Source organism: Burkholderia sp. Bp9090 (assembly GCF_003857985.1).
In the GTDB taxonomy this organism is placed as follows: domain Bacteria; phylum Pseudomonadota; class Gammaproteobacteria; order Burkholderiales; family Burkholderiaceae; genus Burkholderia.
In genome coordinates, this window is sequence record NZ_QTPV01000007.1 from 1 (window position 1) to 55753 (window position 55753).

51 protein-coding genes (1 of these 51 cut by a window edge) are annotated in these 55753 nt (G+C 68.2%); 33 read left to right on the plus strand and 18 right to left on the minus strand.

Annotated elements, in window-relative coordinates:
• The first annotated feature begins 203 nt into the window (after positions 1–203).
• Positions 204–944, plus strand: coding sequence for a 3-ketoacyl-ACP reductase (locus DIE16_RS09070; RefSeq protein WP_059537451.1), 741 nt, complete (start codon positions 204–206; stop codon positions 942–944).
• 119 nt (positions 945–1063) lie between these two features.
• Entirely contained in the window at positions 1064–1630 is a 567-nt protein-coding gene (gene phaR / locus DIE16_RS09075; RefSeq protein ID WP_006478701.1) for a polyhydroxyalkanoate synthesis repressor PhaR, read from the plus strand.
• 348 nt (positions 1631–1978) lie between these two features.
• Here the strand turns inward: phaR and DIE16_RS09080 are convergent, their stop codons facing one another.
• Positions 1979–2233 (minus strand): hypothetical protein, encoded by a 255-nt coding sequence (locus tag DIE16_RS09080; RefSeq protein WP_124485713.1) that lies wholly within the window; start codon positions 2231–2233, stop codon positions 1979–1981.
• Between the two features lie 276 nt (positions 2234–2509).
• Here DIE16_RS09080 and rimO point away from each other — a divergent pair, with 276 nt between their 5' ends.
• The 4 genes from rimO to DIE16_RS09100 all read left to right on the plus strand — a co-directional run bounded on the left by rimO (position 2510) and on the right by DIE16_RS09100 (position 6845).
• Positions 2510–3871 carry a 30S ribosomal protein S12 methylthiotransferase RimO gene (rimO, locus tag DIE16_RS09085; RefSeq protein WP_044848901.1) on the plus strand — a complete coding sequence of 454 codons (1362 nt, stop codon included), beginning with the start codon at positions 2510–2512 and terminating at the stop codon, positions 3869–3871.
• 3 nt (positions 3872–3874) lie between these two features.
• Positions 3875–4801, plus strand: coding sequence for a sugar kinase (locus tag DIE16_RS09090; RefSeq protein WP_124892140.1), 927 nt, complete (start codon positions 3875–3877; stop codon positions 4799–4801).
• Between the two features lie 206 nt (positions 4802–5007).
• Positions 5008–5550 carry a hypothetical protein gene (locus DIE16_RS09095; RefSeq protein ID WP_124892141.1) on the plus strand — a complete coding sequence of 181 codons (543 nt, stop codon included), beginning with the start codon at positions 5008–5010 and terminating at the stop codon, positions 5548–5550.
• Positions 5551–5663: 113 nt separating this feature from the next.
• The gene (locus tag DIE16_RS09100) at positions 5664–6845 is read left to right on the plus strand and encodes a cystathionine beta-lyase (protein ID WP_124521688.1); all 1182 of its coding nucleotides are present in this window, start codon (positions 5664–5666) and stop codon (positions 6843–6845) included.
• A gap of 88 nt (positions 6846–6933) precedes the next feature.
• Here DIE16_RS09100 and serB read toward each other — a convergent pair whose 3' ends face one another.
• Both serB and DIE16_RS09110 read right to left on the minus strand, forming a co-directional pair.
• On the minus strand, positions 6934–7779 hold the full coding sequence (gene serB / locus DIE16_RS09105) for a phosphoserine phosphatase SerB (RefSeq protein WP_124892142.1): 846 nt from the start codon (positions 7777–7779) through the stop codon (positions 6934–6936).
• A 215-nt stretch (positions 7780–7994) separates the two neighbouring features.
• Positions 7995–8942: a LysR family transcriptional regulator gene (locus DIE16_RS09110; RefSeq protein WP_124892143.1), complete on the minus strand. Its 948-nt coding sequence runs from the start codon at positions 8940–8942 to the stop codon at positions 7995–7997.
• Positions 8943–9065: 123 nt separating this feature from the next.
• Here DIE16_RS09110 and DIE16_RS09115 point away from each other — a divergent pair, with 123 nt between their 5' ends.
• The 3 genes from DIE16_RS09115 to DIE16_RS09125 all read left to right on the plus strand — a co-directional run bounded on the left by DIE16_RS09115 (position 9066) and on the right by DIE16_RS09125 (position 11621).
• Positions 9066–10082: a zinc-binding alcohol dehydrogenase family protein gene (locus tag DIE16_RS09115; protein WP_124892144.1), complete on the plus strand. Its 1017-nt coding sequence runs from the start codon at positions 9066–9068 to the stop codon at positions 10080–10082.
• 261 nt (positions 10083–10343) lie between these two features.
• A complete protein-coding gene (locus tag DIE16_RS09120; protein WP_124892145.1) occupies positions 10344–10895 on the plus strand; it encodes a DUF6013 family protein in 552 nt (183 codons plus the stop codon).
• Positions 10896–11147: 252 nt separating this feature from the next.
• Positions 11148–11621: a PliI family lysozyme inhibitor of I-type lysozyme gene (locus tag DIE16_RS09125; RefSeq protein WP_124892146.1), complete on the plus strand. Its 474-nt coding sequence runs from the start codon at positions 11148–11150 to the stop codon at positions 11619–11621.
• A gap of 42 nt (positions 11622–11663) precedes the next feature.
• Here the strand turns inward: DIE16_RS09125 and DIE16_RS09130 are convergent, their stop codons facing one another.
• Together DIE16_RS09130 and DIE16_RS09135 are read right to left on the minus strand one after the other, a co-directional pair.
• Positions 11664–12467, minus strand: a complete 804-nt coding sequence (locus DIE16_RS09130; RefSeq protein ID WP_124892147.1) for an ABC transporter permease — start codon at positions 12465–12467, stop codon at positions 11664–11666.
• Positions 12464–13168 carry an ATP-binding cassette domain-containing protein gene (locus tag DIE16_RS09135; protein WP_124485418.1) on the minus strand — a complete coding sequence of 235 codons (705 nt, stop codon included), beginning with the start codon at positions 13166–13168 and terminating at the stop codon, positions 12464–12466. The genes DIE16_RS09130 and DIE16_RS09135 overlap by 4 nt, the downstream gene beginning before the upstream one ends.
• A gap of 152 nt (positions 13169–13320) precedes the next feature.
• Here DIE16_RS09135 and DIE16_RS09140 point away from each other — a divergent pair, with 152 nt between their 5' ends.
• Positions 13321–15627 carry an AsmA family protein gene (locus DIE16_RS09140; RefSeq protein ID WP_124892148.1) on the plus strand — a complete coding sequence of 769 codons (2307 nt, stop codon included), beginning with the start codon at positions 13321–13323 and terminating at the stop codon, positions 15625–15627.
• Positions 15628–15760: 133 nt separating this feature from the next.
• Complete coding sequence (locus tag DIE16_RS09145) at positions 15761–17353, plus strand: ABC-F family ATPase (protein WP_044848912.1); 1593 nt, start codon at positions 15761–15763, stop codon at positions 17351–17353.
• A gap of 257 nt (positions 17354–17610) precedes the next feature.
• Here the strand turns inward: DIE16_RS09145 and DIE16_RS09150 are convergent, their stop codons facing one another.
• A complete protein-coding gene (locus tag DIE16_RS09150) occupies positions 17611–17976 on the minus strand; it encodes a hypothetical protein (RefSeq protein ID WP_044848913.1) in 366 nt (121 codons plus the stop codon).
• A gap of 268 nt (positions 17977–18244) precedes the next feature.
• Here DIE16_RS09150 and DIE16_RS09155 point away from each other — a divergent pair, with 268 nt between their 5' ends.
• The 3 genes from DIE16_RS09155 (at position 18245) to DIE16_RS09165 (ending at position 21707) form a co-directional block, all read left to right on the plus strand.
• A complete protein-coding gene (locus tag DIE16_RS09155) occupies positions 18245–19681 on the plus strand; it encodes an aldehyde dehydrogenase family protein (protein ID WP_124892149.1) in 1437 nt (478 codons plus the stop codon).
• 128 nt (positions 19682–19809) lie between these two features.
• Positions 19810–21000, plus strand: a complete 1191-nt coding sequence (locus DIE16_RS09160; RefSeq protein WP_044848915.1) for a nitronate monooxygenase family protein — start codon at positions 19810–19812, stop codon at positions 20998–21000.
• Positions 21001–21065: 65 nt separating this feature from the next.
• A complete protein-coding gene (locus DIE16_RS09165; RefSeq protein WP_124892150.1) occupies positions 21066–21707 on the plus strand; it encodes an OmpW family protein in 642 nt (213 codons plus the stop codon).
• A 75-nt stretch (positions 21708–21782) separates the two neighbouring features.
• On the opposite strand, the gene DIE16_RS09170 is transcribed toward DIE16_RS09165, so the two are convergent.
• Positions 21783–21986, minus strand: a complete 204-nt coding sequence (locus DIE16_RS09170) for a DUF1289 domain-containing protein (protein ID WP_027784516.1) — start codon at positions 21984–21986, stop codon at positions 21783–21785.
• A gap of 531 nt (positions 21987–22517) precedes the next feature.
• On the opposite strand from DIE16_RS09170, the gene DIE16_RS09175 reads away from it, so the two are divergent.
• The 4 genes from DIE16_RS09175 (at position 22518) to DIE16_RS09190 (ending at position 26603) form a co-directional block, all read left to right on the plus strand.
• Positions 22518–23612: a polyamine ABC transporter substrate-binding protein gene (locus DIE16_RS09175; RefSeq protein WP_124485422.1), complete on the plus strand. Its 1095-nt coding sequence runs from the start codon at positions 22518–22520 to the stop codon at positions 23610–23612.
• Positions 23613–23698: 86 nt separating this feature from the next.
• Positions 23699–24859, plus strand: a complete 1161-nt coding sequence (locus tag DIE16_RS09180; RefSeq protein ID WP_044848265.1) for an ABC transporter ATP-binding protein — start codon at positions 23699–23701, stop codon at positions 24857–24859.
• Positions 24856–25785, plus strand: coding sequence for an ABC transporter permease subunit (locus tag DIE16_RS09185; RefSeq protein ID WP_044848264.1), 930 nt, complete (start codon positions 24856–24858; stop codon positions 25783–25785). The genes DIE16_RS09180 and DIE16_RS09185 overlap by 4 nt, the downstream gene beginning before the upstream one ends.
• Positions 25782–26603, plus strand: a complete 822-nt coding sequence (locus tag DIE16_RS09190; RefSeq protein ID WP_124485424.1) for an ABC transporter permease subunit — start codon at positions 25782–25784, stop codon at positions 26601–26603. Before DIE16_RS09185 ends, DIE16_RS09190 begins: the two co-directional genes overlap by 4 nt.
• A gap of 96 nt (positions 26604–26699) precedes the next feature.
• On the opposite strand, the gene DIE16_RS09195 is transcribed toward DIE16_RS09190, so the two are convergent.
• The 3 genes from DIE16_RS09195 to DIE16_RS09205 are packed head-to-tail and all read right to left on the minus strand — an operon-like array spanning position 26700 to position 30163.
• A complete protein-coding gene (locus DIE16_RS09195) occupies positions 26700–27506 on the minus strand; it encodes a sulfite exporter TauE/SafE family protein (protein WP_124892151.1) in 807 nt (268 codons plus the stop codon).
• An 18-nt stretch (positions 27507–27524) separates the two neighbouring features.
• Complete coding sequence (locus tag DIE16_RS09200; protein ID WP_124892152.1) at positions 27525–29204, minus strand: bifunctional protein tyrosine phosphatase family protein/NAD(P)/FAD-dependent oxidoreductase; 1680 nt, start codon at positions 29202–29204, stop codon at positions 27525–27527.
• A 29-nt stretch (positions 29205–29233) separates the two neighbouring features.
• Positions 29234–30163: an MBL fold metallo-hydrolase gene (locus tag DIE16_RS09205; RefSeq protein WP_409364449.1), complete on the minus strand. Its 930-nt coding sequence runs from the start codon at positions 30161–30163 to the stop codon at positions 29234–29236.
• Between the two features lie 204 nt (positions 30164–30367).
• On the opposite strand from DIE16_RS09205, the gene DIE16_RS09210 reads away from it, so the two are divergent.
• From DIE16_RS09210 to DIE16_RS09230, 4 genes are all read left to right on the plus strand, one after another.
• A complete protein-coding gene (locus DIE16_RS09210; RefSeq protein ID WP_044848259.1) occupies positions 30368–31765 on the plus strand; it encodes a sigma-54-dependent Fis family transcriptional regulator in 1398 nt (465 codons plus the stop codon).
• 305 nt (positions 31766–32070) lie between these two features.
• Complete coding sequence (locus DIE16_RS09220) at positions 32071–32631, plus strand: DUF2975 domain-containing protein (RefSeq protein WP_124892154.1); 561 nt, start codon at positions 32071–32073, stop codon at positions 32629–32631.
• Between the two features lie 8 nt (positions 32632–32639).
• Complete coding sequence (locus DIE16_RS09225) at positions 32640–32864, plus strand: helix-turn-helix transcriptional regulator (RefSeq protein WP_124892155.1); 225 nt, start codon at positions 32640–32642, stop codon at positions 32862–32864.
• Complete coding sequence (locus tag DIE16_RS09230) at positions 32839–33531, plus strand: hypothetical protein (protein WP_124892156.1); 693 nt, start codon at positions 32839–32841, stop codon at positions 33529–33531. The genes DIE16_RS09225 and DIE16_RS09230 overlap by 26 nt, the downstream gene beginning before the upstream one ends.
• A gap of 145 nt (positions 33532–33676) precedes the next feature.
• Here DIE16_RS09230 and DIE16_RS09235 read toward each other — a convergent pair whose 3' ends face one another.
• The 4 genes from DIE16_RS09235 to DIE16_RS09250 all read right to left on the minus strand — a co-directional run bounded on the left by DIE16_RS09235 (position 33677) and on the right by DIE16_RS09250 (position 40698).
• Positions 33677–34705, minus strand: a complete 1029-nt coding sequence (locus DIE16_RS09235; protein ID WP_124485432.1) for a MerR family transcriptional regulator — start codon at positions 34703–34705, stop codon at positions 33677–33679.
• A 127-nt stretch (positions 34706–34832) separates the two neighbouring features.
• On the minus strand, positions 34833–36440 hold the full coding sequence (locus tag DIE16_RS09240; RefSeq protein WP_124892157.1) for an efflux transporter outer membrane subunit: 1608 nt from the start codon (positions 36438–36440) through the stop codon (positions 34833–34835).
• A gap of 2 nt (positions 36441–36442) precedes the next feature.
• On the minus strand, positions 36443–39592 hold the full coding sequence (locus DIE16_RS09245; RefSeq protein ID WP_124892158.1) for an efflux RND transporter permease subunit: 3150 nt from the start codon (positions 39590–39592) through the stop codon (positions 36443–36445).
• Positions 39589–40698, minus strand: a complete 1110-nt coding sequence (locus DIE16_RS09250) for an efflux RND transporter periplasmic adaptor subunit (RefSeq protein ID WP_124892159.1) — start codon at positions 40696–40698, stop codon at positions 39589–39591. Before DIE16_RS09250 ends, DIE16_RS09245 begins: the two co-directional genes overlap by 4 nt.
• 191 nt (positions 40699–40889) lie before the next feature.
• On the opposite strand from DIE16_RS09250, the gene DIE16_RS09255 reads away from it, so the two are divergent.
• A complete protein-coding gene (locus tag DIE16_RS09255) occupies positions 40890–41510 on the plus strand; it encodes a TetR/AcrR family transcriptional regulator (protein ID WP_124485436.1) in 621 nt (206 codons plus the stop codon).
• Between the two features lie 106 nt (positions 41511–41616).
• Here the strand turns inward: DIE16_RS09255 and DIE16_RS09260 are convergent, their stop codons facing one another.
• A complete protein-coding gene (locus DIE16_RS09260) occupies positions 41617–43350 on the minus strand; it encodes a ClcB-like voltage-gated chloride channel protein (protein ID WP_221621948.1) in 1734 nt (577 codons plus the stop codon).
• A gap of 115 nt (positions 43351–43465) precedes the next feature.
• Complete coding sequence (locus DIE16_RS09270) at positions 43466–44542, minus strand: YeiH family protein (RefSeq protein WP_124892160.1); 1077 nt, start codon at positions 44540–44542, stop codon at positions 43466–43468.
• A 111-nt stretch (positions 44543–44653) separates the two neighbouring features.
• Between DIE16_RS09270 and DIE16_RS09275 the strand changes: the two genes are divergently transcribed.
• From DIE16_RS09275 to DIE16_RS09310, 8 genes are all read left to right on the plus strand, one after another.
• Positions 44654–45547: a LysR family transcriptional regulator gene (locus DIE16_RS09275; RefSeq protein ID WP_124892161.1), complete on the plus strand. Its 894-nt coding sequence runs from the start codon at positions 44654–44656 to the stop codon at positions 45545–45547.
• 162 nt (positions 45548–45709) lie between these two features.
• Positions 45710–46474 (plus strand): sugar phosphate isomerase/epimerase, encoded by a 765-nt coding sequence (locus DIE16_RS09280; RefSeq protein ID WP_124892162.1) that lies wholly within the window; start codon positions 45710–45712, stop codon positions 46472–46474.
• Between the two features lie 28 nt (positions 46475–46502).
• Positions 46503–47495: a sugar kinase gene (locus tag DIE16_RS09285; RefSeq protein ID WP_044848249.1), complete on the plus strand. Its 993-nt coding sequence runs from the start codon at positions 46503–46505 to the stop codon at positions 47493–47495.
• A 165-nt stretch (positions 47496–47660) separates the two neighbouring features.
• Positions 47661–48941 carry an MFS transporter gene (locus DIE16_RS09290; protein ID WP_044848248.1) on the plus strand — a complete coding sequence of 427 codons (1281 nt, stop codon included), beginning with the start codon at positions 47661–47663 and terminating at the stop codon, positions 48939–48941.
• Positions 48942–48946: 5 nt separating this feature from the next.
• Positions 48947–49912, plus strand: coding sequence for an NAD(P)-dependent oxidoreductase (locus DIE16_RS09295; protein WP_044848268.1), 966 nt, complete (start codon positions 48947–48949; stop codon positions 49910–49912).
• Between the two features lie 322 nt (positions 49913–50234).
• Complete coding sequence (locus tag DIE16_RS09300) at positions 50235–51278, plus strand: LacI family DNA-binding transcriptional regulator (protein WP_124485442.1); 1044 nt, start codon at positions 50235–50237, stop codon at positions 51276–51278.
• A gap of 54 nt (positions 51279–51332) precedes the next feature.
• A complete protein-coding gene (locus tag DIE16_RS09305) occupies positions 51333–52121 on the plus strand; it encodes a YhfC family intramembrane metalloprotease (protein WP_124892163.1) in 789 nt (262 codons plus the stop codon).
• Between the two features lie 13 nt (positions 52122–52134).
• The gene (locus DIE16_RS09310; protein WP_044848245.1) at positions 52135–52497 is read left to right on the plus strand and encodes a DUF3022 domain-containing protein; all 363 of its coding nucleotides are present in this window, start codon (positions 52135–52137) and stop codon (positions 52495–52497) included.
• Between the two features lie 60 nt (positions 52498–52557).
• On the opposite strand, the gene DIE16_RS09315 is transcribed toward DIE16_RS09310, so the two are convergent.
• Together DIE16_RS09315 and DIE16_RS09320 are read right to left on the minus strand one after the other, a co-directional pair.
• Complete coding sequence (locus DIE16_RS09315) at positions 52558–52989, minus strand: PGDYG domain-containing protein (RefSeq protein WP_124521715.1); 432 nt, start codon at positions 52987–52989, stop codon at positions 52558–52560.
• 131 nt (positions 52990–53120) lie between these two features.
• On the minus strand, positions 53121–53666 hold the full coding sequence (locus DIE16_RS09320; protein ID WP_124485446.1) for a Spy/CpxP family protein refolding chaperone: 546 nt from the start codon (positions 53664–53666) through the stop codon (positions 53121–53123).
• Between the two features lie 323 nt (positions 53667–53989).
• Here DIE16_RS09320 and DIE16_RS09325 point away from each other — a divergent pair, with 323 nt between their 5' ends.
• Together DIE16_RS09325 and DIE16_RS09330 are read left to right on the plus strand one after the other, a co-directional pair.
• Positions 53990–54454 (plus strand): Lrp/AsnC family transcriptional regulator, encoded by a 465-nt coding sequence (locus DIE16_RS09325; protein WP_006481526.1) that lies wholly within the window; start codon positions 53990–53992, stop codon positions 54452–54454.
• 455 nt (positions 54455–54909) lie between these two features.
• A protein-coding gene (locus tag DIE16_RS09330) for a saccharopine dehydrogenase family protein (protein ID WP_040144221.1) crosses the window boundary here: on the plus strand, positions 54910–55753 show its 5' portion. It continues 257 nt past the right edge of the window; the window shows 844 of its 1101 coding nt (coding positions 1–844); the start codon lies at positions 54910–54912; its stop codon lies beyond the right edge, outside the window.

The following is a 55753-nucleotide window of genomic DNA, read 5'->3' on the forward strand; positions in this document are numbered from 1 at the left end:
GCCAAGCGCGATGCGAAGCGCGGGCTGGCGTCGCTGTGCATCGGCGGCGGGATGGGCGTCGCGCTCGCGGTCGAGCGTCCGTAACCGGTCGTCCGTCACTGCCAAACCAATCCGGGCGCCGGCCGATTGCGGCTTCGGCCGGTGCCACGTGAAGTCAGAGGGGCCTCCGGCGGCTCTCGAAACCAAAAAATGGAGTGAGATTTATGTCTCAGCGAATTGCGTACGTAACGGGCGGGATGGGCGGCATCGGCACCAGCATCTGCCAGCGTCTGTCGAAAGACGGCTTCAAGGTGGTCGCGGGTTGCGGCCCGAACTCGCCGCGTCGGGTGAAGTGGCTCGAGGACCAGAAGGCGCTCGGCTACGATTTCATCGCGTCGGAAGGCAACGTCGGCGACTGGGACTCGACCAAGGCAGCGTTCGACAAGGTCAAGGCTGAAGTCGGCGAGATCGACGTGCTGGTCAACAACGCGGGCATCACGCGCGACGTCGTGTTCCGCAAGATGACGCATGAAGACTGGACGGCCGTGATCGACACCAACCTGACGAGCCTGTTCAACGTGACGAAGCAGGTGATCGACGGGATGGTCGAGCGCGGCTGGGGCCGGATCATCAACATCTCGTCGGTGAACGGCCAGAAGGGGCAATTCGGCCAGACGAACTACTCGACCGCGAAGGCCGGCATCCACGGTTTCACGATGTCGCTCGCGCAGGAAGTCGCGACGAAGGGCGTGACGGTCAACACCGTGTCGCCCGGCTACATCGGCACCGACATGGTGAAGGCGATCCGTCCGGACGTGCTCGAGAAGATCGTCGCGACGATTCCGGTGCGGCGTCTCGGTGCGCCGGAGGAAATCGGCTCGATCGTCGCGTGGCTCGCATCGAACGATTCCGGCTTCGCGACCGGCGCCGACTTCTCGCTGAACGGCGGCCTGCACATGGGCTGAACGTCCGGGCTGCGCAGGCCGGACCGGCCGTGCAGCCTGGCGTTTCCGAAGGCCCCCGCCTCCCGGATCCGGGAGGCGGGGATTTGTCACTTGCGCTACGCTGCACCCAAAGGCGTTACATGACTACTACAAAGAAAACGGCCGAGCGGCTCATCAAGAAGTACCCGAACCGCCGGCTCTACGATACCGAGACGAGCACGTACATCACGCTGACCGACGTCAAGCAACTCGTGCTGGAACAGGAGGACTTCAAGGTCGTCGACGCGAAATCGAACGAAGACCTGACGCGCAGCATCCTGCTGCAGATCATCCTCGAGGAAGAGAGCGGCGGCGTGCCGATGTTCTCGTCGTCGATGTTGTCGCAGATCATCCGTTTCTACGGTCATGCGATGCAGGGCATGATGGGCACGTACCTGGAAAAGAACATCCAGGCGTTCATCGACATCCAGAACAAGCTCGCGGATCAATCGAAGAACCTGTACGAAGGCAACGCGATGAATCCGGAAGTCTGGTCGCAGTTCATGAACATGCAGGCGCCGATGATGCAAGGGATGATGACGAGCTACATCGAGCAGTCGAAGAACATGTTCGTGCAGATGCAGGAGCAGATGCAGAATCAGGCGAAGTCGATGTTCAGCACGTTCCCGTTCAAGCAACCGGGCACGCCGGAGCCGGAGAAGAAGTAACGATGTCGCGGCAGGCTGGCCGCGGCGGCATGCGCCGCCGGACGGTCGGCGCCGCGACGTGTGGCGGTGAAATCAAACTGATCGTGTGCTCGGGCGCGACGGTGCTTGGCGGCCCGCCGCCGCTTGATGTCGCCGTCGGTCGTTCCTGATCGTCGGCACCAGATGCCTGTGCCCCTGCGCGGGGCGGGCATGACCGTCTTCCGGTCGATCGAATTCCAGATACTCAAGACAAGCGCGGCTGGTGTTGCGCCTGTCGGCGCGCGTTCGTGCCGGTCAGGGCCGGTGCCGTTGCGTCGGGTCCGTGCAACGGCACCTTGCTGCGAAGCGGGAGCAGTTCGCCCGTATCGCTCAAAGCGCCGGATCGAAGTCCTGATGATCGTCGGCCGGAGGCAGATCGAGTACGAGCTTCACCGCACAGTAGTTGGCCTTCAGCGAAAACACGCGGCCGATCACGAGAAACGTCTGCGGCGAATTCTCGAGCTCGACGAAGTCGCCAGGCTGCGGTACGTGGGCGCCCTGGTCATAGGAAAAGCTGGTGCTGGTCTGCTCGCCGATGGTTTCGGCGGCGTGCTCGGTGAATTCGATCGTGATGTGGGTGGTCATGCGAACCCCGTTGGGTAGGAAGTGGATGCCGCGATTTTCGCATAGCGGCGGGGCGGCGCTGGGGCGATTACTGGGCGGTGGCGCGGGGATGATCGGGGCCGTTGGATCATCACCCGAGGCATGAAAGGGTTGGATCAATCGTCCGTGGCGGCTCGATGCGCCCGCGCGCACCGCATATTGGGGGGCCATCCACGGCACTCCGTCCGCCGGTTTTGCCTCGCTGACCCATAAATAGCTGTAAACTCACGCTTTTGCCGCCACGCCCCCACATTCCAGATGTCCCAGTCCCCCAAAGTAGGCTTCGTGTCGCTCGGGTGCCCGAAAGCCCTCGTCGACTCCGAACAAATCATCACGCAGCTGCGTGCCGAAGGTTATGAAATCTCCGGCACCTACGACGGCGCCGACCTCGTCGTCGTCAACACCTGCGGCTTCATCGACGAAGCCGTGCAGGAAAGCCTCGACGCAATCGGCGAAGCGCTGACCGAGAACGGCAAGGTGATCGTCACCGGCTGCCTCGGCGCGAAGTCGAGCGCGAGCGGCTCGAACCTGATCGAGGAAGTCCACCCGAAGGTGCTCGCCGTCACCGGCCCGCACGCGGTGGGCGAAGTGATGCAGGCCGTGCATTCGCACCTGCCGAAGCCGCACGACCCGTTCACCGACCTGGTGCCGGCGGCCGGCATCAAGCTCACGCCGCGTCACTACGCATACCTGAAGATTTCCGAAGGCTGCAACCACCGTTGCACGTTCTGCATCATCCCGTCGATGCGCGGCGACCTCGTGTCGCGCCCGGTCGCCGAAGTGATGCTCGAAGCCGAGAACCTCTTCAAGTCCGGCGTGAAGGAACTGCTCGTGATCTCGCAGGACACGAGCGCATACGGCGTCGACGTGAAGTACCGCACCGGCTTCTGGAACGGCAAGCCGATCAAGACGCGCATGACCGACCTGGTCGCCGCGCTCGGCGAACTCGCCGCGCAGTACGGCGCATGGGTGCGCCTGCACTACGTGTACCCGTATCCGAGCGTCGACGAAGTCATTCCGCTGATGGCCGAAGGCCCGTTCAAGGGCCACGTGCTGCCGTATCTCGACGTGCCGTTCCAGCACGCGCATCCGGACGTGCTGAAGCGCATGAAGCGCCCGGCGAACGCCGAGAAGGTGCTCGAGCGCGTGCAGAAGTGGCGCGAGATCTGCCCGGACCTGACGATCCGCAGCACGTTCATCGCCGGCTTCCCCGGCGAGACGGAAGAACAGTTCGAAACGCTGCTCGACTTCATCCGCGAGGCGGAACTCGATCGCGTCGGCTGCTTTGCGTATTCGCCGGTCGAAGGCGCGACCGCGAACGAACTTGACGGCGCGCTGCCGGACGAGGTGCGCGAAGAACGCCGCGCGCGCTTCATGGAAGTGGCCGAGGAAGTGTCGGCGCGGCGCATCCAGCGCAAGGTCGGCAAGACCCTCAAGGTGCTGATCGACGAAGTCGGCGAGGAAGGCGGCATCGGCCGCACGGCGGCGGATGCGCCGGAGATCGATGGCGTCGTCTACGTCGAGCCGGCGACCAAGGCGTCGAAGCGCTACAAGGTCGGCGATTTCGTGTCGGTGAAGATCACGGGCGCGGACGGCCACGACCTGTGGGGCGAGGTTTAAGCGATGACCGCCGCACTGCCGCAGATCCTCGCGCTCGGCGAGGCGATGATCGAATTCAACCAGTCGCAGCCGGGTCGGCCGGAGTTCCTGCAAGGCTTCGGCGGCGACACGTCGAACTTCTGCATCGCCGCGGCGCGCCAGGGCGCGTCGACGGGCTTCGTGTCGGCGATCGGCGACGATCCGTTCGGCCGCCTGCTGACCGAGATGTGGGCGGCGGAGCACGTCGATACGACGTACGTGCGGATCGACCGCGCGGCGCCGACCGGCGTGTATTTCGTCACGCACGGCGCTGACGGCCACCAGTTCGACTATCTGCGCGCGGGTTCCGCGGCGAGCCGCTACGCAGTGGCCGATCTGCCGCTCGATGCGCTGGCCGCGGCGCGGGCCGTGCACCTGTCCGGCATCAGCCTCGCGATCGGCACGGCCGCGTGCGACGCCGCGTTCGCGGCGATCGACCACGCGCGCAGCAACGGCGCGCAGGTCAGCTTCGACACGAACCTGCGCCTGAAGCTGTGGCCGCTGCCGCGCGCCCGCGCGGTGATGCGCGAAGCGCTGCGCCAGACGGACATCTGCCTGCCGAGCTGGGACGACGTCACGGCGCTCACCGGTGCGAACGATCGCGACGCGATCGTCGATGCGATGCTCGAGCACGGGCCGCGGGTCGTCGCGCTGAAACTCGGCAAGGAAGGCGCGTATGTCGCGACGCCGAACGAACGGCGCGTGGTGCCGGGCTTCGCGGTCGAGGCCATCGACGCGACGGGCGCGGGCGACTGCTTCGGCGGTGCGTTCGTTGCGCGGATCGTCGCAGGCGACGATCCGTTCGCGGCTGCGCGTTATGCGAACGCGGCGGCGGCACTGTCGACGACCGGCTACGGTGCGGTCGCACCGATTCCGCGCCGCGACGCGGTGGAACGCCTGATGCAGGGCTGACGCGGCTCTCGCACGCCGGCTACGCGACGTGTTCACTCGAACGCCCGGATGACGGGCGACGTGAACGGCTGGCGAGCGGTGTGCTGACCGCGCTCGGCGCCTGCGCATCGGTGGTCGCCATGTGCGCGTGGCGATCGATGTGCAGCGGCGACGCGCAGCATGTCGCCGCGATTTTCGAGCGAATCTGAAGCAAGGAGCAACACAAGGTGGGTCGATATTCGCAATGGCAACGGGCGCTGGTGATGGCCGGCGCGCTGGCGGCGGGCCTCGCGATGCCGGGCGTGGCCGCGGCACAGGCCGCCGCGCCGGGCGCGCAGCAGGATGAAGCGGCGCCCGCCCGGCCGCTGCGGCCGAATCCGGAATTCGCCCGCCTGCCGCGTTACGAAGGCACGCTCGGCGATCGGCCGATCGTCGTGCATCTCGGCCCGAAGACGGACGAGGCGGGCGTGCACGGCGAATACCAGTTCACGGACACGGGCGAGGTGGTGCTGCTCGCCGGCGATCGCGACGGCGACACGCTCGAGATCGAGGAATCGAACGACGGCACGAACATCACGGGCGTGTGGATCGGTCGCTTCGACGCGACGGGCGAGCTGAAGGCCGACCGGATGAACTCGGACGAATCGGATCCGCAACCCGTCGTGCTGCGCCTGGCGCCGGGCAAGCGCGCGGCGCTGCAGGTACGCGACGGCCGCGTGCAGGAAATCGAGACGGTCGGCAACGTTGTCAATCTGCGCGCCGACGACTGAGCGCGCGCTGGCTCGGCGCATGCGGCGCGCATTGTACCGGGCCAACCGCGCCGATTTTGGCTAACCTAGCGACCTATTCCGCAACCGAACGGCCTTTCTCCGGGCCTCCTGCCATGACTGCATCCACTCCGAAGCGCGCACTCCAGACCCGCATCGTTCAACCCGACGACAACATCCCGGATGGCTTCCGTTCGTTCGTGCCGCCGGTCGAGCGTGCATCGACGGTCGTGTTCCCCGATCTCGCGACGATGCGCGCGCTGGTCTGGCACGACGACAACCAGTGGCGCTACGGGCTGCACGCGACCCCGACGTCGCTCGCGCTCGCGCAGCGGCTCGCCGAGATCGAAGGCGGCTCGCATGCGCTGCTGCAGCCGTCGGGTCTCGCGGCGATCATGAACGTCTATTTCGGGATCGTGAAGGCGGGCGACGACGTGTTGATCCCGCACAACGTCTACGGGCCGAACGCCGATCTCGGCAACTGGCTCGCGAAGGATTTCGGCATCACCGCGCGCTTCTACGATCCGCTCGTCGGCGCCGGCATCGCCGACCTGATCCAGCCGAACACGCGGCTGATCTGGATCGAGGCGCCGGGCTCGGTGACGATGGAAGTGCCCGACGTGCGTGCGATCACGGCGGTCGCGCAGGCGCGCGGCATCGTCACCGCGATCGACAACACGTATTCGGCCGGGCTCGCGTTCAAGCCGTTCGAGCATGGCGTCGACATCTCGGTGCAGGCGCTGACCAAGTATCAATCGGGCGGCAGCGACGTGCTGATGGGCGCGACGATCACCGCGAGCGCGGCGCTGCAGGCGCAACTGAAGCTCGCCCGGATGCGCTGCGGGATCGGCGTGTCGGTCGACGACTGCTCGCTCGTGCTGCGCAGCCTCCCGAGCATGCAGGTGCGCTTCGATGCGCACAGCAAGAGCGCGCTCGCGCTCGCGCAGTGGCTGAAGGCGCGCCCGGAGATCGCGGCCGTGCTGCATCCGCAACTGCCGGACTGTCCGGGGCACGCATCGTTCATGCGCGACTTCACCGGCGCGGGCGGGCTGTTCTCGGTGGTGTTCGACGAGCGCTACAGTGCCGAGAAGATCGATCGTTTCGTCGAGGCGCTCGAGCTGTTCGCGATCGGCTGGAGCTGGGGCGGCGCGTGCAGCCTCGCGATGCCTTACGACGTGGCGTCGATGCGCCCGGACTGGCCGCATCGCGGCACGCTGGTACGCTTCTACGTCGGTCTCGAAGACGAAGCCGACCTGCGCGCGGATATCGAGCGCGCGATGCAGTCCACGCTCGGCTGAGCACCGAACCCCGAGCGGAACAGCAAAACGCCCGCGCGATGCAACATCGCGCGGGCGTTTTTCATGGGCGGCTTGCGCGGATCGGAAATCAGAACAGCCGCAGCAGCCCGTCGAGGCCGACGTGGTCGAATGCGACGGTGGCCGCATCGCGCACGACGGGCTTCGCGTGGAACGCGACCGACAGCCCGGCTTCGGCCATCATCTTCAGGTCGTTAGAGCCGTCGCCCATCGCGATCGCACGGCTCGGCTCGATGCCGAGCGATGCGCAGGTGTCGCGCAGCAGGCGCGCCTTGACGTCGGCGTTGACGATCTCGCCGAGCACCTTGCCGGTCAGCTTGCCGTCGACGATCTCGAGCGTGTTCGCGTGCGCGAAGTCGAGGCCGAGGCGCGCCTTCAGGCGCTCGGTGAAGAACGTGAAGCCGCCCGACACGAGCAGCGTCTTCAGGCCGGCGGCCTTCACGCCGGCGAGCATCGTCTCCGCGCCGGGCGACAACTGCAGCCGTTCCTCGTACACGCGCTCGAGCGCCTGCGCGTCGAGCCCCGCGAGCAGCGCGACGCGGCGCGTGAGGCTCTCGTTGAAATCGCGGATCTCGCCGCGCATCGCCGCCTCGGTGATCTCGGCGACCTGCGTCTTCAGCCCGCAGAAATCGGCGATTTCGTCGATGCATTCGATCGTGATCAGCGTCGAGTCCATGTCCATCACGACGAGCCCGAACTCGCCGAGCGTGCGGCCGGCTTCGACGAAGCCGAAGTCGAGCGCATGCGTGCCGCAGTACGCGTCGATGTCGAGACGCTGCGCGGGGTTGGCGTTTTCGATGCGCAGCGCGTGTTCGTCGGTCTGCACGATGCGGGTGCCGCGCGACAGCGCGAGCAGCGGTTTGTGATGCGCGTCCGACAACGGCGCGAGACTCTGGATGACGAGGTTGTGGATCATGACGGAATGTTTGGAAGCGAATGAAACGCGTGCGCGGCCGGCATGCGGCCGCCTGCGAACGCGGGCCCCGTTCGGCGTCGGGCCGTTGCGTCGCGAACGCGTCATTGTAGCCGGTTGGTATCCGGGCGCGGCCGGATCGCCGCCGGGAACCGGCGCTGGCGCGGTGCCGGGTGCCGCACGCACGGCGATTTGGCGGACGGTACGGGCTATTCGGGCTATTCGTGCGATTGCCGGTCGCGATCCCAGTAAGGCGGATCGCCGAAGTGTTCGGCCAGGAACGCGATGAACGCGAGCGTCTTCAGCGGCACGTGCGCGCGGCTCGGATAGACGGCCCAGATCGCGACGTCGTTCGCGAACGGGTAGTCGTCGAGCACGGTGACGAGCGCGCCGCTCGCGAGCAGCGGGCCGACGTCCCAGGTCGACTTGATCGCGATGCCGAAGCCGTCGACGAGCGCTTCGCGGATCGCCTCGCCGTTGCTCGCGACGAGCCGGCCGCCGACCCGCACGGTGAGCGGGCCTTGCGGCGTGACGAACGACCAGTCGCGCTGGTCGCCGAGGATCACGCATTCGTGCTGCGCGAGGTCGGCCGGATGGCGCGGCGTGCCGTGTTCGGCGAGATACGCGGGCGAGCAGCACAGCACGCGCCGGTTCGCGGCGAGCCTGCGTGCGACCAGCGTCGAATCCTTCAGCGCGCCGAGGCGGATCGCGACGTCGTAGCCGTCGTCGACGAGGTCGACGATCTCGTCGGACAGCCGCAGGTCGAGCGACACGGACGGGTAGCGGCGCAGGAACGCGGGAATCACGGGCGCGACGTGCTGGCGGCCGAACGACGACGACATCGACACCTTCAGCCGCCCGTACGGCTCGCTGCGGCCGTGGCCGACCGAGGCGCGCGCGGCGTCGGCGGCCGACAGCAGCGCCTCGGCGCGGGCCATGAAGACTTCGCCGTCCTGCGTCAGGCTGATGCGGCGCGTGGTGCGATGCAGCAACCGCGCGCCGAGCTGGCGCTCCAGCTGCGCGATGCGCGCGCTCGCGACCGCGGCCGATACGCCGAACTCGCGCCCGGCCGCGCTCACGTTCGCGAGCAGCGCGGCGCGCACGAACAGGCCGACGTCGAGCAGGTCGAGTGGCTTGTCGGGGGCTGGAATCGGATCGGACGTCATTATTCTGAAATTCCTGAAAATGTTTCAGGAAATATAGCGGTTTTCTCGAAGGATCGGGGCGCCTACGATGGCATGCATGGGGCTGCGCCGCGGCCCGCCCGATTTCCCTGAAGGAGTTTCGTGATGAAAGCCGTTGGACTGACCCGTTACCTGCCGATCGACGACCCGCAGGCGCTCGTCGACGTGGAAATGCCGCAACCGGTGCCGGGCCCGCGCGACCTGCTCGTGAAGGTCGAGGCGATCTCCGTGAACCCGGTCGACACCAAGGTGCGCGCGCCGAAACCGCAGGTCGAGGAGACGCCGCGCGTGCTCGGCTGGGATGCGGCCGGCACGGTCGTCGCGGTCGGTGCCGAGGTCACGCTGTTCCGGCCGGGCGACGAGGTGTTCTACGCGGGCAGCATCACGCGGCCCGGCGCGAACAGCGAATTCCACGCGGTCGACGAGCGGATCGCCGCGCTCAAGCCGCGCTCGCTCGATTTCGCGGCATCGGCCGCATTGCCGCTCACCGCGCTGACCGCCTGGGAGGCGCTGTTCGACCGGCTGCGCGTGTCGCCGCAGGGCGCCGACGCGGGCAAGTCGGTGCTGATCATCGGCGGCGCGGGCGGGGTGGGTTCGATCGCGATCCAGCTCGCGAAGACGCTCGCCGGGCTGCGCGTGATCGCGACCGCGTCGCGGCCGGCGTCGGCCGAATGGGTGCGCTCGCTCGGCGCGGACGACGTGGTCGATCATTTCGGCGACCTGCCCGCGCAACTGCGTGAAATCGGCCACCCGAGCGTCGACTACGTGCTGATCTTCAACGACACGGACCGTCATTTCCCTGCCGCGGCGGAAGTAATCCGCCCGCAGGGCGGCATTTGCACGATCGTCGAGAACGAGAAGCCGATTCCGGTCGAGCAACTGAAGGCGAAGAGCGCCGCGTTTCACTGGGAATTCATGTTCACGCGTGCGATGTTCGAGACGCCGGACATGATCGAGCAGCACAAGATCCTGAGCGAGGTGGCCCGGCTCGTCGACGGCGGCACGCTGCGCACGACGCTCGGCGAACAGCTCGGCACGATCAACGCCGCCAACGTGCGGCGCGCGCATCAGCTGCTCGAAGCCGGGCGCGCGATCGGCAAGCTGGTGCTGAGCGGCTTCTGAGTGCCGCAGACCCGTCGCTTCGCGCCAGGCGCCGATGGGCATCCCCCAAGGGGACTTCCTTCGGGGCGGAAAACCTGGGTCTGCCCGGCGTGTTCCCGAGCGCCGGCGTCGCGCGTACGGGATGCCGCGTCGCGAACGCAAGCGGGGTAACACCCGATGCGTTTGCGGCGCATTGCATGCCGCTTGGCGGTAGACTGGCAACGCATCATGCATCGAAAACCGCGCGGCACGCGCGTGCCGCCGCATTACAAGGAGGTCAGCATGAGCCAACGCAGCTTGTCAGTCGCCGCATCGTGGTCTGCCGTGTTCGCGGCGGCGTGCGTCAGCGCGAGCGTATTCGCGGCGCCGCCGGTCAAGGGCAGCCTGAAGGGCGGCGGGACAGGGCAGCTCGAATACACCGTCACGGTCGATTCGAAGACCTTCGGCAATACGCAGGAGACCCGCAAGATCCGCTCGGGCGAAACGGACGACTTCAACTGGAAGTCGGTGCCGCCGGGCGGCGCGGTCGCGATGCCGGACGGTTGCCCGAACGCCGACAACCTGCCGCGCGACGCGAACGGCGCGATGGTGCGCCAGACCCAGGTGCGGCTCGCGCCGTCGGTCGACGCGAAGGGGATCGCGAACGTGCAGATGAGCTTCCAGGCCGCCGCACCGAAAGGCACGCGCAACGTGAGCGCGGGCGGCAAGTCGCTGCAGTGCCCGGATGTCGTGTCGGTGAGCCAGGTCAAGTGGGTGTCGATTTCGACCAATGGCGGCTCGAAGTCCGTCTCGATGAGCGACGGCACGAAAGTGACGGTGTCGATCAAGCGCTGAGCGGTGCGCGCGGGCCGGCAAGACGTCCGGTGCGTGCGCAACCAACCGCGATGCGTATCCGGTGATCCGGGCAGTGCCGCGCGTGACGGTTTCGTGGCGCGCGGCTTCGCGTATTTCCGTTGTTTGAGGTTTGATGTGCGTCGTGTCCGGCGCGCACCGACAGCGCGGCCATTCGCCCCGCGGCGCGCGTGACGTGATGCGGATGTCGCGCTATCCTCCCGGGCTTCTCCCTCTTCCCCGTACGACATCCCGATGAAACATTGCATGCGCGCGCTGCTGTCGGCCGCTGCGTTCGTCGCCACCCATGCGCAGGCGGCCGACGATTGCAGCTTCGCGAAGAAAGTCGAGCTGCCGTCGCGACAGCAGGTCGCCGTCGTGTCGAGCGGCGCACTCGAGCCGTGTTCGACCGGCAGCTATGCGGTGCGCGTGTATTCGACCGCGCATGCCGCGCCCGGCTTCGATACGGACGACTACGTAACCGGTGTGCTGCATGCGCGTGCCGGCACCGTCGCCGACGCCTTCACGGCCGACCTCGGTGCGCGTGCGCCGCAGGCGCTCGTCGTCACGACGCGCTCGGTCGGCAGCGGCGGTTTTGTCGGCGCGCAGGCCTATGTGACGACACCACGCGCGGTGCGGCTCGTCGCGTCGGTCGACGGGCTGGCACCCGACGCCGACGTCAAGGCCGCGTTGCGCCAGACCCTCGGCAAACGCCGCAGCGCCCGCTGACCGCACGCCGCGCCAATGCCGCGCGGGTCGCGGCGCCGCGCGTCAATGCGCGCGTTCCTCGAGCCGCGATGCGAGAAAGCGGTGATCGGCGGAGAACAGCCGGCGATACGTCATCAGCACCGCGCCGACCGTGCCGAGCGCGGACGCCGCGGCGATCAGGAACATGATCACGATCTGGTAGCGCACGGCCTGCAGCGGCGACTGGCCGGCCAGCACCTGGCCGGTCATCATCCCCGGCAGGCTCACGACACCGACGACGGCCATCTGGTTGAGCGTCGGCAGCATGCCCGCACGCACGGCCTGGCGCGCGGCGTCCTGCGCGGCTTCCCAGCGCGTCGCGCCGAGCGCGAGCGCGGTCTCGACGCGGTCGCGCCGTGCCGTCAGTTCCTCCATCATCCGTTCGACGCCGAGCGACACGCCCGTGAGCGTATTGCCGAGGATCATCCCGAGGATCGGGATCGCATATTGCGGCGTGTACCACGGATGAATGCGGATCACGACGAACAGCGCGATCGCCGCGACGAACCAGCTGCTGAACCAGATGGACGCGATGCTGTCGACACGCTGTCCGCGATACGTGCGCTTGCCGCGGCCGGCGCCCGCAAAGCCCGCGATCAGCGTCATCAACGCGGTCAGCGGCAGCACGACGGTCCAGTGCGGATGGCCGAACACCCAGCCGAGCACGTAGCCGATCGCGAGCAGCTGCACGACGGTGCGCACGGCGGCGAGCGCGAGCTTGCGCCCGAGGCCGAGCGACAGCGCCGCGGAGATCGCGCCGTTGACCGCGACGAGCGCGGCGGCGATGCCGACGTCGACGAGACTCAGATCCTGCAGTGCCGGGCTCATCGTGCCGCCTCCGTCGTGCTCGCGGCGGCGTGCAGCACGCCGGCCTGCATCACGAGCCGCGTCGTGCCGATCCGTGCGGCCTGCGCCGGATCGTGCGAGATCCACATGCAGGCGCGCGCATCGGGGGCCGCGTCGAACCAGGCGCCGACGAGCGCTTCGATCGCGCGCGTGGAGTCGGGGTCGAGCGCGGACGTCGGCTCGTCGAGCAGCAGCACGTCGGGGTCGAGTTGCAGCACGCGCAGCAGCGCGGCGATCTGCGCTTCGCCGCCCGACAGTTCGCTCGCGCGCTTGTCGAGAAAATCGGCGCCGCGACCGGCGCGGGCCGCGAGCGCTTCGGCGCGCGCACGGTCGAACGTCGCGTCGCGATAGATCGCGAGCGAGTACGGATAGCGCAATTGCGCCTCGACGGTGCCGTCCATCTGCGCGGGTCGCTGGCGCACGTAGGCGACGCTGCGCCGGTAGCGCGGAATCGCATTGCGCCTGATCCGCTTGCCGCGCCACAGGATCTGACCGCCGTCGAGCGGATCGAGCAGCGCGAGCGCGCGCAGCAGCACGCTCTTGCCGGAACCCGATGGTCCGGTGATAGCAATTCGCGATCCCGCGGCGAGACTGAAGTCGGTCGGCGCCAGCAAAGTCTTGCCGCTGCTGGCGTCGCGGCGCGTGATGTGCTGCGCATCGATGAGACCGGTCGGGGCTGTCATGTCGAAAATGAAAAAAAGCGTTAATGGCGCCGAGGCGTCGTCGGAGCGTGCGTCATAATACAGATTGAAAAGCCGCCAGTGTCGTGCTTCGTTCATTCACGCACGTGGCCCGACATGGCGTGCACACTCTGCATAACAACAACGGAATCGCCATGACGCTAGCCCGAGCCATCGGCAAATCGGCTGCATGGATCGTCTGCATCGTCGCACTGATCATCGCGGCCGCCGGCATTTTTATCGTCACGTTCGACTGGAACCGCGCGAAACCGTGGGTCAACGAACATGTGAGTACCGCGCTTGGCCGTTCGTTTGCGATCAACGGCGATCTCAAGGTCGGCTGGCGTCGCCCGGACGGCGAGACCGGCTGGCGCGCATGGGTACCCTGGCCGAGCTTCTCGGCCACGCAACTCGAGATCGGCAATCCGGACTGGGCGAAGGGGCCCAGGTTCGTCACGGTCGATGCCGCGCATTTCGATCTCGCCATCCTGCCGCTCCTCGCGCACGAAATCGTCATTCCGTCGATCGATGTCGTCAATCCCGCAGTCGACCTCGAGCGGCTCGCCGACGGCCGCAATACGTGGACCTTCCAGTTCAAGCAATCCGCGCAGCCGTCGCCGTGGAAGGTGCGGCTCGACAGCTTCGGGTTCGCGAAGGGCATCGTCACGTATCGCGATGCGATCACGAAGGCCGATCTCACGGTCGCGATCGATACGCTCGGCCAGCCGATTCCGCTCGGCGACGTGCTGAAGGAACAGGAACAGACGTCGCGTGCGGCATCGGCCCAGCGCGTCGGCAAGCACGGCGCCGCGCAATTGAGCGCGAAGGCGAATGCGGAAGCCGCATCGGGTGCGTCGGCGCCGCAGGCGGCGAGCGGGGCGTCTGCCGTTGCGGCGTCGGGAGTGTCCGGCGCCGCGCCGGCTACTTCGGTTTCCTCTGCATCGACGGCCGCGCCGGCATCCGGCGCGAGCGGTGCGTCAGGTGCATCCGGTGCGTCGGCGGCCGCCGCGCCCGCGAAGCCGTCCGGCCCGACCTATGCGTTCGGGCTCAAGGTCGACGGCCGCTACAAGAACGTGCCGATCAGCGGCACCGGCAAGGTGGGCGGCGTGCTGGCGATCGAGAAGTCGACGCAGCCGTTCCCGCTGCAGGCCGACGTGAAGGCCGGCGACACGCGGCTCGCGATCGTCGGTACGCTGACCGACCCGATGCATCTCGCGGCGCTCGACCTGCGGTTATGGCTGCAGGGCACGTCGATGTCGCACCTCTACCAGATTACCGGCATCACGCTGCCCGACACGCCGCCGTATGCGACCGAAGGGCGGCTGATCGGCAACATCAAGCAGAACGCCAGCACGTTCCGCTACGAGGACTTCAACGGCCGCGTGGGCGGCAGCGATCTGCGCGGCACGCTCACCTGGGCGCAGCGCGAGCCGCGGCCGAAGCTGTCGGGCGAGCTCGAGTCGAAACTGCTGCAGTTCTCCGACCTCGCGCCGGTGATCGGCGCCGACACGGCCGCGAGCAAGGCCAAGCGCGGCGACACGACGCGCCAGCCGCCGGACCGCGTGCTGCCGGTTTCGAGGTTCCGCACCGAGCGCTGGAGCGCGATCGACGCGGACGTGAAGTTCACCGGCCGCAAGCTGATCAAGAGCCCGCAGCTGCCGATTACCGACCTGTACACGCACGTTCTGCTGCAGGACGGCGTGCTGACGCTCGAGCCGCTGCAGTTCGGCGTCGCGGGCGGCACGCTCGCGACCACCGCGCATCTGGACGGCAGCCGCACGCCGCTCAAGGGCCGCTTCACGCTGTCCGCGCGTCACCTGAGGCTCAAGCAGCTGTTCCCGACGCAGAAGGTGATGCAGACCGCGCTCGGCGAGATCAACGGCGACGCGTCGCTGTCGGCGACCGGCAACTCGCCGGCCGCGCTCGCGGGTACCTCGACCGGCGAAGTGAAGGCGCTCATCACGGATGGCCGCATCAGCCTGCTGCTGATGGAGGCGGCGGGGCTGAACGTCGCGAACGTCGTCTACGAGAAGCTGTTCGGCACCCGCGACGTGAACATCAACTGCGCGGCGATCGACTTCGTCGCGACCGACGGGATGCTCGACCCCAAGGTGTTCGCGCTCGATACGGACGATGCGCTGATCAACGTCGACGGCCCGGTCAACCTGCGCGACGAATCGATCGACCTCAAGATCCACCCGCACACGAAGGGTTTCCGGGTCTTCTCGCTGCGCTCGCCGCTGTATGCGAAGGGCACGTTCAAGAACCCGAAGGTCGGCGTCGACGCTGGCGCGCTCGCGCTGCGCGCCGGCGCGATGGTCGGGCTCGGCCTGATCAACCCGTTCGCGGCGCTGGTTCCGCTGATCGCGCCGAGCAACAACCGCGACGTGCCGTGCGCGGAGCTGTTCGGGCAAATGAAAGAGAAGGCGGCGCAGAAGCGCGCGGTGAAGGAAGGCAAGTAGGGGCCCCGAAGGGAGGCGCCGGCGCCGCGCGCGGCGGCCCGGCTGGCGGGGCCGGAACAGTGCGGTCGGCAGTTTCTCCGACACCTGCTAAAATACACGGTTTTCCGTCGATTTCTCTCTTACGGGACCTGCCGTGCTTTCTACTGCCAACATCACGATGCAATTCGGGCCGAAGCCCTTGTTCGAGAATATCTCGGTCAAATTCGGCGAGGGCAACCGCTACGGTCTGATCGGCGCGAACGGCTGCGGCAAGTCGACCTTCATGAAGATCCTGGGCGGCGACCTCGAGCCGAGCGCCGGCAACGTCGCGCTGGAGCCGAACGTGCGCCTGGGCAAGCTGCGCCAGGACCAGTTCGCGTATGAAGACGTGCGCGTGCTCGACGTCGTGATGATGGGCCACACCGAAATGTGGGCCGCGATGACCGAGCGCGACGCGATCTACGCGAACCCGGAAGCCACCGACGACGACTACATGCACGCGGCCGAGCTCGAAGGCAAGTTCGCCGAATACGGCGGCTACGACGCCGAGGCGCGCGCGGGCGCGCTGCTGCTTGGCATCGGCATCGAGGAGAAGTTCCACAACGGCACGATGGCCGACGTCGCGCCGGGCTGGAAGCTGCGCGTGCTGCTCGCGCAGGCGCTGTTCTCGAAGCCGGACGTGCTGCTGCTCGACGAACCGACCAACAACCTGGACATCAACTCGATCCGTTGGCTCGAGCACACGCTCAACGAGTACAACTCGACGATGATCATCATCTCGCACGATCGTCACTTCCTGAACTCGGTGTGCACGCACATGGCCGACATGGACTACGGCACGCTGAAGGTCTGGCCGGGCAACTACGACGACTACATGCTCGCATCGGCACAGGCGCGCGAGCGCCAGGCCGCGGCGAACGCGCGCGCGAAGGAACGCGTGGCCGAGCTGCAGGACTTCGTGCGCCGCTTCTCGGCGAACAAGTCGAAGGCCCGCCAGGCAACGAGCCGCGCGAAGCAGATCGACAAGATCAAGATCGAGGAATTCAAGCCGTCGTCGCGTCAGAACCCGTTCATCCGCTTCGAGTTCGAGAAGAAGCTGCACAACGTCGCGGTGGTCGCCGAAGACATCACGAAGAAGTACGAGCGCACGATCTTCCAGAACTTCAACCTGTCGGTGCAGCCGGGCGAGCGCATCGCGATCATCGGCGAGAACGGCGCGGGCAAGACGACGCTGCTGCGTTCGCTGCTCGGCGCGCTGCAGCTCGATCACGGCACGGTGAAGTGGTCGGAGAACGCGAACGTCGGCTACATGCCGCAGGATACGTACGAGGAGTTCCCGAACGACATCACGCTGATGGACTGGATCGACCAGTACCGCAAGGACGGCGACGACGAAACGATGGTGCGCGGCACGCTGGGCCGCCTGCTGTTCTCGTCGGACGACATCAAGAAGTCGGTGAAGGTGCTGTCGGGCGGCGAGAAGGGCCGCATGATCTGGGGCAAGCTGATGCTCGGCCGCCACAACGTGCTGCTGATGGACGAGCCGACCAACCACATGGACATGGAGTCGATCGAGTCGCTGCAGATCGCGCTCGAGCAGTTCGAAGGCACGCTGATCTTCGTGTCGCACGACCGCGAATTCGTGAGCGGGCTGGCGAACCGGATCATCGAAGTGCGCACGGACGGCACGCTGTTCGACTTCGGCGGGAATTACGAGGAGTTCCTGACGAGTCAGGGGCAGGAGTAATTGCCCGGGCGGCCATGCCCGACCTGATGTACCGGAAGCCCGCCAGGTGCAAGCCTGGCGGGTTTTTTCGTATCCGGGCAGATGTTCGCCGTTACCGGATCGGCACGACGGCCATTGAAGGGAAAATGTCAGGTCGGGTGCGGCACCCTCGATGACGATTCGACGCGGCGGCGCCGTTTCCGGCCAGCAGGCGCTGCGACCGCAACCGGCGCATCACCTCGCGCGCCGCCCGGTGCCCGCCGCCCTGTGCCGTCGCATCAATCCGCGAGCCGCTTGTCGGCAAGCGCCTTGCAGCAGTCTTCGTACACCCATTGCACGAGTTTCGCCCGGTAATCGAGATCGTCGGTATCGACGATTTCCTCGACCGCGTCACGCGCCCACGACGCGTCGACGAAGTCGGCGTGCCGCTTGGCGATGTCCTGCGCCAGCGCGGCCAGCTTCGCGATCGCGAGCCAGTCGGCCTGCCGGTGATGGCGGTCGAGCCAGCGGTGCGCGGCCTGCACCTGGAACGATGCGTCCGGCCAGGTTTCGTTCAGGTAAAACGCGCCGAGATTGCCGCAGGTGAGCCAGCACAGCAGCTCCAGGCGATCTTGCGAGCCGAGGATATGGGATGCGTCGGTCATGGCAGCGCTCACGAAGGCATCGATTCCGGGTGGCGCGGCCTGCAGCGGCCGGCGCCGATACTAAAAACATAGCACGATGCGGGCCACGTCGTGCGGCCTCGTGGCGTGCCGGCGTGGCGCGGATGCCGCAGCCGCGGGCGTCCGGTATCCGGCACCCGCTCGCCGGCGCCCGTGCGGACCGTTCGGCGGCGCTCGCGGTCTGGTCCGGCGTCATCGCCGGGCGGCGCCACACTCGTTAGAATGGCCGTTTTCCGGGAGACAGGAAGCGATGAAAATCTACAACCAGTTCTACATCGACGGTGCATGGCGCAAGCCGGCCGGAACGGGCACGATCGACGTGATCGACTCGGGCACCGAGGCCGTGATCGGCCGGATTCCGGAGGGCACAGCCTCGGACGCGCAGGACGCGATCCGCGCGGCGCGCGCGGCGTTCGACGCGTGGGCCGCGACGCCGGCCGCGACGCGCGCGGGCTACCTGCGCAAGATCGTCGAGCGTCTGCAGGCGCGCAGCGAGGAACTCGCGCAGTCGATCACCGGCGAAGTCGGGATGCCGATCAAGCTGTCGCGTGCGATCCAGGTCGGCGGCCCGATCTACAACTGGAAGGCGTACGCGAAACTCGCCGAATCGTTCGAATTCGAGGCGACGGTCGGCAACTCGCTGGTGGTGCGCGAGCCGGTCGGCGTCGTCGCGGCGATCACGCCGTGGAACTACCCGCTCAACCAGGTCACGCTGAAGGTCGCGCCGGCGCTCGCGGCCGGCTGCACGGTCATCCTGAAGCCATCCGAAGTCGCGCCGCTCAACGCGTTCATGCTCGCGGAGGCGATTCACGAAGCGGGCCTGCCGCCGGGCGTGTTCAACCTCGTATGCGGTTACGGCCCGGTCGTCGGCGAGGTGCTGGCGACCGATCCGGACGTCGACATGGTGTCGTTCACGGGTTCGACGCGCGCCGGCAAGCGCGTTGCCGAACTCGCGGCCGCGGGCGTGAAGCGCGTCGCGCTCGAACTGGGCGGCAAGTCGGCGTCGGTGATTCTCGACGATGCCGATTTCGCGACGGCGGTGACGGGCACGGTCAACGCGTGCTACCTGAACGCGGGCCAGACCTGTTCGGCGCACACGCGGATGCTGGTGCCGGAAGCGCGCTACGACGAGGCGCGCGCGCTCGCGAAGGCGGCGGCCGAAGCGTATGTCGCGGGCGACCCGCGCCAGGAAACGACGCGCCTCGGCGCACTCGCATCGGCCGCGCAGCAGCAGCGCGTGCAGGCCTACATCCAGCGCGGGATCGACGACGGCGCGGAACTCGTGACGGGCGGCACGGGCCTGCCGGAAGGGCTCGCGAAGGGCTTCTTCGTGAAGCCGACGGTGTTCGGCCGCGTCGATCCGAAATCGACGATCGCGCAGGAAGAAATCTTCGGGCCGGTGCTGTCGATCATCACGTATCGCGACGAAGACGAAGCCGTGCGCATCGCGAACGATTCGCCTTATGGGCTCGGCGGCGCGGTGTGGGCGGGCAGCGACGAACGCGCGATGCGCGTCGCGCGCCGCATCCGCACGGGGCAGGTCGACATCAACGGCGGCACGTGGAACAGCGCCGCGCCGTTCGGCGGCTACAAGCAGTCGGGGCACGGCCGCGAGAACGGTGTGTACGGGCTCGAAGAGTATCTCGAATACAAGTCGATGCAGCTCAAGCCGGCGAATCCGGCCTGAGCGTCGCACCGCGCCTGACCCGAAACGGCACGCTCGCGTGCCGTTTTTTTATTGACGGCCGTCAAGATGCGCGTCGGTGGATCGTCGATCATCGCGTTTCCGATTTCCGATGTTTCGACGAGGTTCAGATGACCGCACGCACTTCCTTCCCGCCGCTCACGATTCGCGGCCGCGCGTTGCTGCCCGTGGTGCAGGGCGGCATGGGCGTCGGCATCTCCGCGCACCGCCTCGCGGGCAGCGTCGCGCGCGAAGGCGCGCTCGGCACGATCGCGAGCATCGACCTGCGTCACCACCACGCGGACCTGCTCGCGCGCTGTCGCGCGAATCCCGACCGCGCGACGCTCGAGGCCGCGAACCTCGACGCGCTCGCGCGCGAGATTCGCCTCGCGAAGACCTACGGCGAAGGCCGCGGGATGATCGCGGTCAACGTGATGAAGGCGGTGCGCGCGCATGCGGACTACGTGCGCGTCGCGTGCGACGAAGGCGCGGACGCGATCGTGATGGGCGCGGGCCTGCCACTCGATCTGCCCGATCTCACGCAGGGGCGCGACATCGCGCTGATCCCGATCCTGTCGGACAGCCGCGGGATCGCGCTGGTGCTGAAGAAGTGGATGAAGAAGGGGCGCTTGCCGGATGCGATCGTGATCGAGCATCCCGCGCATGCGGGCGGCCACCTCGGGGTCACGCAGATCGACGACATGCACGATGCGCGCTTCGATTTCGCGCGCGTGCTCGATGAGGCCGCGCAGGTGATGGCGTCGCTCGGCCTGGCGCGCGACACGATCCCGCTGATCGTCGCGGGCGGGATCAACAGTCACGACTCGGTGCGTGCGGCGCTCGCGGCCGGCGCGAACGGCGTGCAGGTCGGAACGCCGTTCGCGGTGACGGAGGAAGGTGACGCGCATCCGAACTTCAAGCGCGTACTGGCCGACGCACTGCCCGACGACATCGTCGAATTCGTCAGCGTGACGGGGCTGCCGGCGCGCGCGGTGAAGACACCGTGGCTCGATCGTTACCTGCGCAACGAAACGCGCATTCGCGACAAGCTCGGCGCGTTCAGGCAGCGCTGCCCGACCGCGCTCGAGTGCCTGAGCGTCTGCGGGCTGCGCGACGGCATCGAAAAGTTCGGCCATTTCTGCATCGACACGCGGCTCGCGGCCGCGTTGCGGGGCGACGTCGCGAACGGCCTGTTCTTCCGCGGCCGCGAAGCGCTGCCGTTCGGCAACGCGATCCGCAGCGTGCGCGATCTGCTCGACCTGCTGCTGACGGGCCGTGCCGCGGCGACTGCGACAAACCGTCCGAGGTTTACGCTGGCTTGACGGATATCAAAACGACGAAAAGACCCTACGAGGAAAATGGAATGCATTCTTCAGGGGTCTTTACCATGCACAAAACGATTCGAACATGTGTCACCGCTGCCGCCGTCGCGGCGAGTCTGGTCACGATGCCCACGCTGTCGCACGCGGCGTCGCCGGGCGACGGGATCAACCAGGGTGACGTACTGGTCCGCCTGCGCGCGATCAGCATCCAGCCGAACGAACGCGCGAGCGACACGCTCGGCGCGATCAATACCGGCGTGAACAACGCGATCGTGCCGGAGCTCGACTTCACCTACATGATCCGCGACTACCTGGGCGTGGAGCTGATCCTCGGCACGTCGCGGCACCAGATGACGTCGAACCTCGGCAATCTCGGCGGCGTGGGCGTGCTGCCGCCGACGCTGCTGCTGCAGTACCACTTCAACCATGCCGGCAAGGTGCGTCCGTACGTCGGCGCGGGCCTGAACTACACGTACTTCTACAACAACGGGCTCAACGTCGGCGGGGAAGGCGTGTCGATCAACAAGAGCAGCTTCGGTCCGGCGCTGCAGTTCGGCGTCGACGTGCAGTTGACGAAGAAGGTGTTCATGAACGTCGACGTGAAGAAGATCTGGATGAGCACCGATGCGACGCTCGGCGACAAGGGCATCGGCACGCTGCACATCGATCCGCTGATCGTCGGCGTGGGCGTCGGGATGAAGTTCTAACGGTTCGCGGACAAGAACAGAGTTGGGGTTGGCGGCATGGCAGTCGGCATGCCGCTCTTTTTTTGTGCGGCCGGTTTACAGCTTGTCGTACTGGAAGCGCATCGCGGTGCCTTCGCGCGTAATGCGCTCCCACACCGCCCGCTTCTCGTCGTCGCTCAGGAACACCCAGTTCGACACTTCGCCGGCCGTGCGGCCGCAGCCCTTGCAGACTTCGTCGAAGAGGGTCGAGCACACGCCGATGCAGGGGCTGTCGGGCAGGTCGTGGAGATTGGAGGCCATCGGGAGGGTTCGCGCAGTGAGATCGTCAGGGCGTCATTTTAATGCATCGGGACGGGGCGGCCGGCGGACGCCGCTAGCGTGCCGTGACGGGGCGGCCGGTCGGCCGAACGGTTGGACGATGGCCGGGTCGCCGTCGGCGACGGCTGGCCCGCCGTGCCGGACAGGGCCGGGCACGGCGCGCGGCGCGTGTCGCAGCGCGTCGCGATTTCACCGGTGAAACGGCCGCATGCACCGCGCGTCGCGCGGGCCGCTTGTGCTGCATGCGGCACGCGGTTTCGCCACCGCTTTCTTTTCCCGATGGACAGACGCCGATTACCCGATAGAATTCCCCCGGAACGCCCCGCTGCGCGGGCCGCCCGAGCGGCCGGCGGCGGGAATCTGTTCCGTTTGCGCGACACGGGCATGATTTTTTTGTGACGGAGCGCGAATGGTGGTAGCGTTCGGGGTTTTCGAGGGGCGGCGTGCCGGAACGCGCCGCCATGACGAGGCAGACGGCAGCCGGACAAGCGGTCCGGCCGGAGGGAGAACGGGATGAAAGCAAACGTAGTGGGCCGGTTCGCAGCGCTCGCGCTGTGCGTGGGTGCATCGGCGGCGGCGGCGAAGGATACGCAGCTCAATGTCTATAACTGGTCGGACTACATTGCGAAGGACACGATCCCGAACTTCGAGAAGCAGGCGGGCATCAAGGTCCGCTACGACAATTACGACAGCGACGACACGCTGCAGGCGAAGCTGCTGACGGGCAGCTCGGGCTACGACATCGTCGTGCCGACCAGCAACTACGCGGGCAAGCAGATCGCCGCCGGCATCTTCACGCCGCTCGACAAGTCGAAGCTGCCGAACCTCAAGTACCTCGATCCGCAACTGATGGCGCTCGTCGCCGGCGCGGACCCGGGCAACAAGTATTCGGTGCCCTGGGCGTACGGCACGACCGGTCTCGCATACAACCTGACGAAGGCGCAGCAGGCGCTCGGCAAGGTCCCGCTCGACAACTGGGACATCCTGTTCAAGCCGGAAAACATCTCGAAGCTGAAGACCTGCGGCGTGTCGGTGCTCGACGCGCCGGACCAGATGTTCGCGGCGGCGCTGCACTACATCGGCAAGGATCCGATGAGCACGAACCCGGCCGACTACAAGGCCGCGATGGAGGTGCTGAAGAAGATCCGCCCGTACATCACGCAGTTCAACTCGTCGGGCTACATCAACGATCTGGTCGGCGGCGACATCTGCTTCGCATTCGGCTGGTCGGGCGACGTCGTGATCGCGAAGCATCGCGCGATCGAGGCGAAGAAGCCGTACAAGGTCGAGTACTACATTCCGAAGGGCGGCGCGCCGGTCTGGTTCGACGTGATGGCGATCCCGAAGGACGCGAAGAACAAGGACGCCGCGCTGCAGTGGATCAACTACATCGAGGATCCGAAGGTGCACGCGGCGATCACGAACGCCGTGTACTACCCGAGCGCGAACGCCGAGTCGCGCAAGTACGTGCGGCCCGACGTCGCGAACGATCCGGCCGTCTATCCGCCGGCCGACGTCGTGAAGACGCTGTTCCTGCTCAAGCCGCTGCCGCCTGAAATCCAGCGTCTGCAGACGCGTCTGTGGACCGAGCTGAAATCGGGCCGCTGAAGCGAGCCGGAGTCAGCCAGCAGTCATGAAGCCCCTGGTGTCCCCGGGGGCTTTGTTCGTCAAACGCAGGAGAGAAGCAGCACATCATGAATAGCCAGTCGGGTGCGCCGGTCGCGGGCGCACCGTCCTTCGTTCCTTCGTCCGGCGCCGATACGCGCGCCGAGAATTTTGTCCAGATCGTCGACGTCGTCAAGAAATTCGGCGACACCGAAGTGGTGCGCAACGTGAACCTGACGGTGCGCCAGGGTGAGCTGTTCGCGCTGCTCGGCAGCTCGGGTTCCGGCAAGTCGACGCTGCTGCGCATGCTGGCGGGCCTCGAGACGGTCACGTCGGGCAAGATCCTGATCGACGGCGAGGACCTCGCACAGATGCCGCCGTACAAGCGGCCCGTGAACATGATGTTCCAGTCGTATGCGCTGTTCCCGCACATGTCGGTCGAATCGAACGTCGCCTACGGCTTGAAGCAGGAAGGCACGCCGAAGGCGGAGCTGAAGGAGCGCGTCGCCGCGGCGCTCGAGCTCGTGCAGATGAGCAAGTACGCGAAGCGCAAGCCGCACCAGCTGTCGGGCGGCCAGCAGCAGCGCGTCGCGCTCGCGCGTTCGCTCGTCAAGCGCCCGAAGGTTCTGCTGCTCGACGAGCCGATGTCGGCGCTCGACAAGCAGATCCGCCAGCGCACGCAGATCGAGCTCGTCAACATCCTGAACAAGGTCGGCGTCACCTGCATCATGGTCACGCACGACCAGGAAGAGGCGATGACGATGGCGAACCGGCTCGCCGTGATGAGCGAAGGGCAGATCGTGCAGATCGGCTCGCCGAACGAAGTCTACGAATATCCGAACAGCCGCTTCTCGGCCGAGTTCATCGGCTCGACCAACCTGTTCGAAGGCGTCACCGTCGAGGACGAACCCGATTACGTGTACATCGAATCGCCGGAGCTGCCGAGCCGGCTGTACGTGAGCCACGGGATCACGGGCCCGCTCGGGATGCCGGTCACGGTGTCGGTGCGCCCCGAGCGGATCGCGCTCACGCGCAAGCCGCCCGAAGGCGCGTTCAACTGGGCGCACGGCAAGATCACCAACGTCGCGTACATGGGCGGCTACTCGCTGTATCACGTGAAGCTCGATGCGGGCAAGACGGTGATCGCGAACGTGTCGAGCCTCGCGATCTCCGAGCTCGACACGCCGGCGCTCGGCGACGAGATCTACGTGCGCTGGAGCGCGACCGCCGGCGTGGTGCTGACGTCATGAGCACGCTCAAGTCCCTGCTCGCATGGCCCGTGCGACGCTTCAACCTGACCGGCGGCTCGGCGGTCGTCGCGGGGCCGTACACGTGGCTCGTGCTGTTCTTCCTGGTGCCGTTCGTGCTGGTCGTGAAGATCAGCTTCGCGGAGCTGCAGCTCGGCATCCCGCCGTATACGGAACTCGCGTCGTATGCGGACGGCGTGGTGCACATCGCGCTGAACCTGTCGCACTACGCGTTCCTGCTCACCGACAGCCTGTATTTCGCGACCTACGTGAATTCGGTGGTGGTCGCGGCGATCACGACGCTGCTGTGCCTGCTGATCGGTTATCCGATGGCGTACTACATCGCGCGTTCGAACCCGGCGACCCGCAACCTGCTGATGATGGGTGTGATGCTGCCGTTCTGGACGTCGTTCCTGATCCGCGTGTACGCGTGGATCGGGATCCTGAAGAACAACGGGCTCCTGAACAACTTCCTGATGTGGATCGGCCTGACCCATACGCCGATCGAGTTGTACCGCACGAACTACGCGGTGTACATCGGGATGGTGTATTCGTACCTGCCGTTCCTCGTGATGCCGCTGTACGCGCATCTCGTGAAGATGGACCTGCGCCTGCTCGAAGCCGCGTACGATCTCGGCGCGAAGCCGTGGAAGGCGTTCGTGCAGATCACGCTGCCGCTGTCGAAGAACGGGATCATCGCGGGCTGCCTGCTGGTGTTCATTCCGGCGGTCGGTGAGTACGTGATTCCGGAACTGCTCGGCGGCGCGAACACGCTGATGATCGGCCGCGTGATGTGGAACGAGTTCTTCAACAACGCAGACTGGCCGATGGCGTCGGCCGTGACCTGCGCGATGGTGCTGCTGCTGCTCGTGCCGATGGCGATGTTCCAGCACTTCCAGGCGAAGGAGCAGGAGGGCCGCCGTCGATGAAGCCGAATCGTTACCTGCAGTTCGCGGCGCTGTTCGCCGGCTTCGCGTTCCTGTACATCCCGATCATCAGCCTGATCGTCTATTCGTTCAACGAGTCGAAGCTCGTCACCGTGTGGTCGGGCTTCTCGTTCCGCTGGTACTCGGCGCTCGCGGAGGACGACGAGCTGCTGACGGCCGCGTGGCTGTCGCTGAAGATCGGCGTGCTGACCGCGTTCGCGTCCGTGTTCATCGGCACGTGGGCCGGCTTCGTGCTCGCGCGGATGGGGCGCTTTCGCGGCTTTGCGCTGTTCAGCGGAATGATCAACGCGCCGCTGGTGATCCCCGAGGTGATCCAGGGGATCTCGCTGCTGCTGCTGTTCATCGAGCTCGCGAAGTGGATCGGCTGGCCGGCCGAGCGCGGCGTGTTCACGATCTGGCTGGGCCACGTGATGCTGTGCATCTCGTACGTCGCGATCATCGTGCAGTCGCGCGTGCGCGAACTGAACCCGTCGCTCGAGGAAGCGGCGCTCGATCTCGGCGCGACGCCGCTGAAGGTGTTCTTCACGATCACGCTGCCGCTGATCTCGCAGGCGCTGATCGCGGGCTGGCTGCTGTCGTTCACGCTGTCGATCGACGACCTCGTGCTGTCGGCGTTCCTGTCGGGCCCCGGCTCGACGACGCTGCCGCTCGTCGTGTTCTCGCGCGTGCGTCTCGGCCTGAACCCGGAGATGAATGCGCTCGCGACGCTGTTCATCGTCGCGGTGACGGCGGGCGTCGTGATCGCGAACTTCGTGATGCTGCGCCAGGAACGCAAGCGGATGGCCGCGTTCGCCGCCTGACGCGCTCGCGCACAGGTTGCCGACGCAACGAATAACGCCCGGTGCCGACGACGAGTCGGCCCGGGCGTTTTGTTTGGCATGCGAGCCGCGTGCGGCTTACGCGCCGAACGCCGCCTTCGCGAGCAACCCGAGCGCCACGCACACGAGCACCGCAGCGAAGCCGGCCTGCACGTGCCGCGCGGACAGGTGCCGGGACGCGCTGCGGCCGATCGCCATCCCGATTGCCGTCGCGACCGTGAACCACAGCGTCATGTCGAGCGGCGCGCGCGTGCCCGACACGAGCGTCGCGAACACGCCGCCGGTGCCGACCAGTGCGATCACCATCAGCGACGTCGCGACCACGCCGTGCATCGACACGTTCGTGAACTTGCGCAGCATCGGCACGATCACGAAACCGCCGCCGACACCGAGCAAGCCCGTCATCAGCCCCGTCACCGCGCCGGTCGACGCGAGCGCGAGCCCGACCGGCCACGACCAGACGAGCCGGCCCGTGTCGGGATTCACGCGGCCGACGCACAGCGGCGACGCGTCCGCGTCGCCGGACGCATGACGCAGCGCCTGCCGCAGCAGCCGGCCCGCGACGACCAGCATCGTCAGCGCGAACAGCGCCAGCAGCACGCGTTGCGGCAGCACGTGCGCGAGCTTCACGCCGAGCGTCGTCAGCGGCACGCCGGCGACGGCCATCAGCAGCGCCGCGCGATAGCGCACGAGCCCGCGGCGAAACCCTTCGAGCGCGCCGAGCGCGGCGCTGCCCGCGACCGCGACGAGCGCGACGGGCGTGGCCTGCTGCATCGGCCAGCCCATCCCGACGACGAGCGCGGGCACCGCGAGAATGCCGCCGCCCGCGCCGGTGAGGCCGAGCACGGCGCCGACGAGACTGCCGAGTACGAGGGAAATCAGCATGGTGTCATCGGATTCCGGTCAACGTGCGATCGCGGGCTTCGCGAGCCATTCGCGGCCCTTGAGCATCGCCTTCCAGTAGAGCGGCGGCAGCACGCGCTCCTTGAGCAGCCACGCGAGCCGCGACGGGCGCCGGCCGTCGATCAGCCACGCGGGGAAGGTCGGCGCGACCTTGCCGCCGTACAGGAATTCCGCGAGCACGATCTTGCCGCGCTCGACGGTGAGCGGGCACGAGCCGTAGCCGTCGTACGCGGCGTCGCCGCGGGCGCGGCCCAGCGACGCGAGCACGTTGTGCGCGACCACGGGCGCCTGCTTGCGGGCCGCGGCGGCGGTTTTCGCATTGGTCGTGTTGGTGACGTCGCCGAGCGCGAAGATGTCCGCGAACTGCTTGTGCCGCAGCGTCGCCGGATCGACGTCGATCCAGCCGGCCGCGTCGGCGAGCGGGCTCGCGCGCACGAAATCGGGCGCCTTCTGCGGCGGCACGACGTGGATCATGTCGAACGGGCGCTCGACGGTTTCCGTGCCGCCGTCGGGCAGCGCGCGCTTGAACGTCGCGCGCCGCGCCGGCCCGTCGATCGCGACGAGGTTGTGGCCGAACGACAGCGCGATGTCGTAGCGTTTCACGTACTCCATCAGCGCGGGCACGTAATCGGCGACCCCGAACAGCGCGCCGCCCGCGTTCAGGAACTCGACGTTCGCGGCATCGAGGCGGCCCGCGCGCCGCCAGTGATCGCACGACAGGTACATCGCCTTTTGCGGGGCGCCCGCGCACTTGATCGGCATCGGCGGCTGCGTGAACAGCGCATTGCCGCCGCGGAACGCCTGCACCAGTTCCCACGTGTACGGCGCGAGATCGTAGCGATAGTTCGACGTGACGCCGTTGCGGCCGAGCGTTTGAGCGAGGCCGTCGATCGCGTGCCAGTCGAGCTTGAGGCCCGGGCACACGACCAGCTTGAGGTAGCCGATGCGCCGGCAGCCGTCGAGCACCACCGTGTGCGTGTCGGGCTCGAGGCCGGCGACGGCGGCCCGGATCCATTTCACGCCGCGCGGCAGCAGGTCGACGATCGGGCGCGCGGTCGTGTCGGGCCGGAACACGCCCGCGCCGACCATCGTCCAGCCCGGCTGGTAGTAGTGCGTATCGGCCGGGTCGATCACCGCGATATCGAGCGATGCGTCGCGTGCCAGCAGGCTCGACGCGACCGCGACGCCGGCCGCACCCGCGCCGACGATCACGATGTCGTGCCGCGCGTCGACGGCCGGCGCGGCCTGGCGGCCGTCTTGCGCGAGATCTCGCGTGAGACGCGGGGCGAGCGCGCCGAGGTCGTAGCCGGCCGTGGCGGCGGTCGCGACGATGTCGCCGGCCGGGCGCCGGCCTGCCTGCGACAGCGCCCACAGCGTCGCCGAACGCGTGCCGCTGCGGCAGTACGCGAGTACCGGGCCGGCGAGCGACGCGACGAGCGTGCCGAACTGCACGGCCTGGTCGTCGGTGACCTTGCCGGTGTCGACGGGCAGGTAGTGCACGGCGATGCCGAGCGGCGCGGCGGCGGCGCGGATCTCGGCGACGGTCGGCTGGTCGGCGCCTTCGCCGTCCGGGCGGTTGCAGACGATCGTGCGGATGCCGGCCGCGTGCAGGGCGGGCAGGTCGGTCGCGGCGATCTGGGGCGAGACCGACAGCAGGTCGGTCAGCGGGCGGATGGTCATGTCGGGGGTTCTCCGGTCGGGGCGGCGGCTCAGATCGCGTCGAGCGGGATCTTCAGGTAGCGCACGCCATTGTTTTCGGGCTCGGGCAGGTGGCCGGCGCGCATGTTGACCTGCACCGACGGCAGCATCAGCACGGGCATGTCGAGCGTCGCGTCGCGCGCGGTGCGCATGGCGACGAAATCGTCCTCGGTCACGCCGTCCTTCACGTGCACGTTCGCGCGACGCTGCTCGGCCACCGTCGTCACGAACTGCACGTCGCGGCCGCCCGGCTGGTAGTCGTGGCACAGATACAGGCGCGTGTCGGGCGGCAGGGCGAGCACGCGCGCGATCGAACGGTACAGCGTGCGCGCGTCGCCGCCCGGGAAGTCGCAGCGGGCGGTGCCGTAGTCGGGCATGAACAGCGTGTCGCCGACGAACGCCGCGCGCTGCGTCGCGTCGTCGACGCAGTAGGTCAGGCACGCCGGCGTATGGCCCGGCGTGTGCAGCGCGCGGATCGTCAGCGCGCCGAGCGCGAGCGTGTCGCCGTCGTCGAGCAGGCGGTCGAACTGGCGACCGTCCTGCGCGAAGCCGGGGCCGGCGTTGAACAGCGTGCCGAATACGTGCTGCACGCGGCGCACGTGGGCGCCGATCGCGATCTGTCCGCCGACATGCGCCTTCAGGTACGGCGCGGCCGACAGATGGTCGGCATGCACGTGCGTTTCCAGCAGCCAGTGGACGGTCGCGCCGAGTTCGGCGACGCGCGCGATCAGCCGGTCGGCGCTGGCGGTGTGCGTGCGGCCGGATTTCGGGTCGTAGTCGAGCACGCTGTCGATCAGCGCGCATGCGCGGCTTTCGGTGTCGAGCAGCAGATAGCTGACGGTGTGGGTCACCGGGTCGAAAAAGCCTTCGACCGACAGCAGGGGGGCATGGCTCACGGGATGTCCTCGATCGGGTTCTGCGTCTGCAATCGGACATCCCATGTTCAAGAAGCATGCCAATTCGCGCCGCGCTGCCGGATGATGTGGCAGGTAATTGATTCGGCTTGGATTTTTGGCGTGGCCGCGGTGGGTCGCAGGCACCGGCGACGGGGTGCCGTCGACGTCGACTGCCATATCTGGCAGTGTCGTGGCAGAATTGGCAGTCCGCCTGGCAGTCCATCCCCTCATCCGTTTCCGAGCCTCCCGATGAATCCGCACGACACCATTCCGATCGTTCCCGCGCCGTCGCGCGACGTCATGCCCGACGTGCGCGCGCTCGTCGCGTATCTGGAACAGGATCCGCAGCCGATGATCGTCGTCGATCCCGACTACCGCATCCTCGCCGCGAACGATGCGTACCGGCGCCAGTTCGGCGTGGCGGGCGTCGAGCACGTCGGCCGGCACTGCTTCCAGGTTTCGCATCATTACGACGTGCCGTGCGACCAGGCGGGCGAGCATTGCCCGATGAAGCAGGCGCGCGAGTCGCGCAGCCTGAACCGCGTGCTGCACATTCACCATACGCCGCGCGGCCCCGAGCACGTCGACGTGGAGTTGCGGCCGATCTTCGATGCGCGCGGCGACGTGATCGCCTACGTCGAGCGGCTGACGACGGTGCGCAGCGCGTCGGCGCAGCCGAGCGCGGAAGGGCTCGTCGGCGGCGCCGACGCGTTCAATGCGGCGCTCGGCGCGCTGCAGCGCGTCGCGCCGTCGATGTTGCCCGTGCTGCTGCTCGGCGAATCGGGTACCGGCAAGGAACTGTTCGCGCGGGCGCTGCACGAGGCGAGCGAGCGTGCGATGGGGCCGTTCGTGGTGGTCGACTGTTCGGGCATCGCCGAGACGCTGTTCGAGAGCGAACTGTTCGGCTACGAGAAGGGCGCGTTTACCGGCGCGAACCAGCGCAAGCCGGGCCTCGTCGAGACCGCGCAGGGCGGCACGCTGTTTCTCGACGAGATCGGCGACGTGCCGCTGCCGATGCAGGTGAAGCTGCTGCGGCTGATCGAGTCGGGGACGTTCCGGCGCGTCGGCGGCGTCGAGGCGCTGCGCGCGGATTTCCGGCTCGTCGCGGCGACCCACAAGCCGCTGCGCGAGATGATCGACGACGGCCGGTTCCGTCAGGACCTGTACTACCGGATCAACGCGTTCCCGATTCCGCTGCCCGCGCTGCGCGAGCGGCGTGGCGACGTCGCGCTGCTGGCCGAGTCGATCCTGCGGCGCATCGCGAACGCGCGCGCCGGCGCGGGCGACGCGAGCGCGCGGCCGTTCGCGGCCCGGCCGTTCGTGCTGACCGAGCGCGCGCGCGCGTGCCTCGACGCGTATGCATGGCCGGGCAACATCCGCGAACTGCGCAACGTGCTCGAGCGCGCGTGCCTGTTCGCGGACGACGGCACGATTCGCGTCGAGCATTTGCCGGCCGAGCTGGTCGCGGCGTCGGCGACGCCACCGGCGCGTGCGGCGGACGCGCGCGGCGTGTCGGATGCGGAGCTCGTGCGGCTTGCGGGCACGTTCGACGGTACGCGCAAGCAACTGGCCGAGCACGTCGGGATGAGCGAGCGCACGCTGTACCGGCGGATGAAGGCGCTCGGGCTCGGGGTGCGCGACCGGTAAGCGGGCGCGTTGTGCTCGCTGCCGTCGACCGGCGCATCAAGCGGCAAGCTGATGGACGGCGGCGCGGCGCCGGTGCCGAATGCGGACCCGAACGCCCAGCCCGTGTTCCCTCGCGACGTGACGAAGCGCGGGCGCGCGATCGGGCCTGCACGACGATCGCCGATTGCCCGGCCGGTCGGGCGAGCTGGCAGTCGGCTGTCATGATTTACGATAAAAAATGACTGTTCTGCACAAAATAATTATCGTTTTACGATAATCATCTGGCTTACAATCGATGCGTGTTCACACCGTATCGAGGAGGTCGCATGCATTCCGATCGCATTGCCCGTATCAGTCAGCGCATGGCTACCGTCACGCTGTGGTTCATCGTCGGCATGCTGGTGCTCAACGCCGCGTGCTGGGCGTTCCCGTCGTTGAGCGCGGCCACCGGGCCCGGCCTCGTATTCGGCCTCACCGATTCGGTGGTCACGAACCTGGGCGTCGATGTCGGCGCGTTCCCGTGGTGGCAGAAGGCCGTCGGCATCCTGCTGTCGAGCGTCCCGCTCGTTGCGCTCGCGGGCGGCCTGCGCCACTTGCGCGAGCTGTTCCGGACCTACGCTCGGCGCGACTATTTCTCGGCGCAGGCGGCCGGCCATCTCGGCAAGACGGGGCGCGCGATCGGTCTGTGGGTGCTGTTGAGCCTGCTGTGCGAACCGCTGCTGAGCGTGTGGGCGACGTTTTGCGAACCGGTCGGCCATCGCGTCGTCAGCATCGGCTTCAGCCTGCCGTACGTCGTCGTGCTGTTCACGGCGGCCTGTATCGCGGTGATCGCGCACATCCTGCGGCAGGCGAGCGAGCTCGATGCCGAACACCGGCAGTTCGTCTGAGGCGCGCGATGTCGATCGTGGTCAAACTCGATGTGATGCTCGCGACCCGCAAGGTCCGCTCGAAGGATCTCGCGGCGGCCGTCGGGATCACCGAACCGAACCTGTCGCTGCTCAAGCATGGCAAGGTCAAGGGCATCCGCTTCGCGACGCTGGAGGCGATCTGCCGGTATCTCGACTGTCAGCCGGGCGACCTGCTCGCGTTCATCGATGACGGCGGCGGCGAGCCGGATTGACGTGCCGCAACCGCCGGTCGTCGACGCGGCGCGGCGGCGTCGGCCGGGCATCGTGGCAGTTGCAGGCGTGATCGCCGTGTTGCTGCATGCGATCGGTTGGTATGCGCTGCAGCGGATGCCCGCGGCGCGCGGGCCGGTTGCGACCCGGGTCGATGCGTCGTCGGGCCGGATTGCATTGAGCGTCCGGTTGATTCCCGTGACGCCCGAACCTGCGCCCGCAACCGAGGTCGACCGGCGCACCGGTCCGACAGCAGCCATGCGAGAGACGCGCGAACCGAAAAGCCGTTCCGGCGCAGCGGCGACGCCGCGCCGGGCGACACGTTCGCTTGCGGCCGCGCCCGCGCAGGCAACGACCGGCGGCGCGCCGGATTCGGCTGAAAGCAGCCCGGTGCGTGCGCCGACCCCCGAGGTCGACTGGGGGCGTGATCTGGCGACGATCGGCACGCGTCGTGCGACGGGGCGTAGCCCTGCGGCAGCCACGGTCGGTGCGCTGGGCGCAGCGGCCGGCCTCCCGGCCGCGCGTCGCCATTCGGTCGACGAGACGCTGGCAAGCGGGGTGGCGGACGCACGGCGCGCCGACTGCCGGCGCGCCTACTCGGGTGCCGGCTTGCTCGCACTCCCGATGCTCGCGCTGGATGCGGTTCGCGATACGGGCTGCAAGTGGTAAGGAAGCACGCGGCTCGGCGCTGCCGGTGAGACGTGATCGCGCGGCGTTTTCGACGCGCGGCCGGAGACGAGCCGGTTCGCCTGACGACGTGTCCGGGCGGCGCGCAACGGCCACGCACCGCTCGGGCTGCCGGGGCGTTGGACCCTCAACGCGCCGGCGCAAGCTGCGCCATCGCCTCGCGCATGAAGCCGAGCAGCGTGTCGTCGACCCATGAGTCCTTCGTCAGCGCCGGCTCGGTCATCATCGCGTTGCGGAATTTCGCGTGCGTGGCCGGGTCGTTGCCCGCGTAGCTGCGGAACAGGTCGAGCCAGCGCTGCGCGAGCGCGCGGCCTTCCGGCGAATCGGGCTGCGCGCCCGCATCGATCGCGTCGCGCACGTCGCCCATCAGTTGCGGCCATTCCATCGAGCGTTCACCGAAGTGCGCCCGCATGAAGCGGATCTCGTCCGGCGCGAGATACTTCTCGAAGATCCGCATCTTCGTTTCCGCTGACGCGCGCAGCACATAGTCGCGCAGCACGGTCGAGATGCCGAGTTTCGACTGCATCGACGGTTCGCGCTCGTGCATCAGGTTGAGCTTCGCCAGCAGCCGCGGATCGTTGTTCGTGTCGCGCACGAGCAGCGCCATCCAGCGGCCGGCTAGCGCGCGTGCGCGCTCGTCCTCGGGCGGCACGCCCGCGTCGTGCAGCGCACGCACGTCGGCGACGAGCGCCGTCCATTCCGCGTCGCCGGCCTGGCTCTTGCGATACATCGGCAGGCGCGCGAGTTCTTCCTCGGAAAAGTATTTGTCGTACACGGTCATCAACTCCAGTGTGGTGAGCCAGTCGGCCAGCTCCGGCTCCGTGCCCGCGGCGAGCTGCGCGTGCAGGTGCACGAGCCGCTCGCGCAGCTGCGCGGTCTGCGCGAGCTGGTGGTCGAGAGACGCGATCTGCCTCGCGACGAGCGCGACGAGCGGCGTGCCGGGCCGGTTCAGGTAGTCGCCGATTTCGGCGAGCGACAGTCCGAAGCGACGCAGGGCCTGGATCTGGTGGAGCCGGGCGATGTCGTCGCGGTCGTACAGCCGGTAGCCGTTGTCGGCACGCGCCGAAGGCGTCAGGAGGCCGATCGCGTGATAGTGATGAAGCGTGCGGACGGTCAGGCCGCTGCGTTTCGCCAGTTCTCCCACTTTCAGCCGCATGATGTCCTCCGTTCGGTGCGCACACTGGAGTCTCGAACGTTACGCTACGTGAGGGTCAAGCGGAAGATCGCGGATCGGCGCGCGGGGGTGGTCCCGCGCGCCCGACGCAAACGGCGCGCTATTGCGGTCATTGCGGTGGCGGCGGCGCGTCGGGCGTGACCGCGCGCGCCTGGGCGGTGGGGGCGATTCGAGCCGCGTTGCCGATGTCGCCGGCCGGGTCGGCCTTTCCAGCCTTTTCGGCTTTTTCAGCCTTGCCGGCTTTGCCGGCCGGGTCGACCGGCGGCGTGCCCATCGCCTGATAGAGCCGCGCGGTATCCGCGAAGCGTGCGCCGGTCGCGCGGATCTCGTCGAGCCGCGCGTTGCGGTACTGCAGCTCGCTTGCTCGCGCGGCCGACGGCGGCAGCGCGCCGAGCCGCACGCGGGCGGCCGCGTCGTCGTACGCGCCGCGCGCGGACAGCGCGGCCCGCGACGACGCATCGAGCGCCTCAGCATCGTGCTCGAGCGCGGCGAGCGAATCCGCGACGTTCTGGAAGGCGGCGAGCACGGTCTGTTTGTACTGGTCGACCGCCGCCTCGTAGGTCGCCTTCGCCGCACGGCGCTGCGCGAGTAGCGCGCCGCCGTGGAACAGCGGCTGGCTCAGCGACGCACCGACGTTCCAGATCGAACCGGCGCCCGACAGCATCGCCGGCCAGCTGAAACCGCCTTTGCCCATCGCGGCCGACAGCGACAGCTGCGGGAACAGCTGCGCGGTCGCGAGGCCGACTTCGGCGGCGGCCGCCTTCAGCCCCGCGTCGGCGGCCTGGATGTCGGGGCGGCTTTGCAGCAGGTCCGACGGCACGACCACCGGTACTTGCGCGGGCAGGTGAAGGTCGGCGAGCGTGAGATCGGCGGGCGGCCGGTCGGGCGTACGGCCGACCAGCACGGCCAGCGCATGGCGCGCCGAGTCGCGCTGCTGGCGCAGCGCGGGCAGGCTCGCGGCGAAGGTGTCCGCGCTTTGCTGCGCGTTCAGTGCGTCGCTGCGCGATGCCGAGCCGAGCGCGTGGCGGCGTCGCGCGTCGTGCGCCTGGTCGTTCGCGAGCGCGACGAGCCGTTCGGTGGTGGCGATCTGCGCGTTGAGCACCGACACCGTGATCGACGCGGTGACGATGTTCGCGGCGAGTGCCCGGCGTGCCGATTCGAGCTGGAACGCGCTGACGTCGACGCGTTTCGCGAGTGCACGGTTCGCGAAGCGCGATACGCCGAACAGGTCGACCGTATAGCTCGCCTGCAGTTGCCCGACGAACGTGTCGTACAGCAACGTCGGCGCGCCGAGCGCGGGGATCGGCACGCCGAGCGCACGCTGACGCGTGGCCTGGCCGCCGGCGTCGATCGACGGCAGCATCGAGCTGCCGATCTGCCCGCGCAACTGCTCGCGCGCGGCATCCAGCGAGTGCGCGGCGGCGCTGAGCGTCGGGCTGTTGCGCAGCCCTTCGTCGACGAGTGCGTTCAGCGCATCCGAGCGGTACTGCGTCCACCAGTCGGGCACGGGCTGCGCGCCGACGTCGAACTGCTGCGCGACGCCTTGCGCGGCGACGGTTTGCGGCACTTGCGGCGCAGCGCCGTAATGCGCGGGCGACGGCATCGCGGGCGGCTCGCCGCTCGGCGCGAACCACGCGCAGCCGGCGAGCGGGCCGGCGAGGCTCGCGGCCGCGAGCACCCGCGCGGCCTTCGTTTTCAGGTTCATCGACAGTTCCATGGTCAGGCTCCCGACGGCGCGGCAGGCGTGCCGCCGTCGTGCGGCGGCGCGTCGCGCGGGTCGCGTTCGTCGCGCTTCACGCGGAACCACGCGGCGTACAGCGCGGGCAGGTAGAACAGCGTCAGCACGGTCGCGCTCGTGATGCCGCCCATCAGCGCAGTCGCCATCGGCCCGAAGAAGTTCGAGCGCAACAGCGGGATCAGCGCGAGCACGGCGGCCGCGGCCGTCAGCGTGATCGGGCGGAAGCGCCGCACGGTCGCGCCGACGATCGCGTCGAAGCGTCCGTGGCCGGCCGCGATGTCCTGCTCGATCTGGTCGACGAGAATCACCGAGTTGCGCATGATGATCCCGAACATCGCGATCACGCCGAGCATCGCGACGAAGCCGAACGGCTGGCCGAACAGCAGCAGCGTGCCGACCACGCCGATCAGGCCGAGCGGGGCGGTCAGCACGACCATCAGCACGCGCGAGAAACTCTGCAGCTGGATCATCAGCAGCGTGAACACGGCGATCGCCATCAGCGGCATCTGCGCGTTGATCGACGTCTGCGCCTTCGCACTTTCCTCGACCGACCCGCCGATGTTGATCTGGTAGCCGACCGGCAGTTGCGCGCGCAACGCATTCAACTTGCCGTCGATCGCATGCGTGACGTCGATGCCCTGTGCGCCGGCGCGTACATCGGACTGCACGGTGATGGTCGGCTGGCGGTCGCGTTCCCACACGACGCCGTATTCGAGCGTCGGCGTGAAGCGGCCGAGCGAACCGAGCGGCACGGGGCCGTTCGGCGTCGGCATCGCGAGGCCCGCGAGCTGAGCGGGATCGACGCGATCGGCGCGCGGCGCACGCAGGTCGACCGCGATCAGCTTGTCGCGTTCGCGGTATTGCGTGACGGTCGTGCCGGACAGCGTCATCGCGAGGAAGCTCGACACGTCCTGCGACGTGACGTTCAGCTCGCGCGCCTTCTTCTGGTCGAGCTCGAAGCGCACCGAGCGCTCGGCCGGCTCGTCCCAGTCGAACTGCACGTTCACCGTGCGCGCGTCGCCGCGCATCGTCGCCGCGACCTTCTCGGCGATCGCGCGCACCGTCGCGATGTCGTCGCCGCTCACGCGGAACTGCACGGGGTAGCCGACGGGCGGCCCGTTCTCGAGCCGCGACAGGCGCCAGCGCACGGCCGGGAAGCGGTCGCGCAGCGTGGTCTCGAGCCAGGCCGCGAGCTTCTCGCGATCCTCGACCGATTTCGCGGTGACGACGAACTGCGCGAAGTTCGGCAACTGCAGCTGCTGGTCGAGCGGCAGGTAGAAGCGCGGCGCGCCGCTGCCGACGAAATTCACCGAATGGTCGATTTCGGGCCGCTTGTCGAGCACCTTCTCGAGGCGTTCGGTCTCGCGCAGCGTCGCCGCGAACGACGCGCCTTCGGGCAGCCGCAGGTCGATCAGCAGCTCGGGGCGATCGGAGCTCGGGAAGAATTGCTGCGGCACGAGCGAGAAGCCCGCCAGCGCGACCACGAACAGGGCGCCGGTGATCAGCAGCACGACGAAGCGCCGCTCGATGCACCAGTCGATCCAGCCGCGCAAGCGCGTGTAGAAGCGCGTGTCGTAGATGTCGTGCTCGTGATCGTCCGGCAGGTGCGCTTCGTGCGCGTGCTTCTTGCGTTCGGGCAGCAGGTGGAAGCCCAGCAGCGGGATCAGCACGACGGCCGCGAACCACGATGCGATCAGCGCGATCGCCGACACCTCGAAGATCGAGCGCGTGTACTCGCCGGTACTCGATTTCGCGAGCGCGATCGGCAGGAAGCCCGACACGGTGACGAGCGTGCCCGTCAGCATCGGGAACGCGGTGCTCGTGTACGCGAATGCGGCGGCGCGCGCGCGGCTGTAGCCCTGCTCGAGCTTCACGGCCATCATCTCGACCGCGATGATCGCGTCGTCGACGAGCAGCCCGAGCGCGAGCACGAGCGTGCCGAGCGACACCTTGTGCAGCCCGATGTCGAACAGGTACATGAACAGGGCCGTGACGGCGAGCACGACCGGAATCGAGATCACGACGACCATTCCGGTGCGCAGGCCGAGCGACACGAGGCTCACGACCAGCACGATCGCGACCGCTTCGGCGACGGCTTCGAGGAAGTCGTCGACGGAATGCGCGACCGCATGCGGCATGCTCGACACCAGCGTCAGCTTGAGGCCGGCCGGCAGCCGCACCTGCAGATCCTTCGATTCGGCGTCGAGCGCCTTGCCGAGCCGGATCACGTCGCCGCCCGGCTGCATCGTCACGCCGATGCCGAGCACGGCGTGACCGTTCGCACGCATCTGCGTGACGGCCGGATCGTCGTAGCCGCGCTTCACGGTGGCGAGATCGCCGAGCCGGAACGTGCGGCCGTTGATGCGGATCAGCGTGTCGGCGATCGTGGCGACGTTGTCGAACTGGCCGCTCGGCCGCACGAATACGCGGTCGTCGGCGGTCGTCAGCACGCCGGCCGACGAGATGTCGTTCTGCGCGTTGATCGCCTGCCCGAGTTGCTGCGGCGAGATGCCGAGGCGCGTGAGCTGCGCATTGTTCACCTCGATGAAAATCCGCTGGTCGGGATCGCCGAAATAGTCGACCTTGCCGACGCCGGGCACGCGCAGCAGCACGGTGCGCAGCTGGTCCGCATAGTCGTGGAGCTGCGCGGGCGTGAAGCCGTCGCCTTCGAGCGTCCAGATGTTGGTGTAGACGTCGCCGAACTCGTCGTTGAAGAACGGGCCCTGCACGCCGGGCGGCAGCGTATGGCCGATGTCGCCGACCTTCTTGCGGATCTGGTACCAGGTCTCGGGCACGTCCTGCACGGGCGCCGAGTCCTTCATCGTGAAGAAGATCAGCGATTCGCCTGGCCGCGAATAGCTGCGCAGGAAGTCGATGGCCGGCGTTTCCTGCAGCTTGCGGCCGATCCGGTCGGTCACCTGTTCCTGCACCTGACGCGCGCTCGCGCCGGGCCAGAACGTGCGGATCACCATCACGCGGAACGTGAACGGCGGGTCTTCGGATTGCGCGAGCCGCGTGTACGCGAGGATGCCAGCGAGCGTCGCGAGCGCGATCAGGTAGACGACCAGCGCCTGGTGGCGCAGCGCCCATGCCGACAGGTTGAAGCGGCCTTCTTCGCGGGGGCTGCTCATGACGCGAAGTCCTCCGCGTGCAGCGGGGCGACCGGCCGCACCTTCTCGCCCGCGCTGACCGTGTGCACGCCTTGCAGCACGACGCGCTCGCCCGGCTGCAGCCCGCTCGACACGGTGACGGTGCGTTCGTTGAAGCGCGCGACGTCGACGCGGCGCAGCTCGAGCGTGTCGTCCTTCGCGCGCACGACCCACAGGGCCGGATGCGGGCCGTCGTGGAACAGCGCGGTCGCGGGCAGCGTGATGCTCGGCGCGTTGCCGGCAACCGGCGCGCCGTCGAACGCGACATTCGCGGTCATCCCGAGGCGCACGGCCGGATCGGGCGCGGCGAGCGTGAGCTTCACACGCCAGGTGCGGCTCTGGGGATCGGCGGCCGGCGCGATTTCGCGCACCTTCGCGGCGAACCGGCGGCCCGGCAGCGACGGCAGCGTGACGCTCGCCGCGTGACCGGGCGCGAGCGATGCGAGCGCGGCCTCGGGCACGTCGCTGACGACGTCGACGTCGCCCGACCACGCGAGCTGGTAGACGGCCTGGCCGGCCGATACGTTCTGGCCGGTGTCGGCCTGCTCGGCGGTGATGGTGCCGGCGTGATCGGCGACGAGCGTCGCGTAGCGGAGCTGGTTCTTCGCAAGCGCGAGCTGCTGCTGCGCCTGGTCGCGCTGCGCGAGCGCGGACGTGTAGCTGTTCTCGGTCTGCTCCAGCTGCGCCGTTGCGATCAGGTTCTCGCGCGCCTGCGCGCGATCGCGATCGCGCTGCTGCTTCGCGAACGCGAGGCTATGCGACGCGGCATCGAATTGCGCCTGCGCGCTCGCGGCGTTCTTCTCGACGTCGGACGGATCGAGCAGCGCGACGACCTGGCCGGCCTTGACGGTATCGCCGAGCCGCACCTTGCGCTCGATGATCTTGCCCGCGATGCGGAACGACAGCGGCGTCGCATAACGTGGCTGGATCTCGCCGGGCAGCGTGGCGGCGGCCGCGGCGCCGTCGGCGCGTGCGGGCAGCGCGACGACCGGGCGCGGCGCGGGCGGCGCGGCTTCCTTCGGATGACAGGCGGCGAGGACGAGCGCGGTGCCGACCAGCAGCACGGCGCGGGAACCGGAGCGATTCACGAAACCCCCAGATGAGGTGAGAGCGGAACGAGGCCGGCAAGCGCGGTGGGCGCTTGCCCCGAGTGGCGCCAGGCCGGCGCACACGAACACAGCCGAACGAGGTCGTTCGGAAACTGCGGTGGATTCTAATACAGTGCTGTATCTGAATGCAAAAATGAATCTGAAAGGAAGTTGGTGCTAGACTGCGCGCCATGAAACCTCAGCGCTTAACTCGCGAGCAGAGCAGGGACCAGACGCGCGAACGTCTGCTGACTGCTGCGCACCGCATTTTTATGAAGAAAGGCTTTGTCGCGGCGAGCGTCGAGGACATCGCCGCGGCGGCCGGCTACACGCGCGGCGCGTTCTACTCGAACTTCCGCAGCAAGTCGGAACTGCTGCTCGAATTGCTCGAGCGCGACCACGATTCGGTGCGGGCCGATTTCGAGGCGATCTTCGAGATTGGCGGCTCGCGCGAGCAGATGGAGTCGATGGCGCTCGCGTACTACCGGACGCTGTTTCGCGACGATGAATATTCGCTGCTGTGGGGAGAGGCGAAGCTGCAGGCGGCGCGCGACGCGAAGTTCCGCGTGCGCTTCAACCAGTTCCTGCACGGCAAGCGGCTGCAAATGGCCGAATTCATCCAGCGCTTCGCCGAGCGCGCGGGCACGCCGCTGCTGCTGCCGGCCGAGACGCTCGCGTTCGGATTGATGTGCCTGTGCGACGGCGTGCAGTCGTACTACACGGCCGACCCGCAGCACGTGTCGGCCGACGTGGCCGAATCGGTGCTCGCAGGGTTCTTCGCACGGGTCGTGCTGGGGCGCGCGCCGGACTGAACGGCCGGGCGGGCGGACGGAGAAGCGGGCGCGGCCTACGGGTGGTGCGCCGGTGCGGCGACCGACAAGGCCATGACGCCACATCGGGCGTCGCGCACCGGCGCCGTCACCGCTCGCCGGTCATCCGCCGGTACGCGTCGAGCAGTGACGTCTTGTAGACGACGCCCGCGAGCGTCGGCTCGGCTTCGCTTTCGATCACCGGCAGCCGTTCGCCCTGGAACGCCATGAAGCGTTCGAGCGCGGTCGCGAGCGGCATGTCGGGCGTGAGCAGCGGAAACGGCGTATGCGTGTAGTGGGCGGCCGTCTTGTCGGTCGTGTCGCGCTTGTCGAGCAGGTCGGACGTGATGTCCTTCAGCGCGACCGCGCCGCGGAAGCGCCCGGCGTCGTCGGTCACGTACAGATACTTCACCGGATATTCGAGAAACACGCGCGTCATGTCGGCGACGCTCGCGGTGAGCGGCACGATCGTCTGCGCGGGCTGGATCAGCTCGCGCATCTGGGTGGTGCGCAGCCGCAGCCGTTCCTGTGCGTCCTGGTGATGGTGCAGCGTGATCTCGTACATCGACGTCGTGCCGGTCGCGCGCGCGACGAAATACGCGAACACGCACGACACCAGCAGCGGCAGCACGACCTGGTAGCTCAGCGTCATCTCGAAGATCATCAGGATCGCCATCAGCGGCGCCTGCGTGGCGCCGGCCAGGAACGCGCCCATCCCGACCATCGCATACGCGAAGTACGCGGACGTGTGGCCGGGCCACAGCGCGTGCATCGCGAGCCCGAACAGCGAACCGAACACGGCGCCGACGAACAGCGTCGGCGTAAACACGCCGCCGACCGCGCCGGAGCCTGCGGTCGCGGCGGTCGCGATCACCTTGAACACCAGCACCGCGACGAGCGCCTGCCAGGTCCACGGCGCATGCAGGATGTGGTTCACGACGCTGTAGCCGTTGCCCCACACGTCCGGAATCCACACCGAGATCACGCCGACCACGAGGCCGCCGAGCGCGAGCCGCACCGGCAGCGGCACGGGCAGCCGCTTGAACTGGTTCTTGGACGCATCGAGCAGGTGCAGGAACTGCGGCGCGAGCACGCCGCACAGCGCGCCGAGCACGACGAACAGCAGCACTTCGGCGCCCGTCACGGCCGGGAACACCGGCATCTCGTACGGTGGCCGGTAGCCGGCGAATTCCCGCATCACGATGTTCGCGACGACGGACGCGACGACCATCGGCCCGAAGCTCTCCATCGCGATCGTGCCGAGCACGATCTCGGAGACGAAGAACGCGCCGGCGATCGGCGCGTTGTACGCGGACGTGATACCGGCCGCGGCGCCGCACGCGACGAGCAGGCGCAGGCGCGGCGGGTCGAAGTGCACGAAGCGGCCGACCAGCGACGCCGCGAGCGCCGCGAGCTGCACCATCGGGCCTTCGCGGCCGATCGAGCCGCCGCTGCCGATCGTCAGCAGCGACGACACGCTGCGCCACAGGCTCTGCCGCACCGGCACGACGCCGTCGCCGAGCGCGACGGCTTCCATGTAGTCGATGTTGCCGGATTTTCGGTCGCCGCGCGTCGCGAGCAACAGCACGCAGCCGGCGAGGAAGCCGCCCGCGGCCGGCATCCAGAAGCGCACGTACCAAGGCAGGCTTTTCGCCATCTCCACGAAGCTGCCGCTGTGCCCCGAGATCAGGCGCTGCATCAGGTCGATGCCTTCGCGGAACGCCATGGTGGCGAAGGCGCCGCCGACGCCGACGACGGCCGACCAGATCAGCATCGTATGGGCGTCCGACAGGCGGAACAGCGTCTGGGCGCGAGTGCGCAGCTTCAGCAGGAACGAGAGCACGGCTGAAAGAGGGTGATGAAGAGGACGAAGGAAAACGACGCGAAGCATAGCACTGCGCCGCGCCCGCGGGATCTTCCCGTCGGGCGCGGCGCGTGTCGCGGCGTGGCTGCGCGGCTCAGCCAAGCCAGTGCTGTACCGCCCAGGTGATCGCGTAGCCGCCGGCGATCAGCCACACGTACAGGATCAGGCCGGTGGTCAAGGCGCGCGGGCCGGCCTCGCGGATCTGCGACACGCGGGTCTCGATGCCGAGCGCGGTCATCGCCATCGTCAGCGCGAAGGTGTCGAGCAGGTTCAGCGTGTGCGTGACGTCGGCGGGCAGCACGTTCAGCGAATTGACGATCACGAAGCCGAGGAAGCCGAGCGCGAACCACGGCACCGCCACCTTGCGCTTGCCTTGCGCGCCTTCAGCGGTCGCATCGGCCGAGCGCGCGGAGCGGGCGAGCCACCAGCCGAGCGTGAGCAGCACCGGCACCAGAAGCATCACGCGGGTCATCTTCACGATGGTCGCGACGTGCGTGACCTCCGGACTGATGTCGCTCGCCGCGCCGACCACCTGCGCGACCTCGTGGATCGTGCCGCCGAAGAACAGGCCGAGGCCGGTCGGGTCGAGGTTGAGCAGGCCGGCGTGATACGCGAACGGGTACAGGAACATCGACAGCGTGCCGAACAGCACCACGCTGCCCACGGCCATCGCGCTCTGGTGCGGCTTCGACTGCAGCGTCGACTCGAACGCGAGCACGGCGGCCGCGCCGCAGATCGCACTGCCGGCGGCGGTCAGGAGCGCCGCGTCGCGATCGAGCTTCATTACCTTCATGCCGACCCAGGTGCCGATCGCGAGCGTGCTGACGACGATCAGCACCGACACCGTCAGGCCCGGCAGGCCGACCTGCGCGATTTCCTGCAGGCTCACGCGCAGGCCAAAGAACGCGACCGCGATGCGCAGCAGCTTGCGCGCGGAAAAGTTGACGCCGGCCGCCCAGCTCGCGGGCATGCCGTCGCGCAGCGCGTTGCCGTACAGCGCACCGGCGACGATGCCGACGATCAGCGGCGACAGGCCGAGCACGGCGACTGCCGGCAGTTGCGACAGACTGGTGACGGCGGCGGCGAACAGCGCGACGAACAGCACGCCGTTCAACTGGCCGCGCAGCGACGGCGCGGCGTGGGCAAGATGGGGAGTCGGAGCAGTGGACATGGGGCACCGTGATCAAGCAGGTTGCGATGGCCTAATCCTAGTTTGGTTATATCGATATGAAAAATTGTGATTTGTGACGTAAACTATCCGGGAAGCCGATAATTCATCCCCATGACCCCGGATCAACTGATAACGTTCGCGGCCGTCGCCGAACATCTGAACATCAGCCGCGCTGCCGTGGCGCTGCATCTGTCGCAGCCGGCGGTATCGGGCCAGCTGCGCCTGCTGCAGGACGAGTTCGGCGAGCCGCTGTACCAGCGTGACGGCCGCGGCATCCGCCTGACGCCGGTCGGCGAGCAGCTCGCGCAGTACGCGAAGGCCCAGCGCGACACGTTCGCGCAGGCGCGCGCGTTTCGCGACGCGGTGCGCGGGCTCGACGCCGGCACGCTGCGGATCGGCGCGAGCACGACGCCGGCCAGCTACCTGCTGCCTTACCTGATCGCGGCGTTCCAGCCGCGCGTGCCGCGGGTGGCGATCCACACGATGAGCGGCAACACGTCCGACGTGGTCGCCGCGTTGGCATCGCTCGACATTGCGATGATCGAAGGGCCGCCCGGCGAGGCGCTGCCGCCCGGCACCGCCGTGCACGCATGGCACGAGGACGAGATCGTCGCGGTCGTGCCGGCCGGGCATGCGCTCGCCGCGCCCGAGTACGCAGCCGGCGTCACGCTCGAGGCACTCGCCGTGCATCCGCTCGTGCTGCGCGAGGAGGGCTCCGGCGTGCGGCAACTCGTGGAACGCGCGTTCGCGCACGGCGGCGCGCCGATGCGTGTCGCGTTCGAGATCGCCGGTGTCGAGGCCGTGAAGGAGGCCGTGCGCGCGGGGATGGGCGTCGGCTTCGTGTCCGCGATGTCGCTGCGCCACGAGGGTGCGGCGCTCGTGCCGCGCTCGCTCGCCCCCGCGCCGCTCACGCGTCATTTCTCGATCCTGGTGCCGCACGGCGCGGCGCCGTCGCGCGTGGCCGCCCAGTTCCTGGAAATGAGCCTCGCGCACGACGCCGGGTAGACACCCGAAGCCGGTCCTGGAGCGCCGGATGCCCCTGCGCCCGCGCACGTTCGTGCGGCGGCCATCCTTAGGGATTTCCTCTATGGCGTGCGCCCGGGGCGAAGCGCACCATCCGTCTCAAGCAAATGGAACCGGTTCCATTCCGGAGAAAAAAGGGCAGACATGGCAGACATCGTGATCGTGGCGAGCGCATTCGGGATGGACCGCGTGCGTCAGGAGGGCCACCGTGCATTCATCGCGACCGCGGCGGCATCCGGTGCGACCGGCTTCGAGGTGCGGCGCGAACTGTTCGCATCGGACGACGACGCGACGCCCGGCGCGCTGGCCGAGCTCGGCACGGCGCTCGCCGCGCACGGGCTGTGGTCGGTCTATTCGACGCCGGCCACGCTGTACACGGAAACCGGCGCGCTCGACGCCGAAGCGCTGCGCGACACGCTCGTCGAAGCCGACGCGCTCGGCGCGCGCTTCGTCAAGTTCCAGCTCGGCGGCTTCGCCGGCAACGCGCACGCAGCCGAGATCGTCGCGCTGTCGCGCGGCGCGCGTGCCCGCGTGGTGGTCGAGAACGGCCAGCTACCGGTGGGCGGCGCGCTCGCGCAATTCAGCGGGCTGTTCGCGGCGCTGGCCGAGGCGGGCGCGCCCGATGCGCTCGGCATGACGTTCGACATCGGCAACTGGCAGTGGCCGGGCGAAGCGCCGCTCGCGTGCGCGTACGCACTCGCGCCGCATGTGGAATACATTCATTGCAAGGCAGTCGCTGGCGAGGGCGCGCGCCGTTTCGCGGTGGCGCCGGCGCCGGGCGACCCGCTCGTCACGGGCGTGCTCGCGGCCCTGCCGCAAGCGGCGCCGCGCGGCATCGAATTCCCGTTCGATGCGGCCGACCTGGCGGGCGATGCCGGCCGGCGCGTCGCGTGGCTCACCGCCGCGTGACGCTCGAAGGATACGGAGGAATGCACTCATGAAGGCAGCACTCGATGTCGTGACCTACGGCGAAGCGATGGCGATGTTCGTCGCCGCCGAGCCCGGCCACCTCGCGCACGCCGCGCAATTCACGAAACGGATCGCGGGCGCGGACCTGAACGTCGCGATCGGCCTGTCGCGGCTCGGCTTCCGGGTCGGCTGGATGAGCCGGGTAGGCCGCGATTCGTTCGGCGGCTACGTGCTCGACACGCTCGCGCGCGAAGGCATCGACGCGTCGTGCGTGACCGTCGATCCGCGCTATCCGACCGGCTTCCAGCTGAAGTCGCGCAACGACGACGGCAGCGACCCGACCGTCGAATATTTCCGCAAGGGCTCGGCCGCGAGCCACCTGTCGTGCGACGACTACGTGGCCGACTACGTGCTCGGCGCACGGCACCTGCATTTGACGGGCGTCGCACCCGCGATCTCCGCGACGTCGTGCGAGCTTGCGTTCCGGCTGGCGCGCGAGATGCGTGCGGCCGGCAAGACGATCTCGTTCGATCCGAACCTGCGCCCGACGCTGTGGCCGTCCGCCGACGTGATGGCGAAGACGCTGAACGCGCTCGCGTCGCTCGCCGACTGGGTGCTGCCGGGCTTGGCCGAAGGGCAGCAGCTCACCGGGCACGACACGCCGGCCGACATCGCGGGCTTCTACCTGGCACAGGGCGCGCGCGGCGTGGTGATCAAGCTGGGCGCCGACGGCGCGTACTTCCGCACGGCCGACGGCCGCGAGGGCACGGTGGCGGGCGAGCGTGTCGCGAACGTGGTCGACACGGTCGGCGCCGGCGACGGCTTCGCGGTCGGCGTGGTCAGCGCGCTGCTGGAAGGCCGCTCCGTCGAGCAGGCGGTCGCGCGCGGCAATCGCATCGGGGCGCTCGCGATCCAGGTGATCGGCGATTCGGAAGGCTTGCCGACCCGCGCGGCGCTCGATCGGCTCGAAAACGTCAGCAATCGCGCCGATCGCCTAGAGGAAACCGTCACCGCGCAATGAGAGGCCGGACACGGCACAATCCGCGGACCCAATTCGTGCTTCGTGCACGGTTTTGCATGAGGCCGGAGCAGGCGCCATCGCGCCGACGCCGGTCGATTCCCGAAAGGACGGGAGCGGAGCCGGGCGTTTGACCCGCCCACTCCGATCACCCAAGGAGACACTCTGATGGCAGCCAATCTCGCAGCACGACGCTGGTGGACGATCATGCCGATCGTGTTCATCACCTACAGCCTTGCTTACCTCGACCGCGCGAACTACGGGTTCGCTGCAGCCGCCGGCATCAACCAGGACCTCGGGATCAGCAAGGGCCTGTCGTCGCTGATCGGCGCGCTGTTCTTCCTCGGCTACTTCTTCTTCCAGATTCCCGGCGCGATCTATGCGGAGCGCCGCAGCGTCAAGAAGCTCGTGTTCGCCAGCCTCGTGCTGTGGGGCGCGTGCGCGGCGCTCACGGGGGTGGTCACCAACATCCCGTCGCTGATGGCGATTCGCTTCGTGCTCGGCGTGGTCGAGGCGGCGGTGATGCCGGCGATGCTGATCTACATCAGCAACTGGTTCACGAAGAACGAGCGCTCGCGTGCGAACACGTTCCTGATCCTCGGCAACCCGGTCACGGTGCTGTGGATGTCGATCGTGTCGGGCTATCTCGTGCACGAATTCGGCTGGCGCCACATGTTCATCGCCGAAGGCGTGCCGGCCATCATCTGGGCCGTATGCTGGTGGTTCCTCGTGCAGGACAAGCCGGCCGATTCGCCGTGGCTCACCGCGCAGGAAAAGCGCGACCTCGACGCCGCGCTCGCGGCCGAACAGGCGGCGATCAAGCCCGTGCGCAACTACGGCGAGGCGTTCCGCTCGCCGGCCGTGATCAAGCTGTGCGCGCAGTATTTCTGCTGGAGCATCGGCGTGTACGGCTTCGTGCTGTGGCTGCCGTCGATCGTCAAGAACGGCTCCGAGCTCGGGATGGTCGCGACCGGCTGGCTGTCGGCGCTGCCGTACCTCGCGGCGACGATCGCGATGCTGGTCGCGTCGTGGGCGTCCGACAAGGTCGGCTCGCGCCGCGGCTTCGTGTGGCCGTTCCTGCTGGTCGGCGCGGCCGCGTTCGCCGCGTCGTATGCGCTCGGCTCGTCGCACTTCTGGATCTCGTATGCGCTGCTGGTCGTCGCGGGCGCCGCGATGTACGCGCCGTACGGCCCGTTCTTCGCGATCGTGCCGGAACTGCTGCCGAGGAACGTCGCCGGTGGGGCGATGGCGCTGATCAACAGCATGGGCGCGCTCGGCTCGTTCGTCGGCTCGTATTTCGTCGGCTACCTGAACGGGGCGACCGGGTCGCCCGTCGCATCGTATGCGTTCATGAGCGTCGCGCTCGTCGCCGCGGTGATCCTCACGCTGTCCGTCAAACCCCAGGCGCGCGATGCGCACCCGCTCGCGACGCCGCTGCAAGGAAAATGAAAACGATGAAGCCTCGTATCGTCGCGTACAAGCCGCTGCCCGATGACGTGCTCGCGTACCTGCGCGAGCATGCGGAGCTCGTGCAGGCCGACGGCGCCGACGCGCTCGCCGACGCCCTCGGCGACGCGGACGGCGCGATCGGCGCGAGCCTGAAGGTCACGCCGCAGATGCTCGATCGCGCGCCGCGGCTGAAGGCCTGGTCGACGATCTCGGTCGGCTACGACAACTTCGACGTCGCGGATCTCACGCGGCGCGGGATCGTGCTCGCGCATACGCCCGACGTGCTGACCGAATCGACCGCCGATACCGTGTTCTCGTTGATCCTCGCGTCCGCGCGGCGGGTGGTCGAACTGGCGGAGTGGGTGAAGGCCGGCCACTGGCAGCGCAGCATCGGCCCCGATCTGTACGGCACCGACGTGCAGGGCAAGACGCTCGGCATCGTCGGGCTCGGGCGGATCGGCGGCGCGGTCGCGCGCCGCGCGGCGCTCGGCTTCCGGATGCAGGTGCTGTACACGAACCGTGCCGCGCACGCCGAAGCCGAGACGCAGTACGGCGCACGCCGCGTGACGCTCGACGAGCTGCTCGCGCAGTCGGACTTCGTGTGCCTGCAGGTTCCGCTGTCGCCGCAAACGCATCACCTGATCGGCGCGGCCGAATTCGCGAAGATGAAGCGCGGCGCGATCCTGATCAACGCGTCGCGCGGGCCGGTGGTCGACGAGGCCGCGCTGATCGACGCGCTGCGGGCCGGCACGATCCGCGGCGCGGGGCTCGACGTGTTCGAGAAGGAGCCGCTGGCGGCGGACTCGCCGCTGCTGCGGATGAGCAACGTCGTCGCGCTGCCGCATATCGGCTCGGCGACGCACGAGACGCGCCATGCGATGGCGCGCTGCGCCGCGGAAAACCTGGTCGGCGCGCTGGCCGGCACGCTGCGCACGAATCTCGTCAATCCGGACGCGCTCGCGCGCGTCTGAGCGGCGGCGGCCGGCCGGCGGGCCGCCGCCGCAGTTAGAGTCGATGGTCTTGGTGCGGGAGGGCAGGCTGCGTTATGATCGCCCGCTCGTCGCGCATCGACGACCCGGCCACGCGGCCGGCGGCGTCCGGCGACGGGCATCCGTGCCAGCCCGGTGCGGCCGATCGCCGTGCGTGTCAGGCGAGCGGAGCGGGCGCGAAGGCGCCGGCTTCGATCGACCGCGAAGCAGGGGAGCGGCGGCGTGCGCCGGGGGGCGTTCGTATCCAACAACAAAGGTCCGTCCGCACACGAAGCGGCGCGGATCGTACGTCGCGAGGCACGACTTGAGCGATTCGCAACCTTCCACGCAGCGTCCGGCGACGATCAGCGACGTCGCACGCGAAGCCGGCACGGGCAAGACCAGCGTTTCGCGCTATCTGAACGGCGAGACGCACGTGCTGTCCGCCGATCTGCGCCAGCGGATCGAGACGGCGATCGCGCGCCTGAACTACCGGCCGAACCAGATGGCGCGCGGGCTGAAGCGCGGCCGCAACCGGCTGCTCGGCATGCTCGCGGCCGACCTGACCAATCCCTATACCGTCGAAGTGCTGCTGGGCGTCGAGGCCGCGTGCCACGCGCTCGGCTACATGCCGCTCATCTGCCACGCGGCGAATGAAGTCGAGATGGAGCGGCGCTTCCTGCAGCTGCTCACGACCTACCGGGTCGAAGGGCTGATCGTCAATGCGCTCGGCGCCGAGGAAGACGTGCTGCGCCCGCTGCGCGGCGGCGGCATCCCGGCCGTGCTCGTCGACCGCACGGTCGAGGGCTTCGAGGCGGACCTGATCGGGCTCGACAACACCGATGCGATCGAGACGGCGCTCGCGCACCTGATCGCGCGCGGCTTCGATGCGATTCATTTCGTCGTGCAGCCGTTCGAGCGCGTCAGCTCGCGGCGCCTGCGCGAGGCGGCGTTCCGCGCGGCGCTCGAGGCGCGCGGGCTGCCGGTGCCGCCGACGGTCGTGCTCGACCTGAACGAGCCGGCCGCGGCCGCCGTGGCGCTCGCCGACCTCGACGCGCGCGTCGACGCGGCCACGCAGCGCGGCGTGCGGGCGGCGCTGTTCGCCGCGAACGCGCCGGTCGCGCTCGCGATCGCGCGCCACCTGCGCGCCCGCTTCGGCGCCGCATGGCAGGAAAAGGCCGCGCTGCTGTCGATCGACGATCCGGAGTGGGCCGAGCTGATCGGCATCACGACGATCCGTCAGCCGACCTACGAGATCGGCTACAAGGCCGTCGAATTCGTGCACGAGCGCATCGACGGCGCGGTCGGCGACGTGCGCGTCGCGATGCTGCCGGGCGAGCTGATTGCGCGCGCGTCGACCGCAAGCTGAGTATCATGCGGGGCACGCGGCGCGTCAGGTGCGCTGCCCCGAACAAGGAAATTCATGACTGTCGCTCCCGTCACGCTGGCGGTGCTGATCGCCGCCACGCTGATCATCGCGCTACTGCCGTTCGCTCTCTTCCGTACCCTGCGCAAGCCGCTTGCGCTTGACCGCCGCGACACGATCGTCGGCGTCGCCGTCTTCACGCTGTTCGCGATGATCGTCGAACGCGCATTCCATGGCCTCGTGCTGAGTCAGACGCCCGCCGGCGGCTGGCTCACGCAGCCGCTCGCATTCGTCGCGTACAGCGCGCTCGCGACCGCCGTGTTCGAGGAAGTCGGCCGTTATCTCGGGATCCGGTTCCTGAACCGCCGCTACGGCGCGTCGGCCGGCGACGGGCGCGGCATCGGCTACGGGATCGGCCATGCCGGCGCCGAAGCCTGGTTCGTCGGCGTGCTCGTCTGGGGCCAGTGGTCGTATCTCGCGTGGCTCGCGAGCCGCGGGCAGCTCGAGACGCAGCTCGCGGACCTGCCGGGCGATACCGTCGTGCGGCTGCACGTGATGCTGGCGACGCTGTCGGCACAGTCGATCCTGCTGTTGCTGATCGAGCGCTGCGCGGCGTTCGCGGTGCAGTTCGCGCTGTCGGTGCTGGTCTGGCGCGGCGTGCGTGCCGGCCGCGCGGGCGTACTGCCGCTCGCGATCGTGCTGCATGCGCTGGCGGCCGCACCGGCGTTGCTGTACCAGGTGCGCGTGCTGCCGGCCGGATCGCTCGAGGCCGTGTATTTCGTGCTGGCCGCGATCCTGGTCGCCGTGCTGGTGAAGACGTGCCGGTCGCCGCGTGCGGCGGCCTGACGGGAGAGGCGGAATGGACGACTATCTGATCGAATGCGCAAGCGCCGAATTCGACGCGCTCGCGCGCGTGATCTGCGATCTCTTTCCGGAGCAGACGCGTTTTGCCGAAAGCAGCGACGAACGCGGGCGCTTCCTGTCCGTGCAGTGGCTTGCGATGCGTTTTGGTTCGACGCCGAAACGGATGACGCTCGATATCCGTATCGTGCCGGCCGCGCTGGCGCGCTATCTGGCGCTCAGGCCGATGCAGCGCGCCCGCAGCCACGCGGTGCTGCATGCATACACGGAAGCGATGCTGGGCTCGCTCGAGGAGCGGCACGCGGCGGGTGAAGCCGTCGAGCGCACCGCGGAACTCGAACTCGACGAAGACTTTGCGTGAGCGGCGACGCCGGCGCGCGCCGGCACGATGCCGGCGCGGCGCGTGTCACGCGACGCGCGCTTACGCGTCGCGATAAACCTGCGCGAAGCGCTGCGCCTGCACGACGCCATAGTCGCCGGGTGCATATTGCATGACCCAGTCGCCGGCCACGCCGCGCAGCGTGTCGCCGTTTTCCGAGCGGGCGATCGTGAACGGCTCGTCCATGCGACGGGCGAGCACGACGGCCGGCCGGTTCCGGTAGGCGCCCGGCGCGCCGTGCGCGAGCGCCGGATCGGCGGGCAGGTACTTCGCGTCGAAGCGCGCGCGCGACACGACCCAACGGTCGCCGGTCGAGCCGGTGATCAGCGCGTCGCCCGCGACATAGCGGTTCGGGCCTTCGAGGCTCATCAGTTCGCCGTCGGCATCCGCGAATGCGACCGTGACGGTTTCATCCTTCACGACGCGACGGGCCTGCGGGTCGGTACGCAGATCGAGGTGCTTGAGTTCGAGCATGGCAGGGGGGAAGTGCGGGAAAAGCCGGGAGCTTATCCCGAATCCGGCGCGCCGTGTGACGCGCCGGATTCCCGCGGGATGCGCGACGCCGTTCGGCCCGCACGGGCAGTGCGGCGCCGACGGGGCGGACGTCAGGGTTGCGCGGGCGCGCTGGCGGCCGGCGCGGCGGCTGCCTTGCCTTCCTTGCTCGCGGCCTTGCCCTTGCCGCGGTGTTCGCCGCCGTGGTGCAGCCAGCTGCGGAACGTCGTGTCGGCGAGCGCCTTCTGGTCGGCCGGGAAGCGCTCGTAGAGCGGCGCGAATGCGTCGGCGAGCTTTTTCGCGCCGTCCGCGTTCGCCTGCGCGAGTTCCGCGTACTGCTTCATGTCGTCGACCGCGGACACGTCGTGGCTTTCCATCCGGGCGCGATAGAGGCGGCCCATCGTGTCGCCGTTCTCGCGCATCGTGTCGGCGAACGTCTTCCATTGCGGTTCCTGCGCCGACGTGATCTTCAACTGGTCGTGCAGGTACTTGATGCGCTGCTCGATGCGCGCTTCGTGGCGCGCCGCACGCTGCTCGGCGCTCGGGGCCGACGACGCCGTTGCCGCTGCCGGAGCGGGCGTCTGCGGTTGCGGCGGGGTTTGCGCGAATGCGCTGGCTGCAACGGCGAGCGTAGCGAGGGTGAGCGAGATCTTCTTCATGGTTGGCTCTCCGGGGTGGTGTCGTGCGAGCGGGCGCGGCGGCCAGTGCCGCGAGCGCGCATCTCGCGTCGCACCTTATTAGTAGCACGTTGAGTGCAGTGCAGCAGCGAAAGCGACACTTGCTTACATCCGATACGAATCGAAATTGAAAGGGACCTGGCGAAGGCCGGCGATCGATGGTGTTCGATCGGCGAGTCGGGCGCCGCGCGCGAACGAGGCGGGGCGATGCGAACGCGTGAGATCCCGTTTGGGCGCACCGGCGTTCGGCGCTATCATCGCGTCACGTTCCATTTCGCCGGCGCGTTGCACGCCGGCCCAGCCTCATGCGTCCTCCTCGCCTCGACCAACTCGACGACCTCGACCGGCAACTCGTCGCGCTGCTGCAAGCGGATGCGCGCGCAAGCGTCGCCGATCTCGCGCGACAGCTCGACGTTGCCCGCACGACGGTCGTCGCGCGCATCGCGCGGCTCGAGCGTACCAACGTGATCGCCGGTTACAGCGTGCGGCTCGGTCAGGACGTGCTCGACGCGAGCATTTACGCATACGTCGGCATCATTCTCACGCCGAAGTTCGGCAAGGACGTGCTGCGCAAGCTCGACCGGATGCCCGAGGTGCAGCTGTTGTGCGCGGTGAGTGGCGAATACGACTATGTCGCGTGGTTGCGTGCCGATTCGCCGGAACGGCTCAACGACCTGCTCGACCAGATCGGCACGCTCGAAGGCGTCGAGCGTACGACGACGTCGATCATTCTGTCGCGCAAGATCGATCGCGGCACGATCGGCGGATGACGCGTCGCATGCGGTGTTGCATGTGACGCCGCGGCGCGATTCGATACGTCGCGCAGGCTTTTCCTCCTTTCCCTTCCCCTTGATGCCTTGATGCCCGCCGCCCGCGCACGCCGCGGGCGGGGCGTTGCCTCGTGCGTCCGCACGCGAGCGTCGTTGTGTCGAATGTGTGCGCGGGCGCGCGCAACGATTCATTTGCCTGCCATGTCCCGCCTTGCGTGTTCCTTCCTGTCCGGCCACACGCGTCCACACGCGTCGATCGCGGCCCGTCTGACGCACGCCGTATACGCGTTTTTTAGATGATTTGGTCGTTGTGACGAAATGTGTAGTCATTTCGTCGAAAGTATCGGTCGTTTCGCATCATTCTTCGTCTTGGAACTGATTTTGCACGTCCCTAAACTGTGTTCATGGCTCGACGCCGTACACCAACACCAAACCCATCATCAGGAGATAAGCGCATGAAAATCGCCATCGTCGGCGCAGGTCTGATCGGCCACACCATTGCTCACATGCTGCGTGAAACGGGCGACTACGAAGTCGTCGCGTTCGACCGTGACGCCGATGCGCTCGCCAAGCTGTCGCGTGAAGGCATCGCGACGCAACGTGTCGATTCGGCCGACGCCAATGCGATCCGTGAAGCCGTGAAGGGCTTCGATGCGCTCGTCAACGCGCTGCCGTACTACCTGGCGGTCAACGTCGCCGCGGCGGCCAAGGCGGCAGGCGTCCATTACTTCGACCTGACCGAAGACGTGCGCGCGACCCACGCGATCCGCGAACTGGCCGACGGTTCGGACCGCGCGTTCATGCCGCAGTGCGGCCTCGCACCGGGCTTCATCGGCATCGCCGCGCACGAGCTCGTGAACGGCTTCAGCGAAGTGCGCGACGTGAAGATGCGCGTCGGCGCGCTGCCCGAGTATCCGACCAACGCGCTGAAGTACAACCTGACGTGGAGCGTCGACGGCCTGATCAACGAATACTGCCAGCCGTGCGAAGCGATCCGCGACGGCCGCAAGCAGTGGGTGCAGCCGCTCGAAGGCCTCGAACATTTCTCGCTCGACGGCACCGAATACGAAGCGTTCAACACGTCGGGCGGCCTGGGCACGCTGTGCGAGACGCTGTCGGGCAAGGTCGAGACGCTCGACTACAAGTCGGTGCGCTATCCGGGCCACCGCGAACTCGTGCAGTTCCTGCTCGAAGACCTGCGACTGTCGAGCGACCGCGACACGCTGAAGTCGATCATGCGCCGCGCGGTGCCGTCGACGAAGCAGGACGTCGTGCTCGTGTTCGTCACGGTGACGGGCG

Excerpts from the sequence above, each read along its gene's own strand:
- DIE16_RS09205 (WP_409364449.1), bottom strand. The coding sequence starts at position 30,163 with ATGGGATGTCCGATTGCAGACGCAGAACCCGATCGAGGACATCCCGTG.
- DIE16_RS09120 (WP_124892145.1), top strand. The coding sequence starts at position 10,344 with ATGAGCCAACGCAGCTTGTCAGTCGCCGCATCGTGGTCTGCCGTGTTC.
- DIE16_RS09225 (WP_124892155.1), top strand. The coding sequence starts at position 32,640 with ATGTCGATCGTGGTCAAACTCGATGTGATGCTCGCGACCCGCAAGGTC.
- serB (WP_124892142.1), bottom strand. The coding sequence starts at position 7,779 with ATGATCCACAACCTCGTCATCCAGAGTCTCGCGCCGTTGTCGGACGCG.
- DIE16_RS09275 (WP_124892161.1), top strand. The coding sequence starts at position 44,654 with ATGACCCCGGATCAACTGATAACGTTCGCGGCCGTCGCCGAACATCTG.
- DIE16_RS09150 (WP_044848913.1), bottom strand. The coding sequence starts at position 17,976 with ATGACCGACGCATCCCATATCCTCGGCTCGCAAGATCGCCTGGAGCTG.
- DIE16_RS09280 (WP_124892162.1), top strand. The coding sequence starts at position 45,710 with ATGGCAGACATCGTGATCGTGGCGAGCGCATTCGGGATGGACCGCGTG.
- DIE16_RS09270 (WP_124892160.1), bottom strand. The coding sequence starts at position 44,542 with ATGTCCACTGCTCCGACTCCCCATCTTGCCCACGCCGCGCCGTCGCTG.
- DIE16_RS09140 (WP_124892148.1), top strand. The coding sequence starts at position 13,321 with ATGACGCTAGCCCGAGCCATCGGCAAATCGGCTGCATGGATCGTCTGC.
- DIE16_RS09100 (WP_124521688.1), top strand. The coding sequence starts at position 5,664 with ATGACTGCATCCACTCCGAAGCGCGCACTCCAGACCCGCATCGTTCAA.
- DIE16_RS09160 (WP_044848915.1), top strand. The coding sequence starts at position 19,810 with ATGACCGCACGCACTTCCTTCCCGCCGCTCACGATTCGCGGCCGCGCG.
- DIE16_RS09295 (WP_044848268.1), top strand. The coding sequence starts at position 48,947 with ATGAAGCCTCGTATCGTCGCGTACAAGCCGCTGCCCGATGACGTGCTC.
- DIE16_RS09230 (WP_124892156.1), top strand. The coding sequence starts at position 32,839 with ATGACGGCGGCGGCGAGCCGGATTGACGTGCCGCAACCGCCGGTCGTC.
- DIE16_RS09310 (WP_044848245.1), top strand. The coding sequence starts at position 52,135 with ATGGACGACTATCTGATCGAATGCGCAAGCGCCGAATTCGACGCGCTC.
- DIE16_RS09190 (WP_124485424.1), top strand. The coding sequence starts at position 25,782 with ATGAAGCCGAATCGTTACCTGCAGTTCGCGGCGCTGTTCGCCGGCTTC.
- DIE16_RS09235 (WP_124485432.1), bottom strand. The coding sequence starts at position 34,705 with ATGCGGCTGAAAGTGGGAGAACTGGCGAAACGCAGCGGCCTGACCGTC.
- DIE16_RS09070 (WP_059537451.1), top strand. The coding sequence starts at position 204 with ATGTCTCAGCGAATTGCGTACGTAACGGGCGGGATGGGCGGCATCGGC.
- DIE16_RS09210 (WP_044848259.1), top strand. The coding sequence starts at position 30,368 with ATGAATCCGCACGACACCATTCCGATCGTTCCCGCGCCGTCGCGCGAC.
- phaR (WP_006478701.1), top strand. The coding sequence starts at position 1,064 with ATGACTACTACAAAGAAAACGGCCGAGCGGCTCATCAAGAAGTACCCG.
- DIE16_RS09195 (WP_124892151.1), bottom strand. The coding sequence starts at position 27,506 with ATGCTGATTTCCCTCGTACTCGGCAGTCTCGTCGGCGCCGTGCTCGGC.
- DIE16_RS09135 (WP_124485418.1), bottom strand. The coding sequence starts at position 13,168 with ATGACAGCCCCGACCGGTCTCATCGATGCGCAGCACATCACGCGCCGC.
- DIE16_RS09200 (WP_124892152.1), bottom strand. The coding sequence starts at position 29,204 with ATGACCATCCGCCCGCTGACCGACCTGCTGTCGGTCTCGCCCCAGATC.
- DIE16_RS09175 (WP_124485422.1), top strand. The coding sequence starts at position 22,518 with ATGAAAGCAAACGTAGTGGGCCGGTTCGCAGCGCTCGCGCTGTGCGTG.
- DIE16_RS09165 (WP_124892150.1), top strand. The coding sequence starts at position 21,066 with ATGCACAAAACGATTCGAACATGTGTCACCGCTGCCGCCGTCGCGGCG.
- DIE16_RS09080 (WP_124485713.1), bottom strand. The coding sequence starts at position 2,233 with ATGACCACCCACATCACGATCGAATTCACCGAGCACGCCGCCGAAACC.
- DIE16_RS09285 (WP_044848249.1), top strand. The coding sequence starts at position 46,503 with ATGAAGGCAGCACTCGATGTCGTGACCTACGGCGAAGCGATGGCGATG.
- DIE16_RS09325 (WP_006481526.1), top strand. The coding sequence starts at position 53,990 with ATGCGTCCTCCTCGCCTCGACCAACTCGACGACCTCGACCGGCAACTC.
- DIE16_RS09290 (WP_044848248.1), top strand. The coding sequence starts at position 47,661 with ATGGCAGCCAATCTCGCAGCACGACGCTGGTGGACGATCATGCCGATC.
- DIE16_RS09240 (WP_124892157.1), bottom strand. The coding sequence starts at position 36,440 with ATGGAACTGTCGATGAACCTGAAAACGAAGGCCGCGCGGGTGCTCGCG.
- DIE16_RS09170 (WP_027784516.1), bottom strand. The coding sequence starts at position 21,986 with ATGGCCTCCAATCTCCACGACCTGCCCGACAGCCCCTGCATCGGCGTG.
- DIE16_RS09185 (WP_044848264.1), top strand. The coding sequence starts at position 24,856 with ATGAGCACGCTCAAGTCCCTGCTCGCATGGCCCGTGCGACGCTTCAAC.
- DIE16_RS09245 (WP_124892158.1), bottom strand. The coding sequence starts at position 39,592 with ATGAGCAGCCCCCGCGAAGAAGGCCGCTTCAACCTGTCGGCATGGGCG.
- DIE16_RS09180 (WP_044848265.1), top strand. The coding sequence starts at position 23,699 with ATGAATAGCCAGTCGGGTGCGCCGGTCGCGGGCGCACCGTCCTTCGTT.
- DIE16_RS09130 (WP_124892147.1), bottom strand. The coding sequence starts at position 12,467 with ATGAGCCCGGCACTGCAGGATCTGAGTCTCGTCGACGTCGGCATCGCC.
- rimO (WP_044848901.1), top strand. The coding sequence starts at position 2,510 with ATGTCCCAGTCCCCCAAAGTAGGCTTCGTGTCGCTCGGGTGCCCGAAA.
- DIE16_RS09255 (WP_124485436.1), top strand. The coding sequence starts at position 40,890 with ATGAAACCTCAGCGCTTAACTCGCGAGCAGAGCAGGGACCAGACGCGC.
- DIE16_RS09090 (WP_124892140.1), top strand. The coding sequence starts at position 3,875 with ATGACCGCCGCACTGCCGCAGATCCTCGCGCTCGGCGAGGCGATGATC.
- DIE16_RS09125 (WP_124892146.1), top strand. The coding sequence starts at position 11,148 with ATGAAACATTGCATGCGCGCGCTGCTGTCGGCCGCTGCGTTCGTCGCC.
- DIE16_RS09315 (WP_124521715.1), bottom strand. The coding sequence starts at position 52,989 with ATGCTCGAACTCAAGCACCTCGATCTGCGTACCGACCCGCAGGCCCGT.
- DIE16_RS09110 (WP_124892143.1), bottom strand. The coding sequence starts at position 8,942 with ATGACGTCCGATCCGATTCCAGCCCCCGACAAGCCACTCGACCTGCTC.
- DIE16_RS09155 (WP_124892149.1), top strand. The coding sequence starts at position 18,245 with ATGAAAATCTACAACCAGTTCTACATCGACGGTGCATGGCGCAAGCCG.
- DIE16_RS09115 (WP_124892144.1), top strand. The coding sequence starts at position 9,066 with ATGAAAGCCGTTGGACTGACCCGTTACCTGCCGATCGACGACCCGCAG.
- DIE16_RS09220 (WP_124892154.1), top strand. The coding sequence starts at position 32,071 with ATGCATTCCGATCGCATTGCCCGTATCAGTCAGCGCATGGCTACCGTC.
- DIE16_RS09305 (WP_124892163.1), top strand. The coding sequence starts at position 51,333 with ATGACTGTCGCTCCCGTCACGCTGGCGGTGCTGATCGCCGCCACGCTG.
- DIE16_RS09320 (WP_124485446.1), bottom strand. The coding sequence starts at position 53,666 with ATGAAGAAGATCTCGCTCACCCTCGCTACGCTCGCCGTTGCAGCCAGC.